This is a genomic window from Streptomyces sp. NPDC016562 (assembly GCF_043076955.1).
GTDB lineage: Bacteria > Actinomycetota > Actinomycetes > Streptomycetales > Streptomycetaceae > Streptomyces.
In genome coordinates, this window is the sequence record NZ_JBIBRZ010000010.1 from 1 (window position 1) to 54,592 (window position 54,592).

Here is a 54,592-nt window from a genome sequence, read left to right on the forward strand (position 1 = left end):
CCGGGCTCACACCCGGCCGGCCCGCCCCGATCCTGCTCGCCGCACGCCCCGCCCCTGTCGGGGGGGGGGCCCGCCCCCCCCCCCCCCCCCCGGGGGCGCCCCCCCCGGGGGGGGGGGGGGGGGGGGGGGGGGGGGGGGCCCCCCCGGGGGGGGGGCGCGGGGGGCCCCCCCCGGGGCCCCCCCCCCCCTACCGCCCCCCCCCCCCCCCCCGCCCGGGGGGGGGGCGCCCGGGCGGCCCCCCCCCGGCGGGGGCGCCGCCGCATGCTGTGGGGCCGGGGCATCGGTGTGACTGAATTCCCCCCCGTGGTTGTGCAGAAGTCCTCGATCCGGCCTGCTCGTTCCAGGCGGGGCATGAGATCCCGGGCCTGGGGTAGTGGACTTTCGGCAGTGCCGCGGGGGCGCCAGGTTCCGTAGGGTCGCGTTCGTGAGAACAGTGATCACCAAGGCCCGGGTGCCGGCGCCGGTCCTGTCCGCCGGCCTCTTCATGGGGGCCGTGGCGGCCGTCGGCACAGGTGTCGCCACCCTCTGGTGGGGCATACCGGCGGCGGTCTGTGCCTTCCTCGCGGGCTGGCAGCCGGGGCGGAACCGGAGCACGGGGGCGGCCTTGGTCGCCGTGCTCGCGGCCGCCGTCGTGGCTGTGCTCCTGGTGCCGTCGTGGCTGGGTTGGGCGAGCCAGTTCGTGGGGTTGTTGCTCGTTGCGGCGATGCTGCCGTGGTTCGCGGGCCGGTTCCTGCGCCAGTACCGCGAACTGGTGCGGGCCGGGTGGGAACGGGCCGCGCGGCTGGAACGGGAGCAGCATCTGGTCGCCGAACAGGCCCGGTTGCGCGAGCGCACCCGCATCGCGCAGGACATGCATGACCTCCTCGGCCACGACCTCAGCCTCATCGCCCTGTCCGCGGGTGCCCTGCAGCTGGCCCCTGGCCTGTCCGAGGACCACCGGGCCACCGCCCGGGACATCCGCGCCAGGGCGGGAGCCGCCGTGGACCGGCTCGGCGAGGTGATCGGTGTCCTGCGCGAGCCCTCGGACCAGGCTCCGCGGTCCGAGCCCGGCGCTGGGCTCACCGAACTCGAACGCCTGGTGGACCGGGTGGCCGCGGCGGGCCTCGACGTCCGGCTGCGTGTGGAAGGCGAAGCGGCGGCCGGTGATGCCCCGCTGGTCGTCGCGCGGGCCGTGCAGCGCGTCGTCCAAGAGGCGTTGACGAACGTGGCCAAGCACGCGCCGGGGCACCGGGTGACCGTCGCCGTCCGGCACACGGAAGGACGGACCGAGGTCAGTGTGACGAACGAGCCGGTGTCCACCGGGCCCTCGGCCCACCATGACCACGCCGCCCGTCCCGCACCGGGGTCCCGGCCCGCCGCACCCGGCGAGGGCCACCGCTTCGGGCTCATCGGCCTGGACGAACGCGTCCGACTGGCCGGTGGCACCTTCACATCCGGCCCCGAGGGCGGCGGGTTCGCCGTCCGGGCCAGGCTCCCGCACCGTCCCGGGCCCGTGCCCCCACCGCGCCGCGCCGAGCCCGGTGCCCCAGGTGACGTCCTGCCTCCTGAGCACCGCAGCGCCCGTCGCCGGCTGGGCCGTACCGCCGCCGCTGCCGTCCTGGTGCCGCTGTGCACCTCCGCGCTGCTCATCGGCGCGGTGCGGGCCTGGGACACCGTGACGGCACGGCAGTCGGTACTCGCCCCCCAGGACTACGCCCTCCTGCACATCGGCCAGCCACGTGCGGACGTGGCGCCCTACCTGCCCGAACGCCAGACGACCCGCCGCCCCGCAGCACCCGCGCCCGCGCCGCACGACGCGGCCTGCGAGTACTACGTACAGGCCAGCGACCCCTTCGACGACCACTCGGGGGACATCTACCGTCTCTGCTTCCGGGGCGGCCGCCTCGTCTCCACCGACGCCTACACCGGGAAGGCCGTCCGATGATCCGGATCCTGATCGCCGACGACGAGCCCATGATCCGCGCAGGCGTCCGCGCGGTCCTGGCCACCGACCCCGGCATCACCGTCGTCGCCGAGGCAGCCGATGGCCACCAGGCGGTGGAGCTGGTCCAGCGCCACCGCCCGCAGGTGGCCGTCCTCGACATCCGGATGCCGGGGACCGGCGGTTTGGAAGCCGCCGCCGAAATACGAAGGACCGTCCCCGAAACGGGCATCGTGATGCTGACGACCTTCGGCGAGGACGAGTACATCCTGCGCGCCCTGAGCGAGGGTGCCGCCGGCTTCCTGATCAAGTCCGGCGAGCCGGAGGAGCTGATCGCCGGCATTCGGGCGGTCGCCGACGGCGCGGCCTACCTCTCACCGAAGGTCGCGGCACGGGTCGTCGCCCATCTCGCCGCCGGCGGTGCGGGCGCCCAGGCCGGCCGCCGCTCCGCGGCCCGCGCCCGCGTCGAGGGGCTCACGGCCCGGGAGCGGGACGTACTCGGCTTCCTCGGCAGCGGGTTCTCCAACGGGCAGATCGCGCGCCGCCTGCGCCTGGCGGAGGGGACGGTGAAGGCCCACGTCAGCTCGATCCTCGCGCGCCTCGGGGTCGACAACCGGGCTGCGGCGGCCGTCGTCGCGCACGAGGCCGGCGTGGTCCCGGTGCCGCCCGACCGACTGACGTACGAGGAAGGCTGACACCGCGCGTACGGCAATCGGTAGGACGAGGAGCCACACGGTCACCACGGCCGTGGCACCGACCGCCGCGCCCGCCAGGACGTCGTGCGGATAGTGCACCCCGACCAGCACCCGCAAGAGCGCGGCCGCCCCGGCCACCGGCAGCGCCAGGGCCGCGAGCCGAGGACGTACCAGGATCACGCCAACTGCCAACGCGACGGCCAGGGTTGCGTGATTGCTGGTGAACGACCAGTCGCCCTGCTCGGGACACGAGGCGAGGGCCGAGACCCCTGGCAGGGACCGGCACGGGCGTTCCTCGTCGACGAGGAGTTTGATCGCCTCGCTGAGGCCGTAGGCGACGACGGTCCCGGCGGCGGTCACTGCTACCCCGGCCAGGCCCGGCGCGTCACGGCGGCGAAGGGCGTTCCAGCCGACCCAGGCCATGAGCAGGCCCAGGAGCAGCAGGGTGCCCTCACTCGCCGCTTCCAGGACGGTCCCGGCCCACGCCGGCCCGTCCGCAACGCTCCCGGTCAGCGCCCGGTAAACCCTCGCCGAGAGGCCCGCCGTGACGTGCACGGGTTCGTTCGTGCCCAGGGTGCCGTCGGGTGCCAGCCACACCACGACCGCGGCCCCCGCCCCGGCCGACGCGACCGCCCCCGGCAGCCGCAGACCCCACCCGTATCGCTTGATCGATTCCATGCCGCCGACGGTAGGAACACCGTAGGACGGATGCCCTGACCGAAGGTCAGCCCCGTACCCCGACGATCGTCAGGGTTGACCGGTACAGGCTGAGGGGAGACGGGACGAGCCTTGGAGATCCGGAGGCGGCCGCGAAGCCGGATCACCGCGCGGGAAGGGCTTCGATGGGCGGTGACGGGGCTGTGTCGTGGGGTTGGTCGCGGATCGATGAACTCGCGCCCCAGGAGGGGCGTTTCACTCGACGTAGTCGGCCGGCCGGCGCGGCCAGTGTTCGGGCTGCGGCGACCGCGATGGCTTGGCCCGCCGGTCAGTCGACGCCTTCGGTGATGCGGAAGTCGCGCTCGACGCCGTCGGGGAGGGCCACCAGGGCCTTCTGGTATGCCTCGCTCTCGTATGCCGCGACGGCCTGTTCAAAGCTGTCGAACTCGATCAGGACGACGCGTTGCGTGATTCCGGCCTCGTGGGCGACGACTCGACGGCCGCGGGACAGGAGGCGCCCGCCTCCGGCCCGGACAGCCGGACCGGCCAGCTTGTCGTAGGCAGCCAGCCCCTCGGAGTCGGAAACGGCAGGGTAGACACTGACCCAGTAGCCCTTAGGCACGGAAACCTCCTGTGTTCGGTCGGACACATCCGACGTCGAATTGACACTCAGATCGGTCGATCCCGAAGACGACGAGTACTGAGGTCAGTTGAACCGTCATACGTGCACGTTAGGACTCGATGTGAGGTCGAGGGAAAGACCGGTACGGGATAGGCTCAGAACGGATCGTTATCAATCGGCAGGGAGGGTACGTGGCGCCGGATACGGTCAGCCTGCGGTACTTCCTGGTGCTGGCGCAGGAGTTGAACTTCACCCGCGCGGCCGCCCGGATCGGTATCGCACAGCCCGCACTCAGCGCCCGGATACGCCGATTGGAAACGCAGCTCGGTACGGCCCTGCTGGTCCGCAACACGCGGAGCGTCGAACTGACCACCGCCGGTGCGGCTTTGGCGGAGTCCGCGCCGCCCGCCCTGGCGGCGCTGGACCGGGCATGGGACACCGCCCGGAGCGCGGCGGCCGGTGAACTGGGCACCCTGCGCATCGGATACAGCCTCAGCGCCGGGGCCGAGACCGCACCGGCCCTGGTGGACAGGCTGATGCGCAGCAGTCCCGGACTCACGGTCGGCGCGGTCCCGATGGCGACACCGGAAATCTCACCCGCGGTCGCCGACGGCCGCATCGATGCCGGGATCACCCGCGGTGCACAGCCGGGCCGCGGCGTGCGCCGGTTCCTGCTGCGACGTGCGCGCATCGGGGTCCAGCTGGCGCAGCACCATCCGCTGGCCGAACACCCGGAGATCGAGATCGCCGACGCGGCCGCGTATCCGCTGCGACTCCCCGACCGTGCGGCCAACCCCGTGATCCACGACCAGTTGTCCGCGCTGTTCCGAGACGTCCGACCACACCCCCGATTCCACACGCCCGCAGTCGCTTTCGACATGTCTCAACGCGACCTGCACGACGGGATCACCCTCGCCCCGGCCGGAGAAGCCGCGGTCACGGCAGCGCCGCCAGGCCTGACGTGGCGACCGCTGCGGGGTGCACCCAGCCTGACGATCCACCTGGTCCTCCCACACGAGCAGTCGCCGCTCCACCACCGCATCCGTGCCGCCGCCAAAACCCTGGCACACGAGCTGCGTTGGCTGCCGGACTGACGCGCAAACCGCGGCCAACCGGCCTGGAAAGCACCACGCCTCCCCATGCGAGCCCACCAGCCTTCCTTGCGGGCGCTCACGGCTCTCGGTGGCGGAGAGGCACACAACTCTTGGGTCGTCGTCACGCCGGCCAGCGACGGGAACCGGGTTACCAGCGGGCGCGCAGGACTCCGTCGCTGTCCGGCAGGGCGGCGCGGAGGAGCGGGTGGCGTTCGTCTAGGTAGAGCGGCAGGGCGCAGGCCGCGCGGGCGTCGGCCACAAGGGCGGCCAACTCCTCGTACTCGGTGTCGTCGACGATCGCGTGGCTGATCGTTCCGTCCTGCGCCTCCCAGACGAACTCCACGGAGTCCTCCTCGGGCAGCGCGGCGAGTACCGCGTCGACGTCCGGGGTCAGGTCGGGCCAGACGGTCAGCAGGGCGCGCGGGCCGAGACCGGCGCGCACCGTGTCGAGGTTTTCCGGAGTGAGGCGGTGCCAGCGTGCGGCGTTGGCCACGTAGGTCTCGTCGAGGAGCAGCGTCTGCCGTGAGGCGAGCGCGGTGCGCACGCGCGCCCAGAAGTCCTCGTCGGCCGGCTCCGTCACCTCCGCCTCGTCGAACTCAGCCGCGTATGGCGAGGCCGTCAGTGGTTCCGGGAAGAGGCCGAGTTCGCGCGTACGCGCCACGGCTTGTTCGCAGGGCCGGTTGCTGCCCACGTACACGTACTGGTCCCACCCGACGTGCGCGGTGAACTCATCCCCTGCCTCCAGCCGACACCAGGCGCCCTGGTCGCGGAGCATGGCCCGGACCAGTTCCAGGGCGACCGGAAGGGAGACTTCGGCCCCGTCGTGGTAACCGGTGAGGTCTGGCGGAAACAGCCCGCCGAGGCCGTGCCCCTCGACGGCCGGCTCCCGGCCGAAGTGGACGAAGCCGGTGACCGCAGGCTCGCGTATCTCCAGCCGGTCGATGTCCGAGGCCTCCGCGAAGGCGGCGATCGCCGCCAGGTACGCCGTCTCGACCGGCCCGTGGTCGCTGACCGTGTCCTCGGCGCCGGTGTAGTAGCCGCGCTCGTCACGGTCGGCGGGGTCGTACTTGGTGATGCGGTGAACGTAGGACGGCGGCATGCTGCTCCCCGGACGGTCAGAAGGAGTGCCAGCGTAGTTCCCGGCCCCGAAGGGCGTTCTGTCGGGCCCGTGCACGCCCTTCCTCCGTCTGCGCATTTCCGTTGCCCCGGCTCTCCATCAGCCTGAACTGGGCGTTAGCCTCGGCGAATGATTCCTGGGCCCTCGAAGGTCATCACCCGGCACCGTGACGGGCTGATCCACAGCTACGTGATCGATGCCGGCACGTTCGGGACGTTGCAGCCCGTCGCGGTGTATCAGCCGCGGGGCGGCGACGAGGTCGAGACGTCGGTGGTTCGGCCCGATCTGGAGCGGGTCGTGTATACGACGCTGAACGGAGTCGTCTGCCTCACCCGCGACGGTGACTTGGTTTGGGCGTCGGACTTCGAGCGGCACTCAGACGTGCGCCATGGCCACCGGCCTGGCTGTGCGCTGTCTCTGGACGGCCGGGCTGTATGGGTCTACAGGCCGGACGCGATGGCGGGGCGCGGGGATGGAGACCAATGGGTCGTTTACGACGCCGACAGCGGCGCGGTCCTCGCCCGCCGGGAGCTGGAGACATTCGGACACGGTGCCGGGCACTACGTGCATCCCGTGGACGGCAGCATCTACCTCGACATCGGTGAGGGCCAAGACGGCTCCCTCATTGTCCGCGGTGCGGCCGACGTCGACGGTGAGGTCGACTTCGTGCCGTACCCGTGGCCGGACCGCTGCCTGATCAGCTTGGCGCCGGGCGGAGAACGATTCATGACCGTCGACCACGGACAGGCCGATGTCGCTTTTCACCGCCACCCCAGCGGTGACGTTCTCTTCACTCTCCCTGTCGAGGCCTTCGGATATGACCCCGAAGAGGCGTTCGTGGAATGGTGCGGCGGCTACCTGACCTCGGACACGACCGTCGTCACACTGGGCGGTGAGAGCGAGGACGAGGAGGAGTGGTTCCGCTACCACCTGGTTGACGTGAACACGGGCCTGATCGGCGGTGAGATCGCCGTCGCGGTGACCAATCCGTACGAACTGGAGCTTCTGGGTGACGGCTCCTGGCTCACCGACGGCCCCGACGGTCACCCTGTCCGCTGGACCCGCGCTCCGTACACGGCCGGTTGAACGGGCACCTTGATGCCGTCACGATTGGCCTCACTCGGCTGTCTCGGCTTCTCCACTGGTGGTTTTCTAGCTGCGAGGGTCCGGGAGCGAAGAGATAGTCACCTGTGTCGCACCGCCGAGGTCGGGTCATATCGAGCCGTGCTGCGCTGACATCCCGTCGATCAGGGCCCGCGTCATGAGGGCGTGATCCCCTGGCCTTCGGTAAGTGGGAGGCGCCGTATAACGCTGGCCGACCCGGTGAAGGTAGGTTGAACCACCCAGGTGGCCGGAGGCCGTGGGGAGGAGCTGCTGTGACAGAGATCGAGGTCCCGGGGCCTGAGCCCGACTGGCAGCCGGCTACACAACCGCCCTACGGAACCGGCAAGAACCCCGCCCACCAGTACAGCGTGTGGGAACACCACGCCCCGCTCTTCCAGATGATCGGAGGGCTGGCGCTGCCGGTGCAGCCCGTGGCCCAGCGGCTGCGTCTGCAGGTGGAGCGGTCGTGGGACGGGCTCGACGAGCTCGACGTCGTACTGTTCCGGCTGAAGGGTTTCAGCTTCGCGATCAGCAAGCACGACGGCAATCCGGTGGGTGTCTCGTTCGTCTGGCTGACCGAGCCGCATGAGCAAGCCGACAAGGCCCTGGACACGCTCCTGGAAGTAGTCGGGATCGGGGAGGACGCCGTCGCATTCCGCGGAGACGCTCACGAGGACCCAGCAGAGCGCACCGCTACGGCGCACGTCTCCTTGGCGACCTCTCTATGGGCAAGGTTCCGGCATGCGATCGGCTGGCCCTAGGAGGCCTGGTAGGCACCTTCGACGCTTGACAGCGGTCATGGGGTATCGGTCACAGTCGGCACCAGTGTCGTTGCGCGAGCGTGAGTGCAGCCGTACGCAGGGAACGCCCTCGTCGCGAGCAGTGGCCCGCCGCGGCCTGGGGCGTGTTCCGGGGCGGGGTGTGGGATCCGGCCATGGTTCCGTCACCTGACCGGCCCATCCGGGCCTAGAGTGTGCGCGTGACCGAGCAGAACTCCGAACTCATCGCCGGCCGCTACCGACGGGTCGAACGCATCGGCCAGGGCGGTATGGGCCGGGTCTGGCGGGGTGTCGACCAGCAGCTTTTCGGGCGCGAGGTCGCCATCAAGGAGATCCTCTTCCCGGCGGGGCTCGACGACGGCGACCGCGCGACGCTGCTCAGACGCTTCACCGGCGAAGCCCGCGCGGCGGTCACTCTCAGCCATCCCGGGATCATCACCATCCACGACGTCGTGGAGCACCGCGGTGCCCCCGTCATCGTCATGGAGTTCATCCGGGGGCAGTCCCTCGCCGCGGCCATTCGCCAGCAGGGCCGGTTGTCCGTGCAGCGGGTGGCGGAGATGGGGGCCGCCCTGCTCGACGCGCTCGCCGAAGCGCACGACGCGGGGATCGTCCACCGCGACATCAAGCCGGACAACGTGCTCCTGACCAAGGACCGCGTCGTCCTCACCGACTTCGGCATCGCCCACCTGGCCGACGCCACGACCAAGCTCAGCCACAGCGGGACCGTCATCGGCACCCCGCAGTACATGCCCCCGGAGCAGTTGGAGGGCAAGCGTCCGACCCCCGCGAACGACCTGTGGGCGCTCGGCGCGACCCTGTACCACGCCGTCGAGGGGCATCCGCCGTTCGAAGCCGACGGGCTCCACGCCCTGGCCGTAGCCGTCTTCACCCGTCCCCACCGGCCGCCGGTGCACGCCGGCCCGCTGGCGCCGGCTCTGGACGCGCTCCTCACCAAGGACCCGCTGCGACGGGTCGGCGCCGCCGAGGCCGCCGAGCTGCTCGCGTCGGCGCTGCGGTCCTCCCGGTCCGGGACGGACACGGCCGCGCAGACCGGCCCGCGCGTGCCCGGGCCGGAAACCGTCCCCGGGCCGACCCCCGACCCGCAGGCGCCGACGGAACACGCCCCGGCGCCGGCCGAGCGGGCTGGGGAACCGCCGTCCACGCCACCCGTGCCCACCCACGCGCCGACCCCCACTCCCACCGCCGAAGACGTGGTCTCGCTCGGCCGTACGGACGAGAAGGGGCGGGCCGAGGGGGCGTCCGCCCGGCGGCGCGCCTTCACGCGGAGATCAGCCGTGCTGGGCGTGGCCATGGCCACGCTCGTAGCCGGCTCCGTCCTCACCTGGAAGCTGACCCGTGACTCCCCGCCCGGCGGCGGCGCGTCCGGCGGCGGCTCCGGAGCTGCCCCCGTCACCGTGGTCATCGGGGTGGACGCACCGCTCAGCGGTGACCTGTCGGCCATGGGCGTCGGTATCAAGAACTCCGCCGACCTGGCCGTCAGGACCTCCAACCGGACCCGGCACGTGCCCGGCGTGAACTTCGAGATCAAAGCCATGGACGACGAGGCCGTTCCCGCCAAGGGCCGCTCGAACGCCACCCGGTTCGTCGCGGACGGCAAGGTGCTGGGCGTCGTCGGGCCGCTCAACTCGGCAGTCGCCCAGAGCATGGCCGAACCGCTCGGACAGGCCGACCTGGTCAACGTGTCACCGGCCAACACCAACCCCGCGCTGACACTGGGCCCCCGCTGGGCCGAGGGCTTCACGTCCCGCCCGTACAAGAGCTACTTCCGCACCGTCGCCACGGACGTCGACCAAGGGCCGTTCGCCGGCCGGTACCTCCATGACGAGGCCCGGAAGAGCAAGGCCTACGTCATCGACGACAGCAGTTCCTACGGCGCCAGCCTGACCGCCGGATTCCGGGCCGAGTTCACGAAGCTCGGCGGGACCGTCGTGGGCACGGACCAGGTGGATCCCGCGCAGGCGGACTTCGCCTACCTGGCCTCCCAGATCCGGGCCTCCGGCGCCGACGCCGTGTACTTCGGCGGCTACTACACCACCGCCGGGCCGCTCTCCCAGCAGCTCAAGCAGGCGGGCGTGACCGTCCCCCTCATGGGTGGCGACGGCGTCTTCGACCAGCAGTTCATCACGACGAACCCGAAGGCGGAGGGCGACCTCGCCACCGGCATCGGCGTTCCCGCCGAGGGCCTGGCGAAGGGAGAGGAATTCCTCACGCAGTACCGGCAGGCCGGGTACCCGGAGGCGGCCGGTTCCTACGGCCCCTACGCCTACGACGCGACCTGGGCCCTCATCGAGGCGGTGAAGGCCGTCGTGGAGGCCAACGGCGGAACCCTCCCCCCGGACGCCCGGGCGAAGATGCCGCAGGCCGTGTCCGGGCTGGCGTTCGACGGCGTGACGGGGCGCGTGGCCTTCGACGAGTACGGCGACACGGTCAACCGCCAACTGACGGTGTACGCGGTGAAGGGGGGCAGCTGGACGACCGTGAAGAGCGGTCCCAGCAATCCCATGAACTCCAGCACCCCCTGATCCCTCCCCGCAGGACCGCGCCCGCCCGGTGTCGGCCGTACGGAGGGGGAGAGGGGCGGTGCGAGTGCCCTCACGACGAGGACCCACGCACCGACGCCCGCTACGCGCCCCTGGACCTAGACCCGGATCCCGACCCGGACACGGATCCCGACCCCGCTCCCGACCCGGACCCCGCCCCGGAGTCAGACCGTGACGCGACGTCCGCCGCCTCCGGCCCCGCGTCCTCCCGCGCGCTGCGCAGGACCACGGTGCTGTACGACTCCAGCCGCAGCCTGCTGTCCGCCTTCAGCTCCCGCTCGTCCGGGGCGTCCGTGCTCGCGGTGTCGACCAGCAGCGTCCAGCGGACCGCGAACCGGTCGCCCGGGAGGCGGAAGTCGACGGCCGTGTCCGAGCCGTTGAACATCAGCAGGAACGAATCGTCAGTGACCCGGTTGCCGTAGCGGTCCGGCTCGGTGATCGCCTCGCCGTTGAGGAACACGGTCAGCGCGGCCGCATGGGGCCACGTCCAGTCCTCCTCCTGCATCGGCCTGGCATCGGGGCGCAGCCACTCGACGTCCGCCGGCAGCCGGCCCGCTGGTCCGGCGGCCCGCCCGGAGAAGAAGCGCCGGCGCCGCAGCACCGGGTGCGCGCGGCGGAGCCGGATGAGGCCGGAGGTGAAGTCGAGGAGTCGACGCCCGCGTTCGTCGAGGTCCCAGTCGATCCACGCGGTCGGGTTGTCCTGGCAGTACGCGTTGTTGTTGCCGCCCTGGGTACGTCCCAGCTCGTCCCCGTGGCTGATCATCGGGATGCCCTGGGAGAGGATCAGCGTGGTCATCAGGTTGCGCTGCTGCCTTTCCCGCAGCGCCAGAACGCCGGGGTCGTCCGTCTCGCCCTCCACGCCGCAGTTCCAGGAGCGGTTGTGGTCCTCGCCGTCCCGGCCGTCCTCGCCGTTCTCGTCGTTGTGCTTGCGGTCGTACGACACCAGGTCGCGCAACGTGAACCCGTCGTGGGCCGTGACGAAGTTGACGCTGGCGAGCGGGCGGCGCCGGTCGTGTTCGTACAGGTCGGCGGAGCCGGTGATGCGGGAGGCGAACTCGCCGAGGGTGCCGTCGGCGCCGCGCCAGTAGTCCCGTACGGCGTCGCGGTAGCGGCCGTTCCACTCCGACCACAGGGGTGGGAAGTTGCCGACCTGATAGCCGCCTTCGCCGAGGTCCCACGGCTCGGCGATGAGCTTGACACGGCTGATCACCGGGTCCTGCTGGATGACGTCGAAGAAGGCGGAGAGGCGGTCGACCTCGTGGAACTGGCGGGCGAGGGTGGCGGCGAGGTCGAACCGGAAGCCGTCGACGTGCATCTCCTGCACCCAGTAGCGCAGAGAGTCCATGATGAGCTGGAGCACGTTCGGGTGGCGCATCAGCAGGCTGTTGCCGGTGCCCGTGGTGTCGTAGTACTGGGAGCGGTCCTCGTCGACCAGGCGGTAGTAGGCCGCGTTGTCGATCCCCTTGAACGCCAGGACGGGGCCCTTGTCGTTCCCCTCGGCGGTGTGGTTGTAGACCACGTCGAGGATCACCTCGATGCCCGCCGCGTGCAGCGCCTTCACCATCTGCTTGAACTCGGTGACCTGCGCTCCGCGGCCGCCGGTGGCCGCGTAGGCGTTGTGCGGGGCGAAGAACCCGATGGTGTTGTAGCCCCAGTAGTTCGACAGGCCCTTCTCCGCCAGGTGGCCGTCCTGGACGAACTGGTGCACGGGCATCAGCTCCAGCGCGGTCACCCCCAGGCTCGTGAGGTGCTCCAGGATGGCGGGGTGGGCGATGCCCGCGTACGTGCCGCGCAGTTCCTCCGGCAGGGCGGGGTGGGTGCGCGTGAGGCCGCGTACGTGGCCCTCGTAGATGACGCTCTCGGAGTACGTGTAGCCGGGCGGCTTGTCGTCGCCCCAGTCGAAGCCGCGATCGGTGACCACCGACAGCATGGTGTGGCCGGCGCTGTCCAGGGTGTTGGGTTCCGCGCCGTCCGCGAAGTGGTGGCCGTAGAGCGACTCGTGGTGGTCCAGCCCGCCGTCGATCGCCGTCGCGTACGGGTCCAGCAGCAGCTTGTCCGGATTGCAGCGGTGCCCGGCCGCCGGGTCGAAGGGGCCGCTCACGCGGTAGCCGTACCGCTGGCCGGCCCCCACGTCCGGAAGGTAGATGTGCCAGGCGGACCGGTCGATCTCGGTCATCGGCACGCGCGTCTCGTGCCCCGCCTCGTCGAGCAGAACCAGGTCCACGCCCGTCGCGACCTCGGAGAACAGAGCGAAGTTGGTTCCGGAGCCGTCGTACGTCGCTCCCAGGGGATACGGTTTGCCCGTCCATGTGCGCATATGGTCACGCTACTGTCGGCGGGGCCGCGGGGCCCGCTGGTCCGTCGGCCAGGGTGTCGCCGCGCCGCCCGGCCCGATCCGCACGAGCCCGGCGCGCATGAGCCCGACACACACGAGCCCCGCACGCATCGGCCCCGACACGCATGACTGCGCCGCGGCGGGTTACACGGCCGCCATGAGACGTGGCGGCACCGTCGGCGGCTGAGCCGGCCGCCGCCACTCCACTTCGACAGGGGGGATGGTCATGGGAACCGCGACGCGGGTGCCGCAGCACGACGACGTGAGGGCGGTGGCGGGCGGACTGGAGGTGGAGGGCGAGGAGCTGTCCGCCGAGGAGGCCTTGGCCGCGTTGCGGCGCTACGGGCGCTGGAGCCTCGTACGGGACTCCTTCATCCGGTTCCGGTACGCGGACGGTTTCAGCCACTCCCGCGCGCTGGCCCTGCAGACGGTGCTGTCGATCGTCCCGCTGGCCATCGCCGTCATCGGGCTGTCCAGCGCGCTGCACACCGAGGACATAGGCCGGATCGCCGAACTGACGATCCGCCGGCTCGCCAGCGGGCCGAGCCAGAAGGTGGTGGACGACGCGCTGGCGCAGAGCCGTCACCAGCCCGGGGATGGTGGCGAGGCCGCCCTCTGGCTGGGCCTGATGTTCTCCGTCGTCAACGTGACCACGGCCCTGTGCCAGGTGGAGCGGGGCGCCAACCGCATCTACGGGATCGAGCGCGACCGGCCGTTCCTGTACAAGTACACCCGCGGGCTGGTCATGTCCGTACTGGCCGGACTGCCCCTCGGGCTCAGCTTCGCCGTCACCGTCCTCGGCGCCCACCTGAGCCGCGCCGTGGCGGAGGTCTATCACCTCGGCCCGGGCACCGTGCGGGCGTGGGACCTGCTGCGCTGGCCCTTGGGAGTGCTGCTTGCCATCCTCGCCACCAGCGCCATCTTCCGGCTCTCGCCCCGCCGCAGCCAGCCGGGTTACACCTGGCTGGCCTTCGGCGCGACCGTGTATCTGGTGCTGTGGCTGCTGGCGACGTGGGGGCTGAGCCTGTACGTCGGGGCCAGCGGCTCCTTCGCCGCCGTGTACGGGCCCCTCAGCGCGTTCGTGTCGCTGCTGCTGTGGTCCTACCTGACCTCGATGGCCCTGTTCCTGGGGCTGGCCTTCGCCGCCCAGCTGGAGGCCGCTCGGGCCGGGGTGGTGCGACCGGCCAAGGAGGATCCGGGGGTCTGAAACGGGGCGCGCGAGCGGCGGGGCCGTCCTCGCGGTTGCCTGCGCCGCCCGTACTGCCTGTACTGCCTGCACCGGACGCCCCCTAGCGCGACGCGTCGCTCACGATGCGGCAGTCGCGCGCGCCCGCCTCGCCGTCGGCGGCCCAGGCGGTGCGCAGCCGTTCCCGGGCCGCCGCCAGCGCGGACTCGATGTCCCGTGTGCCGGTCGACACGCACAGGGTGTACACCACGTCCTCCATCCGCTGCCGCGCCGGTTCGCGCCGGTCCGCGGGGTGCGGCTGCGCCACTGCTTCGTATTCCTCCACCAGACGCGCCAGCACCGCGGGGTGAGCCATCAGCACGATCTCGCTCCTTCACGAACGACGTCTTCACAGGGGGCCTGGACGCCACCGACGCGTCGTCTGCCCCCGGCCGCGGATCCCATGCACCGCCGGCACGGCAGGCGCGGGGGGCCGGTGGAAACCGGCCGTGCCCGGCCTGCCGCCCGGGGCGTCACGTCAGGTGAAGCGGTCGGGTCAGCCGCGGCCGGCCCGGTGACGCGGACGGTGACCGTCGCGGCGGGTCACCAGCAGCAGGGCCAGCAGCATCGGTGCGATCAGCAGGATCATGGTCGCCATGGCGGTTGGTCTCCTCGCGATCGGGTCCTCGTGGACTTCTTCGACTTCTTGGAGTTCTTCGACTTCTTCGACTTCCTCAAGCCCTTCGCGCATGTCCGCCGGGACGCCGCCGAAACGCGCGGAACGGGCGAAGCCCGCCGGCCGCGGACGCCGGAAACGTTCCTTCTTCGCTCCCGTCGCGTGTTTCCCCGCGCTCACCCGTGCAGATCGGCGCCGGGAGGGCAGGCGCGGAGTGACCTGGCAGGCGCGAGGAAGGACGGACACCGTGGCACGACCGAGGATTCTCGTAGTGGGAGCCGGATTCGCCGGAGTCGAATGCACCCGTCGGCTGGAGCGCAGGCTGTCACCCGCGGAGGCGGACATCAGCCTGGTCACGCCCAACTCCTACCAGTTGTACCTGCCGTTGCTGCCCCAAGTCGCCTCCGGCGTGCTCACCCCGCAGTCCATCGCCGTCTCCTTGCGTCGCAGCAGCCGCTACCGCACCCGGATCATCCCCGGCGGCGCCGTCGGCGTGGACACCGAGGCGAAGATCTGCATCGTGCGGAAGATCACCGGTGAGCTGACGGAACACGCGTACGACTACCTGGTGTTGGCTCCCGGCAGCATCACCCGTACGTTCGACATCCCCGGCCTCACCGAGCACGCCCGCGGCATGAAGACACTCGCCGAGGCCACCTATCTGCGCGACCACGTCATCGCACAGCTCGACCTGGCCGACGCGAGCCAGGACGAGGAGGAGCGGGCCGCCCGGCTCTGCTTCGTCGTGGTCGGCGGCGGGTACGCCGGCACGGAGACGGCCGCATGCCTCCAGCGGCTCACGCACCACGCCGTCACGCGCTACCCCCGGCTGGACCCCCGCCAGATCAACTGGCACCTCCTCGACCTCGCGCCGAAGTTGATGCCCGAACTCGGCGACACCCTCGGGCAGGTGGCCCTGGACGTCATCCGCCGCCGCGGCATCCAGGTCTCCCTCGGCGTCAGCGTCGCCGAGGCCGGACCCACGGAGGTGAAGCTGACCGACGGCCGGGTGCTGCCCAGCAGGACCCTGATCTGGACCGCCGGAGTCGCCGCCAGCCCGCTGATCGGCACGCTCGACGCGGAAACCGTCCGTGGCCGGCTCGTGGTGACCCCGGAGATGACCGTGCCCGGTGCGGCCGGAGTGTTCGCGCTGGGAGACGCGGCGGCCGTGCCCGACCTCGCCGCCAAGGACAAGGACGCGATCTGCCCGCCGACGGCGCAGCACGCCCTGCGTCAGGGGCGCGCCGTCGCGGACAACCTGATCGCGACCCTGCGCCACCAGCCCCTTCGCCCGTACGTGCACAAGGACCTGGGGCTGGTCGTCGACCTCGGGGGCGCCGACGCGGTGTCCAAGCCGCTGGGCATCCCGCTGCGCGGGCTCCCGGCCCAGGCGGTGGCCCGCGGCTACCACTGGTCGGCCCTGCGCACCGGCGTCGCCAAGACGCGCGTCCTGACCAACTGGCTGCTGAACGCGGCGGCCGGCGACGACTTCGTGCGGATCGGGTACCGCTCCTCGAAGCCGCCGACGCTGCGCGAGTTCGAGTACACGGACGCCTACCTGACGCCCGATCAGGTCAGGGCCCACACGGCGGCCCTGCACGCCCGGGGCTGAAGACGCCGGAACGGCCGGGGCGGCCGGGACCTACCAGGCCAGCTCCACGTGGACGCTCTTGCCGTCGTGGCGGGGGACGACGCGCACCCGGCGGGCGAGGGTACGGACGATGGTCCACCCGCGTCCGCCGGTCTGGTCGGGGGTCCGGGAGCGCGGGGGGACCGGGCTCGTGTCCCGCACGGTGATCTCGATCCCGCCGGGCAGCAGGCCGAGTTCCAGGACGAAGGGCCCCGGAGCGTGGCGCACGGCGTTGGTCACCAGTTCGGAGACGACGAGCAGGGCGTCGTCGTGAAAGGTGCGGTGCGCGGGCGGGGCGTGGTGGCGCAAGAAGGCGCCGGCCGCCTGCCGCGCCTCGGCGATGCAGCCGCGCGCGCCGTCGAAGTCCGCGCGCACCTGCGTACGACGGACGTCCTGCGCAATGGCCGACGGGAGCTCCATCCCCCACACCCCTTCCCCTGGGTGCCTCACCGCTCGGGTGCTCCACCGCTGCGTGGGGCCCCGTAGTACTGCTGGGGTCCCTGTCCCTTGGCGTTTCCCCACCCAGCAGGGTACCCAGTAGGTGCGAATCGGTCACGGGTTCGGGCTCCGTGCCGCCGTCGGTATTTCCCGCTGATCCCGGCCACGCCGTGGCGACCCGTCAGGAGACGGCTTTCCTTCCCGGGCGGATTCACTACTCTTGAACGGTGCCCCGTACCCACGCTGACGGCTGCCGCAGGAGAGAGGAAGCGACGTGACCGGCCCGGTGTTCCAGGCCAGCACCGCACTCGACGCCGACGTGACGGGTCTGCGGCTCGTCGGCGCGTTGGACCTGGACGGCGCCGGGCAGTTGCGCGCCGCGGTCGCCGACTGTTTCGCGCGGCGGCCCGACCGTGTCGTACTCGACCTGGCGGGCCTGCGGTTCTGCGACTGCGCGGGGCTCAACGTGCTGATGGAGGCCAAAGCCACGGCGGACCGGATCGGCGCCGAGATGCGCGTGGAGGGCGCCCGCCCGCAAGTGGCCCGGCTCTTCGCCCTCACCGGCGCCGACGACCTGTTCGCCCACAGCGCGCCGCCTACCCTGTGATGCCTCCGGCGCGGCGGCAGCCCCTACGAGGGGTGGCAGCGGACCTGCTTTGGAGTCACCACCGCCGTGGCCCCCGCATGTTCGTACCTTCCACCAGTACGAAGTCCCCTGGATCAAGGGGGAGACTTCCCGCCGAGGGCCGCGGCTCATTCTGAGAGCCGACGCCACAAATCGAGGGGAAACCACCACGATGAGTGGTCAGTTGTACGACGGCATCGGCGAAGCCTTCGAAGGCTTCAAGACCCTGCCCATCATTCGTTACACCGAGGTACCGGGCTTCCTCGCCCTGGTCGGCGACGTGACCGGCAAGTCCGTGATCGACATCGCCTGCGGTACCGGCTACTACAGCCGCGAGCTCAAGCGCCGCGGCGCGTCCCGGGTCTTCGGATTCGACATCTCCAGCGCGATGATCGACGCGGCCGAGGCGCGCGAGCGGTCCGAGCCGCTCGGCATCGCGTACGAGGTCGCGGACACGGCCACGCTGCGGACCTTCGACGAGCCCTTCGACGTCGCCGTGGCCGTGCAGGCGTTCAACTACGCGGCCGACGTCGCCGAGATCGGGCAGATGATGCGCAACATCCGGCGCAGCCTCGTGCCCGGCGGTGACTTCTTCCTGTTCGTGCAGAACCCGGACTACGACTTCGGCGGTCCGTCGCTGGCCAAATACGGCTTCCTGTGCGAGTCCACCGGCAAGGACAACGAGATCGGCCGGGGCACGCGGATCACGGCCCTGCTGGATCCGCCCGTCTCGTTCGAGGCCACGACCCCGTCGAAGGAGACGTACGAGGGGACACTGACCGCCGCCGGATTCACCGGGATCGAGTGGGTGCCGCTGGACGTCTCGGAAGCCGGCGTGGAGAAGTTCGGCGAGGAGTTCTGGGCGGACTACGCCGCGAACCGGCCGCTGATCATGATCCGCTGCACCGCCTGACCGGTGCCTCTGCGGCGCCGGCCCGGCCCTTTGGGGGCCGGGCGGCGCACGGGGGTGCCGCGGGGGAGTGGGCGGCGGCGAAGTCAGCGCTTGCCCCGAAGGCGCCTGAGCATCCCACGGGCCTCTTCCCGCTTGCGCGGGTCGGACGCCGCGCGCCGCACCGAATCGATCGTCCGCCGCCCCTGCGGGCTGCGGCTGAACTGCTTGATCTTTGCGAATAGTCCGGACACGAGCCCTCCCGGTGTAGCCGTCGTGACGCTCCGTCGTGTGCCCCGGCACCCTCGCTTGAAACCGCCTTGCGATGTACCGCGCCCCCGTTAGGGGACTTCGGCAGCCGTCACCCCTTGCCCGTCCGCCTCGGCGCGCGCCGCGGCCGCCGCCTCCCACGGAGGCGCAGCAAGCGATTGCGTCCACGCCTCCAGGCCGTCGCCGTCCACGCAGACGATGCCGCACGTGGCGGCGTACTCCGCGGCGGGAGCGGTGAAGGCGCTGGTGGTCACGACGACGGCCACATCGGCCTCGTGGACGGCGAAACAGGTGCCGCCGAAGCGCTGGAGGTCCTGCGAACCGACCCGGTTGCCCTCGCCGTAGTGCTTGCACTGGACGACCACGCGCAGGCCGTCCGCCGTCGTGGCGATCACATCCGCCCCCAAGTCACCCGCCCCGCCCACCACTTCCACCTGGGGACAGCCGTCGCGGGCGCACAGCGCGGCGACGGTGTGCTCGAAGCCGTCCGCGTCCACCCCCGCGTGGTCCAGGGCGGCGGAGTCCACCTCGGGAAGTCCGGCTGCCTCAGGGGCGGCCTCCGACACCCCGCCCGCCGGGGGAGCGTACGCAGCCGACGCGCCCGGCGCCGCCGGGATGCCCGGCCCGCGCGGGCCCGGCACGGGCGCGCGGAAGGGGCGGCGGCGGCCCGGCGCCACGCTCCACCGCGCGAGCGCCACTCCGGCGGCCAGGACGACCATCGTGACGATCGGCAGCACCGGCACGCCTCCGCCGCTCGCCACCGCGGCCGTCCGGACGAACACGGCCGATCCGCCCAGGCAGATCCCCACCAGCCCCACGGCCAACACGACGTCACGCCCCACCGACGCCTCACCCTCACCACCGCCACCGCGGCGGCGCCCTCCGGATGCCGTCATACGCCCCCTCCTCACCCCTCACGGACCGTCTCTCCTCGTCTGATCAAGATCTCCGAATCCAAACGGACGGCACGGCACGGGCACGGCACGCCACAGCACGGCTGCCGCGCCCGGCGCATCATCGGGGCAGCTCTGGCAACAAGATCCTCATGACGCGGGAAAACGGTCCGGCCGCGCGCCGGAGGATGTGGCCGCTGCTGCTCCTGCCGGTCCAGGCAGCCCTGATGGTCGGTGCGGGGACGCTGCTGGCCGGATCCGCGGCGGACCGGGGACAGGCAGGAGGACGCGTGCCGTGGGAGGACCGGGCCAACCGGTACCTCGCCGAGGAACGCGTCGCGCCGCTCACGGAGCTCACACGGTGGCTCTCCGCCTTGGCCGACACGGAGAGCGTCGTCGGTGTGACCCTGGTCTGCGTCGTGGCGATGCTCGTGCTGCCGCGGGTCGCGTGGCGGGCCGGGGCCCTCTTCCTCGCGGCGTCGGTCGCCACCCAGTCCGCCGTGTTCCTGCTGGTGACGGCGCTCGTACGACGGCCACGCCCCGACGTGCCGCGACTGGACGGCGCGCCACCGACCTCCAGTTTCCCGTCCGGACACGTCGGGGCCTCCGTCGCCCTGTACGCCGGACTGGCCGTCATCGTGCTGCTGAGGACGCGCGACCGCGGCCGGTGGCGGTACGCCGCAGCGACGGCGCTGCTGCTCGTTCCGGCGGCCGTCGGCCTGTCCCGCGTCTACCGCGGCATGCACCACCCCACCGACGTGGTGGGCGGCCTGCTCAACGGCACGGTGACCCTCCTGATCGTGGGCTCCGTCGTCCTCTTCGGCCGCGACGGGCCGACGCCCGGGCCGGCGCGCGGGACCGCGCGCAGCGGCCGTGCCCCGCGCACGCGCACCAACGTCCGGGCCCTGTCGGCCCGTTACTCCGGCCCCGACTCCACCTTCGCGGCCCGACTCCTCCTGACGGCCGCCGCCACGGCCGGCGCAGCCGTGCCCTTCGCCCTCTCCCTGGTCCTGGTGGAGTCCGGATGGGCGCCGCTGTACCGCCTCGACCAGACCGTGGCCGAGCGGCTGCACCAGGCCGCCCTCGGCCACCCCGGCTGGGTCCGCGTGCTCCACGTGCTCAGCGACTTCGTGTGGGACCCGGTGACGATGCGTCTGCTGGTCGCCCTGCTCGTGCTCTGGCTCCTCACCCGCCGCGCCTGGCGGCTTGCGGCCTGGGCGTCCGTGACCGCGGCGGCCGGGGCCCTGACGGGGGTGCTGGTCAAGACCGCCGTCGAACGCGCACGGCCCCATCTGCCCGACCCGGTCGCCCACGCGCCCGGGTTCTCCTTCCCGTCGGGCCACGCGATGACGGCCTTCACCTCGTGCGCCGTCCTCCTGCTGGTCCTGCTGCCCCTCGTATCGCGCGCCTGGCAGCCGTTTCTCCGGGCGCTCGCGGTGATCTCCGTGGTGGGCGTCGGCCACACGCGCGTCGCGCTCGGCGTGCACTGGGTGAGCGACGTGGTGGGCGGATGGCTGCTCGGCCTCGCCGTGGTCACCGCCACCACGTTGGTCTTCGAGGCCTGGCGGGCGGACACCGGCTGGCGCCGTACGGCCGTGATGCGCGAGGGCCTGGAGCCGGAGCTTTCGGATGCCGACCCCGAACCGCCCCTGGACGTACGAGCCTCCGAGCTCTCGCCGTCCTCTCCCGCTGGGCCGTCATCCGGTGGCGCGACGCACGAGCCCCGGCCCTGACCTCCGGTCCGTCCCCTGGGTCCTCAGGACGGAGCGCCTCCCGGGCGGGCGAGGCCCCATGTCTGGAGCGCGTAGGGGCGTCCCTTCTCCTCACCGGTGATCAGTGGAACCTGGAGGAGCCGGAAGCCCGCCTTCGCGGCCACGGCGACGCTGGCGGTGTTCTCGGCCTCCAGTTCCAGGATCACCTGCTCCGCCCCCAGGTGCTCGAAGGCGTAGCCGGCCATCAGCCGCACCGCGCGTACCGCCAGCCCCCGGCCGCGGTGGGCGGGACCGACCGCGTAACCGATCTCGGTCCCTTCGGGGGCCCGCCGCAGCATCACCTCGCCGAGCGGTGCGCCGCCGTCGACGGTGATGGCGAGCAGGATCGCCGTGCCGTCCGCGCGCAGCTGCCGGTCGCGGCCCAGGCGCGTGCGGGCGGCCGCCGCGTCGAACGGGGAGACGATCGGGGTCCAGTACGCGATGTCGGGATCGTCGAAGAGGTCCGGCATCGAGGCCAGGTCCGCCTCCGTCCAGTCGCGCAGGACGAGACCCTCTCCCGAGATCTCGATCCGCTCCGGAAACGACGACGAGGTGCTGGTCATACCGATGGCCCTTCTGGTCTGTTCATGACGAGACAGGCTATCGGCGTGCGGATCAGACCGGGATCAGGGCAGCGGGCACGACGGCTGTGCGGGACGGCTGACGTCATGTCCGGTTGCCCGGGCCTCCCTCCGCGGGGGCGGCCCCCGGCTCCGCGGGCGTCGGGTGCTGGTGGCCGTGCCATTCGCAGAGCAGGACGGTGGCATCGTCGCCGAGCCGCCCGTCATGGTGGTGGAGCACGGCACGGACCAGGCGGCGCAGCGTCTCCGGGACGGGGAAGCCGTCGGCCTGGTGCCGGATGATGAATTCGACGAAGCGGTCCAGGCCGAATTCCCGGCCGGTGCGGTCGCGGGCCTCCGTGATGCCGTCGGTGTAGAGGAGGAGCCGGTCGCCGGGCTCCAGGTGTTCCCGGTGGATGAGCGCCGGCAGGCCCAGCTCCGTACCCAGGGGATGGCTGGGCCGGCGCTCCAGCGTGGTGATCCAGCGGCCGGCCCGGATGAGGATGGGCGGCGGGTGGCCGCAGGTGATCCAGGACAACAGACCGGTGTTCAGGTCGAGGTCCGCGAGCACGGCGGTGGCGTACCGGTCGTGCGTGAACTGCTCGATCAGCATCGTCTCGATGATGTCGCGCGCCTGGGTGATGCTGGCTCCCTGGCGGCGCTGGTTGCGGCAGGTGGCCATGGCGAGGTTGGCCGTCAGGCCCGCCGCCGTGTCGTGCCCCATGGCGTCGAAGACGGCCAGGTGGGCGATGTCGGCCGCCAGGGCGTAGTCGAAGGCGTCCCCGGCGGTGGCATAGGCCGGCTCCATCGCCGCGGCGATGGTCACCCGGGGACTGGTGAAGGTGCGCGGCGGCATCAGCGACCACTGCATCTCCGCGGACACCGACATCGGCTCCAGCCGGGTCAGCCGGGCGTAGGAGTCACTGTGGGAACGGGCAGAGACCAGCATCATGCCGACGAGCGAGGCCAGATCGCCCATGGTCTCCCGCGTTTCCTCGTCCGGTTCCTCGTGGGTGGTGACGGACAGGACACCAAGGCGCTCGGTACCGTCCAGGAGTGGCAGCCAGTGCAGCCGACGGCCCTCGGTGGCACCGAAGGAGGGCTGGAGGGTCTGGAAGGTCCGGCCGGCCAGCGTGCCGTCGATCCGCAGCTCCCGGCCGCCGCGCCCCGCGTCCAGTCCCTCGCCGGTGATCTCGCGCAGCATGTCCTCGCGCAGGTCGCAGACGTAGATGGTCACCGCCTCGAACCCGGCCCGCGAGGCGTACTCGGCCACGACGGCCGGGAGCTGCTCGAAGGTGGTGAGGTGACTGGCCCTGAGCAGGGCGGTGAGCATGCGGTGGTGGGAGTCGGGCACTGAAGACCCTCCGGCCTGTCTCGGGGGCGAGCGGCGCGCCTCGCGGTTGTCGTTGCTGGAGCTGGAGCTGGAGCTGGAGCTGGAGCTGGAGCTGGAGCTGGAATGGATGGAGTGGAGTGGGATGGCGATGACGCAGAGCGTCCATCCCAGCTGACGGACGCCCGACGGTCCGTACGCGACACCCCCGCTACGCCGTTCGCGCGACCCGGTTGCCCCGGGCGGGGCGGCCGGAGCGAGGAGGCCCGCCGGGGGAGGGCGGTCCTGCATGTCGCGGGTGGCCGCGCCGCCGCCTCCACCGGAGAGCCGTCACGTTTATGCGGGTGAATCCCTGCCCCCGCCCGGGTGAGCGCGCTGGACCAGCTCTGTCGCCCACGCCCCGGGGACGCTAGAAACCGCGCGTGATCAAAAATCTCGTACGGCGCTCCTCCGCGCTCCTCCTTGCCCTCATGCCGCTCCTGGCCGCCGCTCCCGCGTCGGCAGTCCCCGACGCGCCCGAGGCGTCGGGCCCGGACCCCATCGTCTTCGTCCACGGCTGGAACCCGGACCCCTCTCCCTGGCGGTCCATGGCCACCCGCTTCGAAGCCGACGGCTGGCCGGCCGACCACCTCGACCAGTGGAGCTACAACTCCACCCAGTCCAACGCCACGACCGCCGCACAGTTCGCCGAGGAGGTCGACCGCGTGCTGGCGCGCACGGGCGCCGCCAAGGTCGACGTCGTCACCCACTCGATGGGCGCGCTGTCCTCGCGGTACTACCTCAAGTACCTCGGCGGCGCGACCAAGGTCGATGCGTGGGTCTCCCTCGGCGGGCCCAACCACGGCACGGAGGTGGCACGTTGGTGCGGCGGCGCCGCCTGCGTCGAGATGCGACCGGGCTCCGTGTTCCTGAAGGACCTGAACTCCGGCGACGAGACCCCCGGCGCCACGCGGTACGCCACCTGGCGCTCGCCCTGCGACACCCTCATCAACCCCCCGAGCAGCGTCGTCCTGGACGGGGCGTTCAACAGCACCACCGCGTGCCTCGGCCACAGCGCCCTGCGCACCGACGGTGCCGTCTACGCCGAGGTGAGGACGCACGTCCGGTAGGCGGGGACGTCAGCCCGGCACGCTGAAGCTGAGTTCGAATTTCCCCTCGTGTCCCGGGATTTTGCTGCGGAAGACGGCCCGGGACATCGACTCGTCGAAGAGGGTGAGCTTCAGCGAGTCGTGTTCCTCGGTGTGGAACGCGTTCACGGGCTCCAGGTATACGAAGTTGCGGAACGGGCCGATGGGTTCCCCAAGGCCGTCGATATCGCTGGTCCCCAGCTCGACCTTGATGGTCTGGATCGGCACGCGCACGTTGATCAGGAGGGTGCCGCCCTGCTCGATGGACCCGTGAAAGATTCGTTCTTCGTCCACGCGAAGGATGATCGGTTCGAACACGGCGGTCATGACGGGACAGAACACGTCCCAGAATTTTATGTGCACCATCACATCTCTCCCTGCCGCTCGTCCCGGTTGTTTCGCCGGATGAGCTCTCGGGCGCCGCACGCCGGAGAGCTCACGGGCGTCCTAGAATTCGGACGGGTGCAGCGGGCCCACCATCCTGAAGCATGCGGACTGCAGCTCGTCGGGGGTGACCACCGGCTCCGCGAAGAGTTCGAAGTTCCGGTGCCGGATGAATCGGTCCGGGAACTTCACGGAACGGAACGAGGCCTGGTTCGGGTCGATTTCCGCCGCTTGGAGAACGAACGTCGATTCCTCGATCACCTCGGCCTTGACCTGGGGGTCGATGATCCCCGTGAAGAACTTGCTGTGAATGCGGAAATCGTCGAACGTCGCGATCCGCAGACAGAACCCGGGCGGAGCGACTGCTCGTACCAGCATTCCCGTCGTGCCGAAATTCAGGCTGGGTCCGGTCCACGCGAACGTGGCATCACGGCGGTCCTGTTCGGTCTCGATCTTGGCGATGTCGACCAGGCCCGTGTGATCGATGATGAAGAAATCAGGGAAGTTATTGGAAAAGAGTGAAAGCTTGAGCTGAGCCACGATGTCCCGCCTTCCATGACGAGTCCACGTGAGTTCCTGAGGGAAGATGAGTAGGGGACTACTCGCATCGGCGTCCATCAGGCCGCCGGCTGTGCGGGCGGGGCGTGAGAGCCGAGAAGGCCGCCCTCTGCGTCCATACGGGTGAGAGCGCCATCTCCATCATGCGCCGCCCGGGGTGCGCGCGCCAGCGATTCAAAACGATTACCGCTTCAACTACGCGGCTGCGTCCCAGCCTTGCGCTCAAGGGCGGCGATGCCGCGGTCCCCCAGCCCAAGGGCTGTACGATGGACCGGTTCCTGTGCCGAGGTGTCGGCTGCAGTGACCGGACTTCCTGTTCCTTCTGTGTCGATCTTGGGGTGACGTCTTATCAACCAGGCCGTGTAGTCGTCCGCGTTCCCGCGTGCTGTGTCGTCGCACGTGTCCGGGGGCGGACGTCGCGTTGGCCTGAGTTGCGTCACCCCTCCCCGCAGTCCTCTTTCCCGGGTGCAGCTCTGCCGTCTGCCCCGGGCTTTGTGTTCTCCGGCTCCGGTGCGGCTGCCGGCAGGGCTCCCCGATCCCTTTGGATCAGGAGTTTTCCCGTCGTGTCCTCCTCCGCGCTCGGCAACGAGCCGCAGCACACCACCCCGACCCCAACCCACCCGACCCCAACCCACCCGGCACCTCGCCGCCCGCACATGGCCCTGGCGGCCTGGATCGCCCTGTTGGTGCTGTTGACCGCCGAGCTGATGAACATGCTCGACCAGTCGGTCGTCCTGACCGCCCTGCCCGCGATCCAGGAGTCGACCGGCGCCGGACCGGTCGCGGTGCAGTGGCTGACCACCGCCTATTCGCTGCCCGTCGCCGTCGGGCTGATCACCGGCGGACGGCTCGGTGACCTCTACGGGCGCCGCAGGATCCTGCTGATCGGCACCCTCGTGTTCACCGCCGCCTCGCTGCTGTGCGGTCTGGCCACCGGCCCGGGCACGCTGATCGGCGCCCGCCTGCTCCAGGGCGTCGGCGTGGCCGTGATGATCCCGCAGGTCCTGGCGACCATGCACGTCACCTTCGAGGGCCAGAGCCGCAGCAAGGCGTTCGGCTTGTACGGGGCCGTGATGGCCCTCGCCAACGTCCTGGGCCCGGTCCTGGGCGGCGTGCTCACCCAGGCCGACCTGTTCGGGCTGTCCTGGCGGCCGATCTTCCTGGTCAATGTGCCCGTCGGGCTGGCCGTACTCCTCCTCGGACGCAGATTCGTCCCCGAATCGACCGTCCGCACGGCCGACCGGCTCGACGTGGCCGGCATGCTGCTGTCCGGCCTGGCCGTCGTCCTGGTCCTCTTCCCGCTCACCGAGGGCCACGCCCAGGGATGGGCGCTGTGGTGCTTCGTCATGCTCGCCGCCGGCGTCCTGGTCGCCGGTGTCTTCCTGGGCCACCAGCGGCGCAGGCAGGGCCGTGCCCCGCTGGTGACCCTGTCCCTCTTCCGGGTCAGGCAGTTCTCCGGGGGCATGGCCGCGGACCTGCTGCACGGCCTGCTGTGCGGCCTGTTCTTCATGACCTGGACGCTGTACCTGCAGCACGGCCTCGGTATGAGCCCGCTCCACGCGGCCCTGGCCTTCGTGTTGCTCTCCGTGGGAGAGCTGGGCGGCGCGACGGTCGCGGCGAAGACCGCCGGACGTTTCGCCCGCCGTCTGCCACAGGCCGGAGCCCTCGTCGCGACCGCTGCGATGGGCACCTACGGCCTCCAGATCGGCAGCCATCAGGCAGACCTGACCCTGGGGGCGATGGCCGCTCCGGTGGTGCTGATCGGGTTCGGCCTGGGCATGGTCTCCGGCCCGCTGGCTGATCTGTCACTGGCCAGGGTCCCGCACGAGGATGCCGGCTCGGCCTCCGGCCTGTTCAACACCGCCATTCACCTGGGCATCGTGCTGGGCACCGCGCTGACCGCCGTGGTGTTCTTCGCCCTCACCGGCGGCTCTTCCGACGGCGCGGTCAACCGCGACGCGTTCGTCACCGTGCTGTGGTGGGTCGGCGGCCTCCTGGCCCTGATGTGGGCGCTGATGTTCTGCCTGCCCAGGCACACCGACCACCAGGCCGACTGATCCAGCCCCCCGGTGCACCCGAACGGGTGCACCGGGGGGTGCAAGGCTGATCAGTGAGAGGGGGAGGGCGTGATGCGGCCAGCAGGGCGGCCGTGGGCCTGGAAGCGGGGGAGGGGGCGAGTGGCCCTCCTTCGTCGGAGCGCTATGCCCTGATTGCCCCGATATTCTGGGAAGTGTGATCGAGTCTGGACGGCCGATGCTCCGCCGGCGCTACGGCCGGGGGAGGCTTGTGCGGCTGTCGCCGGTCATCTTGACCGTCGTGATCGCGAGCCTGGCCTACAGCACGCCGCCCGAGATGGCCTTCAGCCGCCTCCTGCCCGCGGCGCCCGCCCTGGCGGCCGCCATGTGGCCGGTGCTCCCCACGGTCCTGCTCGGCACGGTCTGCCTCATTCTGATGATCGGTCTCAGCCTCGTCTTCCCCGACCTCGGCACGTGGTGGACGGCCGCGGGCATCATCGCGGTGACCGTGGCCGCCGCGTACGGAAGCCACGTCCGGCTCCAGCGCGAGCGCACCCTCTTTCACGTACGCCTCGTCGCCGACGCGGCGCAGCAGGTGGTACTGAGCCCCATCCCGCGCTCCTTCGACAACGTCGACGTCGAGTCGCTGTACCTCGCGGCGGCCGCCGAGGCCCGCATCGGCGGGGACTTCTACGAGGTGGTCGACACGCCGTACGGGGTCAGGCTGCTCATCGGTGACGTGCGCGGCAAGGGCCTGCCGGCCGTGGGGGCGGCCGCGGCGATCGTCAACGCCTTCCGGGAAGCGGCCTTCGGCGAGGGCGACTTGGTGGACGTCGCGCGCCGGCTGGATGCCAGCAGCACCCGTTACAACGCCGCCTTTCCGCCCGAGGGGCCGATGGAGCGCTTCGCCACCGCCCTCCTCGTCGAAATCCCGCACGAGGAAAGGCGCATCGACATCCTCAACTGCGGACATCCGCCGCCGCTGCTCCTGAACGGCGGCAGGCTCCGCGTTCTGGAGTCCGCCGCCCCCTCGCCCCTGCTCAGCCTCGCCGAGCTGATCGGCGAGCACTACACCGTCGACACCTTCGACTTCGGCCCCGGAGACCTGCTGCTCGTCTACACGGACGGGATCGCCGAGGCCCGCGCCCGCGACGGTGAGTTCTTCCCGCTGACCGCGTGGATGCGGGGACAGCCCCCGACGCCGCCCCGCGAACTCCTCGCGGCCCTTCACCGCGACCTCCTGCGCTACACCCGGGGCCGCCTCGACGACGACATCGCCGCGCTCGCCGTACGCCGGCGCGAGCCCTGAGGTCCGAAGCCCCCGCGACGCGGGGCGGGCGGCTACCGCCGTACGCCGGCGTGTTCGAGGACCGCGCGGACCTCCGCGGCGATCGCGCTCTCGTTGGCTTCGAACTCGGGGCCGGTCAGCATGCGGGTGTCGGTCGGCAGACCGGTGAGCACCGGGGTGTGGAGGTGGCCGCCGGGCAGGTGCGGGGCGAGTTCGGCCCGTAGCCGGTTGGAGCGGTAGGCGACCTCGTTGGACAGGTAGCCGCCCCCGCCACCCGCCACGGCCCGCGAGCCCGGCGTGGGGCCGTCGGCCCGGTCGACGGGAGCCGTGCCCCCCGCCGGGATCTCGGTCACCTCGGTGTTGAGGAGGACCGGGTACGGGGTCTGCACCGCGGCGGTCACCGCGTCGGCGGGCAGGGTGGTGCGGATGAACTCCGGGCCCGGGCCGAGACCCGGGGCCGTCACCGGACGCTCGCGGGTGCCACCGGAGAGGGCGCGCGCGTTGTCGGGGTACGGGTCGGCGGACCGCGCGCGCCCCGCCCAGTCCTCCAGGGTGAAGATGCCCGGGTAGCCCTGACTCACGGTGGTGATGACGTCGGCCGAGGCGGGACCGGCGGCCAGGTGCGGGGCGAACGCACGCTCGACGATGCCGGCGTCGAAGTCCGCGTACCGCACCGGCAGTACGACGGCGCGGATCTCGGCGGGGCTGCCGTCGGCGAGGGTCACGCGCCGCCCGTTGAGCTGCAGCGCGGCCGACCCGGACGGGTTGGCGCGGCGGATCTCCGCGTCGAGCCCGAAGGGGTCGAACCCGCTGATGAAGAGCCTTCGTACGCCGGGTTCCGCCCGGAAGGCGTTGGCGGTGAGGCCGCGGGAGGCATCCTCGAAGCGGGCGCGGAGCGCCGCCCGGTCGACGCTGAAGTCCGGTTGCCAGCGGGCGAGCGCGGCGGTCATGCCGAGGCGCGCCCAGTACAGCGGCCGGTCGTCCCCCGCAGCGAGGTCGCCGCCGGGCCGCTGCCCCTGGGCCCGCCGTACGGAGGCCTGCCAGAGGGCCTCGCCCCAGGAACCGAGGAGCCGTTCGGCCTCGGCGGGGCTGCGCGTCGAGCACAGGGCGGCGGGGAACCGTCGTACGAAGTCCCCGAAACCGGCACGCTCGACCAGGGCGCTGGTGCGGGAGTCCGCGAGGCGAGCCTGTTCGGGGTCGAGCGGTACGGAGGCCGGGGGGCGGCAGGCGGACGCGTGGTCGGCCGCGTGCGCCGGCGCGGCGACCGCCACGGGGAGCACGGTGACGAGGAGGGCTGCGGCCGATGCCGCACGCCGTAAGAGCATCATGCGATGTGACATTACATAGCGAGTCTCACCCCTACCAGGCGTACCGGTGGCAACCGCTGGAACTGGCTCAACTCCACTGGGGGGACGACCGGTTCGGCGCGCTTGCCCGGCCGTGCCCCGTCCTAACGGACCCGCCCCGAGAGCCAGGGCGTGAGCGAGGGGCCCAGGATGCGTTCCTTGTACGTCTCGTCGCCGGGAAGAGGGACGTGGAGGCGGTAGCCGGGAGGGAAGAACCGTCCCTGCACGAAGGCCAGTCCGCTGTAGACGGACATCAGGAACACCGGGACGGCGCTGCGCGGTACGTCATGGAACTCGACCCTGTCCACGGTGATCGTTGCGTCGTCGTCGGGGAAGAGCCGGACGGTGACGGCCGGGCTGCCGCCCAGTTCGACGAACGCCTCGTGGGGCAGCGAGCCGTCGGGGTCGGCGGCGGTGAACAGCGGCGCGGAACTGCGCCGCGACGTCTGGTCGGCGCCGATGTCGTCGGTGACGGACACGGCCAGCCGGTACTCGGCCGCGACGGCCCGTATCGCGGCGACGGCCGACTCGGTCGTGGGCAGGGAGGGGTAGGTCATCGTCCCCATGATGCCGCAGCGGGTGACCGGGCGAGGGGGCGGGCGGCCCGGCTCCCCAAGGGCCGGCCAGGCGGCCCGGTGGGGGATCATGCTGGTGTGGCGGCGGCTCGGCTCGGCTCGGGCGCGGAGGGTACGGAGGGGGTACGGCATGGAGGCTGTTCGACAGGCGGAGGCCGTGACGGTCGCGAGTCTCATCGCGGCGGTGGAGCAGGGGCGGAGCGGGGCGCTGTGGCGGCTGGAGGGCGCGGACCGGCAGCTGGACGCGAACCTGGTGCGCCACCTGCCCGGGACCGGCGGGGCGGCGTACACCGAGGACGAGGTCGACGTGATGCTGGTCGTCGTCGCGGGCGGCGGCACCCTCACCCTCGACGGGACCCCGTCCCCGCTGTCCCCGGGGTTTCTCGGTCTGCTGCCGCGCGGCACGTCCCGGTCCGTGCTGGCCGGCTCCGAGGGGCTGCTCGTCCTGACCGTCCACCGCAAGCGCCGGGCGATGAGCATCGGACGGGCCGCCCCCGCGGCTGAGCCGGAGCCGTGCGCGGTCCACCTGGTGTGCGGCTGGTGTCACCGGCACGCGATCGAGGCCGACGCCCGCTACTGCACAGGCTGCGGCACGGCGTTGGCGACCCGCCCGGCAGCTTGACCGAGCTCAGCACCAGGTGCAGGTGCAGGCGCTGCCCGGGCCGGGGACTCGGCCGACCCGGGCACGGAATTCACACCACTACTCCATGAGCTGGAACGTCCACGCCTGGTCCTGATCGCTGACGGCGAGCGGCCTCAGGGCGACGCGCGGCGGGAAGATGTCCAGCACGCTGAGGTCCAGGGCGAGCTCCTCGCCGTCGACCTTGCCCCCGGGGACGACGACGTGGAAGGCGTCCGGCCGCTCGCTCTGGCGGAGCTCCCACGGGCGGGGCTCGGGGTAGCCGACGACCTCATTGTTCACCTCCGGGGCGCCGTCGAAGGACAGGTACGTTTCGCTCCTGAGATTGCGCAGCGTGCAGGTGCCGTTGCCGAGTTGCTCCACCTGCCATTCCTGCTCACCGGGATTGCCCGTGGGCGGCAGCACCACCACAGGGCTCTTGGGCTCCGACGACCCTCCCTCCAGCGTGAGCAGGTCGTCACGCGTACGGGTGATCATGTAGGTGCCGTTGCGTACAGGCTCCATGGCCGACTCCACTTCTGACGTGCGGTCCCCCCGCGGGGCTCCGCCGATGTTCTGGGCGAGGCATCCCTTCCCCGCCGCCGCACCAGAAGGGTCGGAAACGCTCCCTGTCACCCTTCAGGATGACCGCGGCACATTCGTCCTGCGGCTCCCCGGCCCGCGCACGACGCCCACTCTTCGACTGACCTGGCGATCGGTGCATGAGAGCGGCGTGAGGGGAAAGCCGCCAGGTATGGCACGCACACCGCAAGCACAGCACGGCGACGACCGCGAGCCCCACGCCGACGGCCCCGGCCGCCTCGGCCCCGATGAGCAGGTCGAGGAGCGAGCTCCGGATGGCCCGTCGGACTTGTCCAAGCGGTCCTGGAGGGCGACGCTGCGCGGCACGATGCAGGAGTTCAAGGACGACGAGCTGGCCGACCGGGCCGCGGCGCTGACCTACTACGGCGTACTGGCCCTCTTCCCGGCCCTGCTCGTGCTGGTGTCGCTCCTGGGCATCGCCGGAGAGTCGGCCACGACGCAGGTGCTGGACAACCTGCGGAAACTGACTCCCGGCTCCGCGCGCGATGTGATCACCCAAGCGGTGCAGCAGCTCCAAGACAACAGCGGTATCGGTTCGATCGTGGCGATCGTGGGCCTGGCCGTGGCGATCTGGTCGGCATCGGGCTACGTCGCCGCCTTCATCCGCACCTCGAACGCCGTCTACGACATGCCTGAGGGCCGGCCGGTGTGGAAGGTGCTGCCGCTCCGGCTGGCGCTGACGATCACCCTGATGATCCTCGCGGTGGTCAGCGCCCTGATCGTGGTCTTCACCGGCGGTCTGGCCCGGCAGGCCGGCGCCGTCCTCGGACTCGGGGACACGGCGATGACGGTGTGGTCGATCGCGAAGTGGCCGGTGCTGGTCCTGCTGGTCACGACCATGATTTCGATCCTGTACTGGGCCGCCCCGAACGCCAAGGGCCGCGGTTTCAAATGGATCACCCCCGGCAGCCTCCTGGCGCTGGTGATCTGGATGATCGCCTCGGCCGGCTTCGCTTTCTACGTGGCGAACTTCGGCTCCTACAACAAGACGTACGGGACCCTCGCCGGTGTGATCATCTTCCTGGTGTGGCTGTGGATCACCAACCTGGCCATCCTCCTGGGCCTGGAGTTCGACGCCGAGATGGCTCGCCAACGCGCCATCGCCGGGGGCTACCCGGCCGACAAGGAGCCCTACGTCGAGCCCCGGGACACCCGTGCGTGGAGCGACGAGGAACGCCGCCGCCTGGAGTGAGACGTGTGGCGCGTCGAAGGACGGGGAAGCGGCGCTGTATGAGGATTCTGGCCTCCGTGCGCCACGGCGATCATCGGCTGACGCGGCAGATGACGGCCTGGGACCCTGCCTGGGCCCGTCGGATGCTGCCACCGGTCGAGGAGGCCGCCGAGCACACGAAGCTCTGGTGGGCGGCCGCCGTGATCATGGCCGCTGCGGGGGGCTGGCGGGGCCGCATGGCCGCCACCGCAGGGATCGCGGCCATGGCGGCAGCGGAGCTGCTGTCCAACGGGGTCGCGAAACAGCTGGTCGAGCGGCGCCGCCCGCCCAAGGAGTGGGTCCCGGCCGACGAGGTCGAGGACCGGCCCGACAGCTCCTCCTTCCCCTCCGGGCACACCGCCGCCGCGGTGGCTTTCACTGCCGGCGTCGCGCCCACCTGGCCCCTGGCCGGCGCGGCCTGCGCCCTGCCGGCCGCCTTGGTGGCCGTCCAGCGGGTCCACAGCGGCGCGCACTACTCCTCCGACGTCGCCGCCGGAGCCGCCGTCGGCCTGGTCGCGGCCGCCCTCGCCCGGGCCACGCCCCGCCTGCTCATCCGCCGCATGGGCTGACGGCGCCCGTGTGAAATCCCGGGCGCCCGCGTGAAATCCCCGCGAGTCGACACATCTAGGACGCCTGCTGTCCTATACGGCGGCCATGCTTCCGTTTGGGCCGCCCGGAGCGGCCTGCCCCCCCGCGAGGAGCCCCCCTTGCGAGGAGCCCCTTCGGCTCGCGTCTCCCCAAGGAGTGATCCCATGCAGCCTCCCACCATCGCGCCATGCCTCGGCGTGTCGGACACCCAGGCAAGCGTCGACTTCTACGAGAAGCTCGGCTTCACCGCCCTGCCCGCCGGCGACGACCCGGACGACGACCTGCGCATGCTGCTCTTCGACGGCGAGTTCGCCCTGATGGTCTACCGCGAACAGCACCTGCGCAGCTGGCTGCCCGTCCTGAAGGACACCCCGATCGGGGCGTTCGGCATGTTCTACCTGGCCGTCGACGACTTCGACGCCTACGTCGAGCGCATCCGGCCGCTGGTCACCATCCAGAAGGACGTGATGCAGCACCACGACGACAAGCTGTTCTACTTCACCGACCCCGACGGCTACGTCATCGGCGTCAACCAGAAGCGGACCCGGTGAGCACCGCGCGCCCGCCCTGGGCTGGGAGATCACCCAGACCCGGTCGGCCCTTCTGCATCAGCGCCGCCGGCCCCACGGGCTGACGCCACCCCTCCTGAGAGCGCCGACGGGCCGCTACGAGCCCGCACTTGCCGGGGTTTTCCACGGTTTCGCCCTGCCCCGCCCGCCGCTGCTGGGAGCATCGGGGTAAGGGAGAGGTCTCGCCCGTGCCGCCACCGCAGGAGCAGACGATGGAACCGACGACCCGATGCCGTACTGCGGCCGACCTGTTCCCCTTAAAGGTCCTCGTCTGCGGCTTCTGTCGAGCCACCGCGGCCACGGGTGGGACGCGCACCCTCAGCGCCGAGGGCGAGTTCCTGACGGTGACCTGGCACAGCGCTGCCTGCCCCCACCACGCAGCCGACCTGATCCTCGCCGCGGACGACTGACGGCGTCGGTCCCCGTAGCGGCCGGATTACCTGACGAATCATCAGTATGGGTTGAATGGGTGCAACCCCCCTATGTCCTCGGCATGCTGCACTGTCATATTCGTGCCAGCGCCCCCGCTCATCTCGTTGCACCCGTCTGGGGAAGGCAGGAACATGGGGACATTCAGGTATGGAACCGCGGCGTCGGCCATCGTGCTGGCAGCCGTGGGATCGCTCGCCGCCGCGGGAGGCACGGCTCACGCGGAAGCGGGTCAGGACACCATCAGCATGCTGAAGCAGGAGAAGACCCAGTGGTGCTGGGTCGCCTCCGGGCTGACCATCGCCAGGTTCCAGGGCTTGGGTTCCACGCAGACCGACTTCTGCAACCGGTCCCAGCCCGCCTACGGTTGCAACAACCAGCCCGCCACGCTCGACGACATGGCCAGGGGCTGGAGCAGCCTCGGGATGTCCCACACCGGCTCGGGCCTGAGCAGCGCGGCCACCTTCAACCAGGTGTACACCGACGTCAAGGCGGCCCGGCCGATCGGTGCCCGCATCGGCTGGTCGTCCGGCGGCGGCCACATGAACGTGGTCTACGGCTTCGACACGGCGAACACCACCATCGCCGTGGCCGACCCGTGGCCGGACACCACCACGTACACGTGGTGGAACTACAACGACTACGTGAGCAACAACTCCTCCAAGTGGACCCACTCCCGCATCGGTATCTCCCGCTAAGGCAGGCGACATGCGCGACACCAACACGCACGGCAAGCGGGCGGACTCCCGCTTCTCCCGCCTGTCCCTCGTCATCGCGCTGAGTGCATCCGCACTGAGTGCGTCCGCACTGCTCTCCGTCGCGGGAGTGGCCCATGCGGCCCCGGCCAAGGACCCCCTACCGGCCGACATCCCCGACTACCAGGCCGCCCTCGACGCGGTGAAGTCCACCGACGTCCGCAACGCCGTCTGCCGTTTCCTGCGCACCCCCCTGCCCACCGGTAGTGGCGCCGACGGGCCGGTACAGACGCTCCCCGAAACGACCGAGCCGTGCCAGGGTCTCCCGCTCTTCACGATCAAGGACCCGGTGGCACGGAACGAGATCACCCCCGGCTTCGTCGCGGGCACCGCCAAGCCCCTGCCCACCGAGGCGGTCAAGCTGACCCAGCTGGTCTCCTCCCTGAGCGTCACCGTCAACGGCCGCAACGCCACCGTCATGCTCGCCCCCACCCAGGGCGGCGGCTGGCACCTGGCGGCCATCCGTGACGGCGACGGCGACGCCACGTACGCCGGCAAGGCCACCCTGGGCACGCTGGTCTTCACCGAGCCGCAGATCCGCGGCTGGTACCAGCTCAAGCTCACCACCGTCGAGCCCCTCAACGACGAAGCCCGGCAAGGCCTGGGCGGTCAGGCGTCGGTGTCGCTCAGCGACTACCAGAACCTGGTCAAGGCCCGCTACGCCGACAAGCTGCCCGGCTCGCAGTACGACGTCAACGGTTACTCCAGCGGCTACAGCACCCAGCGAAAGCCGGACGGCGCCTCGTCCTCGCCCCTGCTCCTGGCCGGTGGCTCCAGCGCGGCACTCGCCCTCGCGGGCGGGGCCGCCCTCCTCCACCGGCGCCGGCGCCCGGCCACCGGCTGAGCCAGGTCCCGTACGCCCCCCTCCCTCACTCCCACGGATTCGGAGCTCAGGAACCGGCAACTTCCGGTAAGGGCACATGGGGAGGCGGGCGTACGGGTAGTGTCCCGGCGGCCATGTCAGGAGACGCCACGGTGTTCGGCTCCGGGCCAGGCGAGAAGGGTGCCGCCAGCGTGCTGACCGATGCGGAGGTCCTGGCAGCCGTACGCCGGGAGTTGCTGAACCGGCGTGAGTCAACCGACGCCCTCGACGACCCCGGCGACACGACCCGGTGCCTTCTGGTCGAAGGCAGCATCGTGCGGTTGGTGGAGACCCGCCGGGAGACTCGACAGGTCCACTACGGATCCATCGACCTGGCGAGGCGGCCCGTCTACGGCGCCGACCTCCAGGACTACGCGGTACCCGTCCCCGAGGACCTCTCCACGCCGACGACGCTGAAGCTGGTGCGACGCGGGTCCGTGAGCGAGCACTCCTGCGACTGCGGCAACGGGAGGGTGGGCTGCAAACGCTGTGAGGGGACGGGCGACCTCCACTGCGAGCCCTGGAGGCCGTGCGGTGACTGCCGAGGCCTCGACTGCTGCCTGCGATGCGACGGAACCGGCAAACAGAACCGCCGCCCCCAGGTGCGGAGCGAGCCGGGAGGCGAGGCCACCGAGCGCGTCACGTGCAAGCAGTGCGGAAGCCCCGCATCGGCCTGCGCCACCTGCCGGGGACGCGGCAAGGTGCGCTGCACGCGCTGTGACGGTACGGGTGCGCGTGAATGCACCGACTGCCACCGCGCGGGTACCGTCGTCCACGATCACTGCAAGGGCAAGGCCAGGATCGTGACCTGGACCGAAGGGATCATCGCCCGACGGCCCGACGTCGCCCCCATCAAGATCACACCCGCACTGCCCTGCCCGGCCCGGCAGCAGGCACAGGAGCACGGCGACTGGACACGGACCCAGGTGACCGGCAAACGCGCCACCGTGGGCAAGGACAGCGTGATCGCGGACGTCCTCGAGCCGTACCTCGGCATACGCAAGGGCGAGATCACCCGGCGGATCTCGGTGCGCCACTTGTCGGTGGTCCGGCTCACGCTGACTGCGCACCCCCACCGCGTCTACTACGTCATCCCCACACACGGGGCGCCCCGGGTCCTGGTTCTCCCCTCAAAGCGACGCACCTGGCAAGGGGTGGCGCTGCTCGTGGCGGGGTTGGCCGTACTCGCGCTCGCCGCACGCTTCTTCGCCTGACCCCCGACGTACGGCCTGCCGCCCCATGGACGTGCGGCGGCCGCGCGGGCGCGCGGCGGCCCTCCCGTGGGGAGCCGGGGGCCGCCGCGCCTGGGATGGCCCGGAGCCACACCCTACGCACGGGCCCCGGTGGACCGATAGGCATATGACAAGGCGGGCGTTCCGTTCGCCGCCTCAGCGACCCCCGGGCGGCTGGGAGCCACTACGGGCGGGCCGGCCGAGGGCTGGGGGCGTCAGCCGAGGGTGCCGAGGAGTTCGTTGCACGCCTGCTCGCAGGAGCGGCAGGCTTCGGCGCAGATGCGGCAGTGCTCGTGCAGGTCGGCGTGCTGTCCGCAGGCGTCGGCGCACGCCTTGCAGACCATGGCGCACGCCCTCAGGATCGCGGCCGTGATGTTGGCGTCGTAGCCGGTGTGGCGGGAGAGGACCGCGGCGGTGGCCGTGCAGATGTCGGCGCAGTCCATGTCGGTCCGGATGCACTTGGCGAGATCGCCCACCATGCCCTCGGACAGGCAGGCGTCGGCACACGCCGTACACGCCTGCCGCGCAGGCGAGGCACTCCTCGATGCAGCGCGTGAGCTTCAGCTGGTCGATGTCGCCGAGGTCGGCCGGGTAGGTGGCGAGCATGTCCTTGACGGTGCTGGACATCAGGAATCCTCCGTTCCCCGCGGGGCCGGCGGAGCCGGTGCGGCCGCCGTCGAAGCCCCCGGTACCTCCAGCTAACGCCCCCGACCGCAAACGCGCCCGGCCGCACCGTGGGGTGCGAGCGGGCGCGATGCCGTACGGCTGGGTCAGTGGTAGGCGTGGACGACGGCGTGGCCCTTGCCGCGGCTGATCATCCACTTGTTCACCGGCGTCGTGATCAGGAAGGCCACGGCGAAACCGCCCAGCAGCGCCGTCCAGAACAGGGCGTCCGACAGGTGGGCGTCCATCGCGCCGGGGACCAGGGCGATGATGCCGTTGTCGACGAGCTCCATCACGGCGATCGAGAGGGTGTCGGCGGCCAGCGCGACCTTGACCGCGGTCTTGAGGTCCAGGCCGGCCTTGCGGACCGCGAACAGGGTGAACGAGTAGCCGAAGACGAACGCCAGGGCGATCGCAAGGATCATCGTCTGGACGTTGCCCCACATCAGGGCCGTTCCGATGACCATTCCGAGAATCTCGCCGAGGGCGCATCCGGTCAGGCAGTGCAGCGTCGCCTTCGCTGCGGCCCCCCAGGTCACCCCGCCCATCCCGTGCCCGGCGTGACCCGCGTGCGCTTGGTGCGCGGCGTGGTCGTGACCTGCGGCTGTGTGGTGTGCGCTGTGGTCCATGACCGTCATCTCCCATCCCGTCCAGTGTGACCCGCTCCCCGCGGGCTCACACGCCGTACTGTATACCCCTGGGGGGTATATGCAAGTGGTGTCCGTCGGGCGGAAGTGGCGCAGGCGTCGCCGGGGGGAGTCGGTATGGCTTAGCGGGGAGCCGTCGCTCGGCAGCCGGCAGCCGGTAGCCGGCAGCCCTCGCCTCGCCGCTCGCGAAGGGGTCGCCTACGATGCCGCCATGGACGATCAGGAGGTGCGAGCGGTGAGGCCCTTCGGCCTGCGCTCGTACCTGCTCCTCGTCCTGCTCGTACTCGCGGGCCTGGTGGCCATGCACGGCCTGGGGCCCGCCCCCGTACCGGCCGCCGCACACGCGGGGGCCACTTCCCACCACACGTCGGCCATGGGCCACGAGCGGACGACCGCCGTGGACGCCTCGTCGCGGAACGCGTGCGTACATGCCGGTGATCCGGCCGGAAACCGGGGCGGCGGCCACGCCGAGCACGCCGACGCGACCTGTGCCGCCACCGGTACGGCGGGCGCGCCGGTGCTGCCCGCGCCCGCGGCCCTGCCCGCCCAGGCCGACGCCCAGGCGGCCCTCGGGCACGGGGTCATCCCGGGTGCCTGCGCCTGCGGGCGCGCACCGCCGTCACTGAGCGAACTTCAACTCCTGCGCATATAGGGCGGCTTCCCGGCCCCCGGCCCCGAAGGGCCGTCGAGCCCCTCAGCCCCGCCCCCTTCCGTACGCCCGCCGACGCGCGCGTGCCCCACAGCAGGAGTCACCCCATGACGATGACCACGACCACGACCACGACTACCAAGCGTTCCCTGATCCGCCGTGCCACGTCCACGGCCGCGGCCGCCACTGCCGCTCTCGTCCTCGCCGCCTGCGGCAGCAACGGCGACACCGCCGGCGGCTCCGCCCACAACGGCCACAACGCCGCCACGCCCTCCGCCTCCACTCCCACGCGGCAGGGCGACCACAACACCGCCGACATCGCCTTCGCGCAGGGGATGATCCCCCACCACCGTCAGGCCGTCGAGATGGCCGACCTCGCCGCGACGCGCGCCGAATCCGCCGAGGTGAAGAAGTTGGCCGACGAGATCAAGAAGGCCCAGGACCCGGAGATCAAGACCCTGTCCGGCTGGCTGACCTCCTGGGGTGAGCAGGTCCCGGCCGAGGCCGGCGGCCACGACGGACACGAGGGACACGACATGTCCGGGATGATGACGGCCGAGGAGATGAAGCAGCTGCAATCGGCCTCGGGCAAGGCGTTCGACACCGCCTTCCTGACCATGATGATCAAGCACCACGAAGGCGCCGTGGCCATGGCCAAGACCGAGCAGTCCGACGGTGCGCGCCAGCCCAGCAAGGACATGGCCGGTCAGATCGTCACCTCGCAGAGTGCGGAGATCGCACGGATGAACACCCTCCTCGGCAAGAGCTGACCCGCGCCAGCACCCCGGGTACGGCCAGCCAGCCGACAACGGCGGGCTGCCCGTACCCGGGCAGGGACCCACTCGCGCGCTACGGGGAGTCGGCGGTGCGTCGGTGTTCTGCCCTCCCGCCAGACGTTCTACCGTGAGCGCATGGAACAGCGCATCACCCTGATCACGCTCGGGGTTTCCGATCTGGCACGCGCCAAGGCCTTCTACGAGGCCCTTGGCTGGCGGGGACAGGAGGTCCAGGCCACGGTCTTCTTCCAGGCCGGCGGGCTCGCGCTGGTGCTGTGGGATCGGGAGGAACTGGCCCGCGACTGCGGGCTGGAGCCCGGACAGGTCGGCGAGGCCGGCGGGTTCGGCGGGATCGTCCTGGCCCACAACGTCCGCTCCGAGACCGAGGTGGACGAACTGCTTGCCGCAGTACGGCGGGCGGGCGGCACCGTCACCAAGCCCGCGGCCGTCAATGCGATCGGGTTCTACTCCAGTGCCTTCATGGACCCGGACGGCCATTGCTGGGAAGTCGCCTACAACCCGGGATTCCCCCTTGCCGCGGACGGCTCCCTCACGCTGCCCGATTTCGGCAGTGCCGCACACTGACAGGGGCGCGACGCCGGGTATAACGCCCATGACCGGCACGGTCCTTGGAGGCGGCTTGCCCACTGGTGAACGCGTGCCCGCATCCGCCGCGAGAAGGAAGTCCGCTACGAAGCCAGACCGGCCCGGACGGAACGGAACTCCGCCGCCGGGTCCGCGGCACGGGTGACCGTCCGGCCGACCACCACATGGGTCGCCCCGGCGGCGATCGCCGCACGCGCTGTCCCCGGGCGGGCGTGCTCCGCCGGAGACCCGCCGGGCAGCGTGACTCCCGGCGTGACGATCAGGGCATCGGGCCCCAGGACGCCGCGCAGGGCCGCGACCTCCTGCGGCGAGGCGATCACCCCGTCGCAGCCGGCCTTCCGCGCCAGCCGGGCCAGCCGGAGGACCTGCTCGTCCACCGCGTCGCCGACACCGACGTCGGCGAGATCCGTGTCGGTCATGCTGGTGACCACGGTCAGGGCGAGGACGCGCAGGCCGGGGAAGTCGCGAGCGGCCTCGACCGCGGCGGACATGATGCCGATGCCGCCCATGCCGTGCACGGTGACCATGGACACGCCCAAGGCCCCCGCGGCGCGAACCGCACCCGCAACCGAGTTCGGGATCTCGAAGAGCTTGAGGTCCAGGAAGACCTCCTTGCCCTGCCGGACGAGATCCCTGACGACGTCCGGCCCCTCAGCGGTGAGCAGTTCCAAGCCGACCTTGTAGAGGCGGCACTCGTTGCCCAGCCGCGCGACGACGGCATCGGCGGTCGCTCGGTTGTCGAAGTCCAAGGCGACGATGATCTGGCTGGTCGGGTCCAGATCTGTCGGGTCCAGGTCTGTCGGGTGCGGGCTTGCGGGGTGCGGGCTTGTCGGGTCCATGCCGCCATTGTGCCGCCCGGCCTGATCGCTAGCTCTTCTTCACGTCCTCGGCATTGCGCCAGATCGTGAGGTCGACGGTGAGGTACTTGCTCGGCTCGTTCGCGCCGGACTTGCCGCGGAAGGTCGCCACCGCGATGTGACCGGCCTTGCTCAGCACACACATCTGCGATCCGTCCGTGAGCTGGTCCATCCCCACCTTTTCGGTGAAACGGGTCACGGCCCGGCACGTCTCCAGCGAGCCCTTCTCCGTGTTGTTCAGCAGGACCAGCTTCCCGTTGGCGGTGCCCACCTTCTCGTCCCCGAACATCCGATCCCGGTAGTAGAAGAGGTCGGCGTGGCCGTACAACACGCCCGCGCCGGTGGGCTCCTCGGCCGGGCGCGGCGGGTTGTCGGCGAACATCAGCTGGTGGTTCTGCGGCACGTCGATGCCCTGATACGAGACGGGCTGCGGCTCGGCCGGCTTCTGCGACGTGCCCGAGGAGGCACTGCCGCCGGCCGCACCCCCGCTGGACGCCTTGGAGTCGCCGCCCTTGCCCTTGTCGTCCGGCAACAGCGACCCGATGACCGCGAGCCCGATGACCGCGGCCACGACGGCCCCCGCCACGATCAGCCCGGTCCGCTTGGGACGGGTCGGGGCGGTCGGCACGAACCCCTGGGTGGGGTAGGTCGGCGGCATGCCGTGACCCGGCGGGTACGAGGCTTGCGGGTACGGGGGGCGCGGGTACGAGGCCTGCGGGTGCGCGGGCTGCGGATACGGCGGCTGCTGCGGCCGGTAGCCGGGCGGCGGCGCCATCCCCGGAGCGGGCTGCGCCGGCGCGGCCTGGGTCGGTGCGGCATGCGTCGGGGCGGCGGCCATGGAGGTCGGCGTGTACGGGGACGCCGGGGAACTCGGCAGCGCCGTCGGGGCGGGACCCGCGCTCGGCGCCGTACCAGGGCTCACCGCCTCCGTGGGCGGATGCGGCGGCGGGGTCGGCACCGGGGTGGGCAGCTGGAGCCGTTCGGTGATGGAGCCGGTCACATCGCGCGGCAGCCAGTCCTCGCCCTGGCGCAGTGGGACGGGCGAGGCTTCGTTGCACAGCTCGATGATCTCGCTCAGGGACGGGCGGTCGGCCGGGTCGCGGCTGAGGCAGCGGGTCACCACGGGCCGCAGCTCCGCGGGGAGCCCGCTGAGGTCGGGGTCCTCGTGCACGATCCGGTAGAGCACGGCGTGCGAAGGCCCGTCACCGTAGACGGAGGCCCCGGTCGCGGCGAAGGCCGCGATCAGGCCGAGGGCGAAGACGTCGGTGGCCGGGGTGATCGTACCCACCGACGCCTGCTCGGGCGCCATGAACGCCGGAGTGCCGATGCTGACGCCGGTGTTGGTCAGGGCGGTGCTGTCGGCCGCCCGGGCGATGCCGAAGTCGATGACGCGCGGACCGTCGGAGGCGAGGAGGACGTTCGCGGGCTTCAGGTCGCGGTGGACGATGCCCGCGCCGTGGATGACGTGGAGGGCCTCGGCGACCCCGACCATCAGCAACAGCACGCTGCTCGACGGCAGTCCGCCGTGACGGGCCACGGCGTGCGCGAGCGAGGGGCCGGGGACGTACGCGGTGGCCAGCCAGGGCTGGGCCCCCTCGGTGTCCGAGTCGATGACCGGCGCCGTGTAGAGGCCCTGGACCCGCTGTGCGGACCGGACTTCCTGCTGGAAACGCCGGCGGAACTCGGGGTCCTCGCCGAACTCGGCCCGGATCACCTTGATGGCGATGGGCCGGCCGCCGGGCGTGTAGGAGAGGTACACCTTGCCCATACCGCCCGCACCCAGCACCGCCGCCAGGCGGTAGCCGCCCACGACGGTCGGATCGTCCGCCTTGAGCGGCTGGAAGAAGTCGGCCGAAGGTGCACTGCTCATAAGGAACCATCCCCCTGTTAGCGGCGATCCAGCTCCTGCCGACGCCCCGAAGTCACCGCGAGGGTATCCAATCTCCGGCGCGTCCGGAGCACGGGAGGCCGTTGCGCCACCCCGAAGCGGGAGCCGGAACGGGCCGGCAAACTTCATGGCGTCCGGCCGGCCCCGATGCGACCCTTCAGCAATGACGACGAGACGACGGAACCAGGCCGAGCGGGACGAGATCACCGTGGAGATCGGCTACGCGCTGCTCAGCGCATGCTTCCTCGGTGCCGTCGTGTTCGCGACGATCGCCGGGCCTGTCGCCGTCTGGAGCCTTCCTCCGGCGGTCGAGAAGTCCCTCCTGGTCGGCGGGGCTTGGGTCGCCGGTGTCCTTGCGGTGATCCGTGTCGTCCACGTCCTGTGGCGACATGGACAGGACCGCTGAGCGGTCCCCTGAGCCGATGCCAGGACAGGGGAAGAGGAAGCGCCGGCAAGGGGCGGACCGGCAGCGACTGGCTGCTCGCACCGCGCCGGACGCCGGGTGAGCCGTGCGGGCGTCCCCCACCTCCTCACGCGGGGCTACAGGGCGGTGGGTAGCGTGAGGGCATGGCGATGACGGACAAGCGGCGGGTCCTGTACCGGCAGGGCACCGGGTTCTGGCGGATGACGGCGAAGTGGGCTCTGGTCTTCGGCGCCCTGTACCTGCTCGACGGCGGGCTGCTCCGGTCATGGGGCGACGCTGTGGTCTGGCCGCTGATCGGGATCCTGCTGTGGGCGCCGTTCGGGATCGGCGTCGTCTGGTACCCGAAGAAGGACCAGCGCGTCGAGCTGACGGCTGGTGAACTGCGGGTGCGGCGCAAGAGGCTGGCGATGGAGGAGGTGAACCTGCTGCACGTGGCTCGGCTGTGGCTGGAGGGGCGGTCCACCGTGGACGTTCAGCCGGTGCGGGAATGGACACGGTCCGACCGGGTGGTGTGGGTGCCGCTGCGGGACGGCCGGGCGTTCGGCGTGGAGTTCCGCGACCCGGCCGCGTTCGCCGAGGTCTTCGGGTCCTTCGCGGTCGCGGCCTGCGGCGGGATGGACATCGTCCGCGCCAGGGCCGCAGCGGAGACCTACCCGGATCCGCGCCCGATGCGGCCCCGCCGCACCAACGACGCAGGCTCCCGGGCGGACTTCCTGGACCTCTTCGACTGAAAGCCGGGAACGCCCGGCGAGTCCACTTCGAAGGAAACAACCTGGACGCTGTCCGGCGGGGACTTCGAAAGGGCCCTTGTGGGCATCCTCTGGCCATGGCCCTGAAATTGTCGTGGCGGCACCACGCGCTCGCCGACACCGGTCTCGTGACCCTGTACTGGTTCCCTGAGGAGATCCACGGGGCCGAGGGCCCGGTCCCGGACCTGCTCGGCTCCTCCCGCCTGTCGCGCACGCGCGTACACGCGGACGCCACGCCTCAGGAGGTGGCCTCCTGGAATGCCGCCACCCTCGCCTGTCTGAGTGAACTCACCCCTGCCATAGCCGAGTTCGAGCGGGTCGAGGCGCGTCTCCGGCGATGGCGCAGGCGGTTGGTGAGCCGGCGGTGGGCCGCGGCGGCGTACGGGAAGGCCGCCGAGGTCCTGCGGGACCGGCTGGAGCCGGCGGTGGCCGCGTACCGGCCGGTGCGGGAGGCCGTGGAGCGGCGGATCGCCGAACAGGAGGCCCAGCGCATCGAGGCGGGCCGACGTGCCTACCGGGAACAGGAACGGCGGCGGGAGGAGGCCCGGGCCCGGTTCGAGGCGTGGGAGCGGCGCCAGGCGGCCGCAGACCGACCGCTGCCGGGCGGGAGCACTCCGCGGGAGCTGGCGGCGCGGGGCGAGACGCCGCCCGCCTGGCCCGCCGAGCTGCGCGAGACGGTCGGCGACCTCGACGCCTGGTGGCAGCGCGTCCGCGCCTCCGTACGCAACGAGCGGGCCCGCGAGGAGGCCGTACGCAAGGTGGCCGAGGCGATCACCGAGACCGCGGCGGCCCTGGAGGCTGCCGGCCAGCCCGGCATCAGTGCCGCCAAGGACAGGCCGTCCGAGGTGCGCCACGGCTGGTGGGTGCACTTCACCTGGTCCGGCCTACCGGACGCCACCCGGCTCAGGACACCGCCGGACATGCCGACGGGGCACCTGTACGCGGGCCAGTGGCGCGCCGACGCCTACCACCCGGACCGGATCCTCCTCATGCGCAGGCCGTCCGGTGCCTACGGCCTGGCAGTCGTGAGCACGGAGAGCATCGCGAACGGAATGGCGACCCGGTACACGTGGTGGGAGTGGGAGATCGAACGGTTCGCGCAAGCGCTGGTCCCCGACCGGCTCGCCTACCACACGACCCACACCTCGGAGGTCGCGGTGCGCCTGCGCCTCACCGACCACGCCGACCCGGCCGTCTTCGTCCCGTATGCCGAGGCAGTCGCCCGCCGCGCCACGGCGGCCTTCCGGGCACTGGCGGCCGCACAAACGGGACCGGCCTGACCGGACGGACACCGTGTAGCTCTTGGGGTTTTGCGCCGGTTCCCGAGCCCAGTTGGGGTATTCCAGGAGGTCGCGCCTCATGGACCCCCACCTACTCCCACCTACTCAGGCACACTGAACGCGCCGCCAGTGAGGACCGGGACGGCTTCGCTGGCGTCGAGCTCCGTCGCTATGGCGACGTCGTCGGCATAGCCCCACTCGATGAGTTCGCGTCCCGACGCGCAGTCCGCGACCGCGACACCGACGTCCTTGACCCCATGAAAGGCCGCGGCCGCCATTGCCGCCTCCGGCGAGAGCTGGTCCCGGCCACACCGGCGCAGCGCGGCAATCACAGCTCCGGCGCCGAGCAGATCTTCAAGTGCCGGCCTGAGACTGCCATCGGGCCAGCGCTCGCCCGCGGCAACGACCACGGCAGGCCGCTCGGCCGTTCCATAGCCCCGATCGGCCAGCCATCGGCCGACAGCGGTCGAGTTCCGCAGCGATCCAGCGACCACAGGCGAATCCCCAGCCGCCGCGGCGATAGTGGATCCGTTGGGCGACGGGAGCACCAGCCGAGGGGTGAAGGGAGCGCGTTGCAACGCAGCCGGTGACAGCGACCACGGTGATGTCCCGGTGGCCTTGCTCCGCCCGACGGCCAGGCGGGCCCCGACTCGGTCGGCGAATACCGCTGCGGTCTCATCACGCCAGCGGTAGGGGAACACCCGAATCCCTGACTCCACCGCGACCGTCACCGACGTGGTGAACGAGAGCACGTCGACGACGACAAGACAGGCAGTGTCCTTCGCGAGAAGCGCCGCACCAGCAGGGCCCCATTCGAACCGCACCCCGTGACCTGCCTGCAAAAACCAGTCTCCCATGACCGACGATCATGCCAGCGCCGCACCAGGCAGTCCCCGAGCCCTCCTGGTATGCACCACACCTCGCGGAGCGTCACCAGCGAAGGGTGTCCGGGTTACGGAACACCGGCAGGACGGGCAGGACGACGACCTGCCCGTCCTGCCGGTGTTCCGTAACTTCTGCGTGAGGTCAAAACCGCCGGGTGCGGTGCTGGTCAAGGATCTTCCGCGCGGCCTGCACAAGCGTCGCGTTGCCTTCTGCGACCGAGCCATCCGGCAGCATCAGCACGTCTTCCAAGCCGATCCTCGTGTCCAGTCCCAGGCCGGCTGCCGCTCGCAGCACGGGCCAGGCCCCGCCGTCTTCGCCGTGCAGGAGCAGAGCCACCGTGAGTCCTTTCCCGAGCTCCCGCACCAGGGTCGCGGCCGTGGCCGCTGCGGTGCCCGGGCCGGTATCGGTTACCTCCGCGAGCACACGCAGCACCCGATGGGCCAGCGGCGAGGCACGGAACCGGCGGGCCCCATCGGTACCGGACCAGATACCAGCCTCGATCCCGATGCCACGCTCCAGCAGAACACCGGCCACTGCTTCAGCGCCGTCCTCGTGCCAGTTCACTGAGGCGTGGTCGGGCAGCACCGTCCAAGACCGGATCAGCTCGACCCGCCGCCCCGGGTCCGGCAACGCCCATGCCCCGGTAGTAACCCCGACCTGCACTCTTTCCGGCACGACGGCACGCACCGCGCTCACCGCCGCCCCCACTAGCTGGGGCTCCAGCGAATCGAGACCATCGGGCCCCTTGGGGTGCAGGTGAACGTCCTCCGCTCCAGCCCCCACCGCACGCGCAGCCTCGGCCGCCAACTCCCCAGGTGTCACGGGAACCCAACGGCTCCCGCTCGGACTCCGTGCTCCGTTCAGACACACCTGCAACATGGACAGAACTCTGCCAGACACCGCTGGCACCTTTCACGGCCCGCACCGAACCGAGCGACGACTTCGACCACGTCGTCGAGGAGAACTTCTACACGCCCTCGGGACAGCTCGTCGTGATGGGCTGAACCGACTACCTCGACGCCGCGGCACGGTTCGACGTGCCCGCCGGCTGGATCCACGCCGGAGCCTCGCGCCGAAACCTCGCCGCTGCCGTCCGCTGGCTTGAGTCGGACGAGGAGTCCGAGGCGACCGAGGAGGTCCGGCCGCAGGGGCCGACTCCGCGGCAGACCAGCGAGACAGCGGTGTGCCGCTCCCCGCAGACAGTTGACAGGCGGTCCCGGTCAGTCGGTGTCCGTCAGGGCCTCGCGTGCGGCGGTGAGGATCTCCTCGGAGAGCGGGGAGCCCTTGGTGGCCCGCGACAGGACGAGTGCGCCGAGCATGGTGCACAACCGGGTGATGCCGTCCTGGTCCTCTGTGGTGAGCCAGTCGGCGAAGTCGCCCACTCCCTGGGTGTAGACGCGGCGCGCCTCGCTGTCCGCGTCCTCGCGGGCCATGTCGGTGACGAGTGCGGCGGCGGGGCACCCATCTGCCGCGCTGTCGCGATGCTCGACGGAGAGGTAGGTGTCGATCAGGGCCCGCTGGGCGGCGTCGCGCTGCCCGGCGTACTGATCGAGCCCGTCCCTGTGGTGCCGGGCCAGTTCTCCGAACGCGTGAGCGGTGGCCTCGTCGATGAGTGCCTCCTTGGAGGCGAACTGCTTGTAGAAGCCGCCGTGGGTCATACCGGCCGCCTTCATGAGGTCGGCGACGCTGACGTGTGTCCCCTGTTCCCGGAAGAGGCGGGAGGCGGTTTCCACGACTCGCCGGCGGTTCTCCTCCGCCTGCGCCTGCGATACGCGGCCCATCGGCCACCTCCCGAGTTTTGGATGTCGACTGGCATCTATCGTAGACCAGTGGTTAGATTGCAGTCACCATCTAATTCACGTGGGTCGCTCGACGGCGGCCGTGGCACCAGGAGTGGGCATGGGCATGGAACTGAAGGACGCGGTAGCAGTGGTCACCGGAGCCAACCGAGGGCTCGGCCGGCATCTGGCCGCCCAGCTCGTCGAGCGCGGGGCGACGGTGTACGCGGCGGCCCGCCGCCCCGAAACGGTGGACCTTCCGGGTGTCATCCCGCTGCGCCTCGACGTGACGGACGCGGAGTCGATCCAGGCCGCGGCGCGCATCGCGGCCGACGCGACGCTGCTGGTCAACAACGCGGGCGTCTCCACCGGAACGGCGCTGATCGCGGGCCGCCCGGAGGAGGTGCGCCTGGAAATGGACACGAACTTCTTCGGTCCGCTCGCCGTGACCCGGGCCTTCGCCCCCGTCATCGAATCCAACGGCGGCGGTGCCGTGCTCAACGTGCTGTCCGTCCTGTCCTGGCTGCACCCGGCCGGCCTCGGAGCCTATGCGGCGGCCAAGGCCGCAGGGTGGGCGTTGACCGGCGCGGTCCGGGAGGAGTTGGCGCCCCGGGGCATCGCCGTCTCCGCGCTGCACGTCGCATACATGGACACCGACATGGCGGCGAGCGTTCCCGCCGAGCAGAAAGCCGACCCCGCCGAGGTCGCCGCGCAGGCACTGGACGGCATCGAGGCCGGACTGCCCGAGATCCTTGCCGACGAGATCACCCGGCACGTGAAGCGGAGCCTGGCCGCATCGCCGCACGCGGCCTGAGGCGCGCCCGCCGCATCGGCGTGAGACGCCATGAGCCGGCAGTGCAATGCAGTGCATGCCGGAGAACGTCTCGTACCGGTACAGCCGAAGCGAGCAGAGATCCCGTCCCTGGGGCGGGCGAGACAGGGAGACGGCGTTGAAGACCTACCTGATCGAGAAGTACGGTGACCAGTCCGCGGTGCGCGCCGCCGAGCTGCCCCCTCCGGAGCCGGGCGCCGACGACGTACTGGTCGAGATCCATGCGGCGAGCGTCAACCCGCTGGACTTCAAGATCCGTGACGGGGCCTTCAGATTGATCCTCCCGTACCGCCTCCCCCTCGTCCTGGGCAACGACCTCGCCGGAGTGGTGGTCCAGGTCGGCTCGGCCGTCACCCGGTTCGCGGTGGGGGACGAGGTCTACGCCCGGCCCGCCCGCGACCGCATCGGCACCTTCGCCGAACTCATCGCCGTCCACCAGAAGGACCTGGCCCACAAGCCGGCCACCCTCACCATGGCGGAGGCCGCCTCCCTTCCCCTGGTGGCCCTCACCTCATGGCAGGCGCTGGTCGAGGGGGCTCAAGTCCGGCCGGGCCAGAGGGTACTGATCCACGCGGGCTCCGGGGGAGTGGGCACCATCGCCCTCCAACTGGCCAGGCACTTGGGCGCACACGTGGCCACCACGGCGAGCGCGGCCAACGACTCCCTGGTCAAGGAACTCGGCGCGGACGTGGTCATCGACTACCGCGCCGAGGACTTCGGGGAGCTCCTGGACGGCTACGACGTCGTCCTGGACACCCTCGGCGGCAAGACCCTGGAAAAGTCCCTGCGGGTCCTCAAGCCGGGCGGGAAGGTCATCAGCATCGCCGGGCCGCCGGACGCGGGCTTCGCCCGCGAGCTCGGCGCGCACCCGATCCTGCGGCAGGCCATGAACGCGCTGAGCTTCACGACCCGGCGCCACGCCAAGCGCCGGGGCGTGAGCTACTCCTTCCTGTTCATGAAGGCCAGTGGGGCCCAGCTGAGCGAACTCACCCGGCTCGTCGACGCGGGAGCGATCCGCCCGGTCGTCGACCGCGTCTTTCCCTTCGGCCAGACCCGGGAAGCCATGGAGTACGCCGAGAAGGGCCGCACCAAGGCCGGCAAGGTCGTCATCGCGATGCGGTGAGGGGTGACCGGGTCGCCCTTCCGGCCCGCCCGGGCCGCGGCCGGGCCCGATGTGCCTGCGCGGCCTACCGGGCGGTGGGGTCTTCGGCGTGGTCGCCGAGGGTGAGCAGGACGCGGCGCAGCAGGACGGTGAGTTGGTCGCGTTCGGCTGCGGTGAGTCCGGTGAGCTGGCGTTCCTCGCCGGTGAGATGGTGCTCGACCAGGCGGTTGGTCAGTTCCTGGCCGGTGTCGGTGAGCGAGATCAGTACCCGGCGGCGGTGGGTCGGGTCGACGGCGCGTTCGACCAGGCCCTTCTCCACGAGGTGGTCGATGCGGTTGGTGAGCGCCGCGGAACTGACCATGGCGGCCGAGCTGAGTTCGCCGGCGGTGAGGACGTGCGGGGGACCGGAGCGCAGGAGGGTGGCCAGGACGTCGAACTCCCAGGGTTCGATGCCCTCCAAGGCCAGGTTTTCCTTGATCCCGCGCTCCAGCAGGCGCGAGGCGCGCGAGAGGCGGCCGATCAGCGCCATGGGGGAGGTGTCGAGGTCGGGGCGGACCGCGCGCCACTGTGCGGTGATGCGGTCGACGCCGTCTTGGTGCGGCTGCTGCGTCTGCTCGGGCTGCTGTGCGGTCATGACCCCACTCTAACATTTCGATGTGGAAATATTTGACACTGCCGATGCGTGCTGCCTATAGTTTCGACATCGAAGTTTTCGACGAAGGGGGAAAGTCGTGAAGGTTCTGCTCACCGGTGCCACCGGCTACATCGGCTCCGCTGTCACCGACCACCTTGCCGCCGCCGGCCACCAGGTCGTCGCACTCACCCGGGGCCCCGAACCGCAGCCCGGCCGGACGGCCTGGCACGCCCAGGTCGTCGGCGACACCGCCGACCCGGCCTCGCTGGCCGGTGTGGTGACGCCCGAGATCGAAGCCGTGATCCACCTCGCCCCTCCGAGCGGCGACGTCGACGTCGACACCGCGGTCATCGAGGCGCTCGCCACGCCGCTGCGCGGTACCGGCCGCCCCTTCGTCTACACCAGTGGCGTCTGGGTGCTCGGCGCCACCGGTGAGGCCCAGGAGGTGGGCGAGGACACCCCGACCGACCCGATCGGCATCGTCGGCTACCGCCCCCGGATCGAGCAGCGGGTGTTGGCCGAGGCCGCCGAGGGCGTGCGGGCGGTCGTCGTCCGGCCCGGCATCGTGTACGGCCGCGGGGGCGGCATCCCCGCCATCCTGGTCGACCGGGCCCGCGAGCAGGGGGTACCCGAGTACTACGGGGAGGAGGGCGTGCGCTGGCCGATGGTCCACGTGGACGACCTGGCAGACCTGTTCGTGGCCGCTGTCGAGCGGGCCGAGGCCGGCACCGTCTGGCACGGCGTGGGGGAGTCGGCCGTACCGGTCCGTGACCTCGCCCGGGCCGCGGGGCGCGCCGCCGGAGTGCTCGTCGCCCCGCAGCTGGTGCCGGTGGAGCAGGCCGCCCAGGTCTTCGGGGAGCTCTTCGCGGGCGCGCTGGCCCTGGACCAGAGCGTCAGCGGCGCCGCCGCCCGTACGGTTCTGGGCTGGCGCCCGGGCCGGCCGAGCGTGTTGGCCGAGCTGGTGTCCGGCTCGTACCGCCCGGTCGAGGTCTTCGGCGCCCCCGAGGGTCCGCAGACCGAAGCGGAGGTAGCTGCCATCCGCCGCCTCGTAGCCGAGGTGGAGCACGCCCAGCAGAACGAGCTGGTCGACCGGTTCCTGGGCGTCTTCCGCCGCGAGGACCCCGTGTGGACCACCGGCCACGGCAACCGCCTGTCGGGCTTCGAGGAGATCGCGGCCTTCACCCGCAAGGTGCTGCCCGGTGCGATGGCCGAGTCCACCGCCGTCTACGACGTCGAGCGCGTGCTGTTCCTGCGGCCCGACGTCGCCGCGGTGAACGTCCGCCAGCAGCCGGTCCTCCCCGACGGCACCCGGATCACCGACCGGCCCGAGGGCCGCCCGTTCTACATCCTGGTCAAGGAGGACGGCACCTGGCGCGTCGGCGCCGCCCAGAACACGGTCGTAGTCGACTGACCCGCCCCGCCCCGCCCCACACCTCCACCGGCCGGCCCGGGGGCATCCCCGCCCCCGGGCCGGCCCGTTGGGGGCGTACAAGTCGGGGCCAGTGAGGCACTCCGCCTGTCACACGTGCGCATGCGGCAGCCGTTGGGTCACCAGCGATGACTGACCGGCGGACGTCACGCCTTGACGGCCTCTACGATCTGCAGGGCGACCTGGGCCGGCGTGAGATGCGTGGTGTCGATGACCTCGGCCTCACCGTGCAGCCACGTGCGGGCCGCCTCGGCGTAGGGCTCAAGGTATGCGAGACGGAACGGCGAAGGACCAAGGTCCTTGTCCCCCTCGATACGCTTGCGGAGGGTGTCGTGGTCCGCATGTAGAACGAAGTGCCGTACCGGAATCCCGTGCTGGGCGAGACCCGAGCTGATCTCACGCCAGTACTGCTCGACCAGAACGGTCATGGGCATCACCAGAGTGCCACCGGTGTAGTCGAGTACGCGGCGGGCGGTCTCGACCACCAGCGGCCGCCACGGCGACCAGTCCTGGAAGTTGCCCGTCCAGGGCAGCCCCGGCTTGATGTCCATGAGCGTCTCGCCGACCTTTTCGGCATCGAACACCCGTGAATCCGGGATCAGCTGCTGCACGAGTGCACTGGTCGTCGTCTTGCCTGCGCCGTGGGTGCCGTTGAGCCATACGATCATGGACCCCACGCTAGCGCCGGGCGGCAGGCGGGTGGTCTCAACCGTCAAGATCTGGTCCCGAAGCGGTCGGGGGTCTCGACCGTGATGCCGGTGCGGGTGGCAACTTCCCCGCCAAACGTTCGAGCCCGGGCGGCTCTCAGCACGTCAGGCTCTCGGCAACGGCCGTCAGTCCCACCAGCCGTCGCCGGTTTGCCAGCGCTGGACCCACTCCATGAATCCGAAGGCTTCCGGCCCCGGGTAGGGGTAGGCGCCCACGTCGCTGACCAGCCAGACCTTGCCCCGTTGGGGCCCGTTGACGACGAGTACCCAGTAGGAGAGTTCGTCGTCGGTGCCCAGCACGACGGATCCGTTGCCGTAGACGTCGGCGACGCGCTCGTTGTGGTCCGCGGCGAGCGGCTCGCCCTCCCAGGCCCAGGTCTCCTGCAGCGGGAACGGCGCGGCGGAATTGCGTTCGGCCTCGTAGGGCCAGCCCGGCGTGAGCCAGCCCAGAGGCAGGAGGCCACCGTCCTCAGGTGGCCCGAGCGAGGACCTGTTGGCGATCTCCGCGATCAGGCTCCGGTACGGCTCCGGGAGCACGGCCCCGTTCTCGGCTTCCCACGCCGAGACCGCCTCGTATCCGAGAGCCGGCTCCCGCCACTCCGGCTCGAACGCCGAGCCTCAGCCGGGGCCAGACGAAGCCGTACCCAGCCCGCGAAACGTGACCGCACCCCGGACGTCATCCGTGTTCAACGCCGCTAATGGACTCCGATGACGCTACGTGGAGACGGGCGGTCTCAGCGACGGGACCTTTTCGTCGTCACCCCGGCCATCGCCGACGGGTCGAAGCCCCGTCAACCCGGCATTCAGCGCGTGACGATGCAGAAGGGATGCCCAGCGGGATCGGTGAGAACCCGCGCTGTGTCCCCATGCGGCTGGTGATCCGGCTTGCCCGCACCCAGCTCCAGCAGTCGGGCCTCCGCCTCGTCCAGGCTCTCCGCGACCTTGAAGCAGATGTGAAGCTGCTGGGGAACGATCTGGTCGGGCCAACTCGGAGCCCGGTAATCTGCGACCCGCTGGAAGCCGATGAACAGTCCGTCCTCGCGGGTGAGACCGGAGAACTCGGCGTCCGACTTCGGGTGCGGTTCAAAGCCGGTGGCCTGCTGATAGAACGCCGCCAGAGCCAGCGGATCAGGGCAATCGACTGTTATCGCGACCAATTCCATCTGCAGGGACATGAGACCTCCGAGCCGATCAGTGGATTCCATGCGCGCCATGGAGGCGGCTGGCTACGGGTGAGCAGGACAGGGAGGGTGTGTTCGTTCTGCTCAGCCGTAAGCACAGCAGGTCAGGGCCGCACCACGCCAACAGCTATCTGGGACAGGGCAACGGCCGACGCTCCGCTCAACGAGACCCTCGGCTGACGTCGTTGGTCCGTGTGTGAGGCCCCTAACGCCCTGTGCGCCGGCCGCGG

Annotated in this window: 56 protein-coding genes and 3 pseudogenes; 33 read left to right on the plus strand and 26 right to left on the minus strand. The window is 71.2% G+C overall.

What is annotated here, in order from left to right; genetic code table 11:
* The first annotated feature begins 424 nt into the window (after nucleotides 1–424).
* Together ACF059_RS30305 and ACF059_RS30310 are read left to right on the plus strand one after the other, a co-directional pair.
* Complete coding sequence (locus ACF059_RS30305) at nucleotides 425–1,924, plus strand: sensor histidine kinase (RefSeq protein ID WP_392063392.1); 1,500 nt, start codon at nucleotides 425–427, stop codon at nucleotides 1,922–1,924.
* Nucleotides 1,921–2,616: a response regulator gene (locus ACF059_RS30310; RefSeq protein WP_392063394.1), complete on the plus strand. Its 696-nt coding sequence runs from the start codon at nucleotides 1,921–1,923 to the stop codon at nucleotides 2,614–2,616. The genes ACF059_RS30305 and ACF059_RS30310 overlap by 4 nt, the downstream gene beginning before the upstream one ends.
* 36 nt (nucleotides 2,617–2,652) lie before the next feature.
* Here the strand turns inward: ACF059_RS30310 and ACF059_RS30315 are convergent.
* Nucleotides 2,653–3,294, minus strand: a pseudogene (locus ACF059_RS30315) (phosphatase PAP2 family protein); the annotation flags it as partial.
* 307 nt (nucleotides 3,295–3,601) lie between these two features.
* Nucleotides 3,602–3,895: a DUF1330 domain-containing protein gene (locus ACF059_RS30320; RefSeq protein ID WP_392063396.1), complete on the minus strand. Its 294-nt coding sequence runs from the start codon at nucleotides 3,893–3,895 to the stop codon at nucleotides 3,602–3,604.
* 191 nt (nucleotides 3,896–4,086) lie between these two features.
* On the opposite strand from ACF059_RS30320, the gene ACF059_RS30325 reads away from it, so the two are divergent.
* Nucleotides 4,087–4,989 carry a LysR substrate-binding domain-containing protein gene (locus ACF059_RS30325; RefSeq protein ID WP_392063399.1) on the plus strand — a complete coding sequence of 301 codons (903 nt, stop codon included), beginning with the start codon at nucleotides 4,087–4,089 and terminating at the stop codon, nucleotides 4,987–4,989.
* Nucleotides 4,990–5,137: 148 nt separating this feature from the next.
* On the opposite strand, the gene ACF059_RS30330 is transcribed toward ACF059_RS30325, so the two are convergent.
* Nucleotides 5,138–6,088: an RNA-binding protein gene (locus ACF059_RS30330; RefSeq protein ID WP_392063402.1), complete on the minus strand. Its 951-nt coding sequence runs from the start codon at nucleotides 6,086–6,088 to the stop codon at nucleotides 5,138–5,140.
* Nucleotides 6,089–6,235: 147 nt separating this feature from the next.
* Between ACF059_RS30330 and ACF059_RS30335 the strand changes: the two genes are divergently transcribed.
* The 3 genes from ACF059_RS30335 to ACF059_RS30345 all read left to right on the plus strand — a co-directional run bounded on the left by ACF059_RS30335 (nucleotide 6,236) and on the right by ACF059_RS30345 (nucleotide 10,535).
* A complete protein-coding gene (locus tag ACF059_RS30335) occupies nucleotides 6,236–7,192 on the plus strand; it encodes a hypothetical protein (RefSeq protein ID WP_392063404.1) in 957 nt (318 codons plus the stop codon).
* A gap of 290 nt (nucleotides 7,193–7,482) precedes the next feature.
* Nucleotides 7,483–7,971 (plus strand): hypothetical protein, encoded by a 489-nt coding sequence (locus ACF059_RS30340; protein ID WP_392063407.1) that lies wholly within the window; start codon nucleotides 7,483–7,485, stop codon nucleotides 7,969–7,971.
* A gap of 218 nt (nucleotides 7,972–8,189) precedes the next feature.
* Nucleotides 8,190–10,535, plus strand: coding sequence for a bifunctional serine/threonine-protein kinase/ABC transporter substrate-binding protein (locus tag ACF059_RS30345; protein WP_392063410.1), 2,346 nt, complete (start codon nucleotides 8,190–8,192; stop codon nucleotides 10,533–10,535).
* 100 nt (nucleotides 10,536–10,635) lie between these two features.
* On the opposite strand, the gene glgX is transcribed toward ACF059_RS30345, so the two are convergent.
* Nucleotides 10,636–12,870 (minus strand): glycogen debranching protein GlgX, encoded by a 2,235-nt coding sequence (gene glgX, locus ACF059_RS30350; RefSeq protein ID WP_392063412.1) that lies wholly within the window; start codon nucleotides 12,868–12,870, stop codon nucleotides 10,636–10,638.
* Nucleotides 12,871–13,114: 244 nt separating this feature from the next.
* Between glgX and ACF059_RS30355 the strand changes: the two genes are divergently transcribed.
* A complete protein-coding gene (locus ACF059_RS30355) occupies nucleotides 13,115–14,095 on the plus strand; it encodes a YihY/virulence factor BrkB family protein (RefSeq protein ID WP_392063415.1) in 981 nt (326 codons plus the stop codon).
* A gap of 82 nt (nucleotides 14,096–14,177) precedes the next feature.
* Here the strand turns inward: ACF059_RS30355 and ACF059_RS30360 are convergent, their stop codons facing one another.
* Together ACF059_RS30360 and ACF059_RS30365 are read right to left on the minus strand one after the other, a co-directional pair.
* Nucleotides 14,178–14,435 carry a DUF5133 domain-containing protein gene (locus tag ACF059_RS30360; RefSeq protein WP_392063418.1) on the minus strand — a complete coding sequence of 86 codons (258 nt, stop codon included), beginning with the start codon at nucleotides 14,433–14,435 and terminating at the stop codon, nucleotides 14,178–14,180.
* 174 nt (nucleotides 14,436–14,609) lie between these two features.
* Nucleotides 14,610–14,909, minus strand: coding sequence for a hypothetical protein (locus ACF059_RS30365; RefSeq protein ID WP_392063421.1), 300 nt, complete (start codon nucleotides 14,907–14,909; stop codon nucleotides 14,610–14,612).
* Between the two features lie 67 nt (nucleotides 14,910–14,976).
* Here ACF059_RS30365 and ACF059_RS30370 point away from each other — a divergent pair, with 67 nt between their 5' ends.
* On the plus strand, nucleotides 14,977–16,341 hold the full coding sequence (locus ACF059_RS30370) for an NAD(P)/FAD-dependent oxidoreductase (protein ID WP_392063424.1): 1,365 nt from the start codon (nucleotides 14,977–14,979) through the stop codon (nucleotides 16,339–16,341).
* A 30-nt stretch (nucleotides 16,342–16,371) separates the two neighbouring features.
* Here ACF059_RS30370 and ACF059_RS30375 read toward each other — a convergent pair whose 3' ends face one another.
* Complete coding sequence (locus tag ACF059_RS30375) at nucleotides 16,372–16,779, minus strand: ATP-binding protein (RefSeq protein WP_392063427.1); 408 nt, start codon at nucleotides 16,777–16,779, stop codon at nucleotides 16,372–16,374.
* A gap of 292 nt (nucleotides 16,780–17,071) precedes the next feature.
* Between ACF059_RS30375 and ACF059_RS30380 the strand changes: the two genes are divergently transcribed.
* The gene (locus ACF059_RS30380; protein WP_392063431.1) at nucleotides 17,072–17,404 is read left to right on the plus strand and encodes an STAS domain-containing protein; all 333 of its coding nucleotides are present in this window, start codon (nucleotides 17,072–17,074) and stop codon (nucleotides 17,402–17,404) included.
* Nucleotides 17,405–17,594: 190 nt separating this feature from the next.
* Entirely contained in the window at nucleotides 17,595–18,335 is a 741-nt protein-coding gene (locus ACF059_RS30385; protein WP_392063434.1) for a class I SAM-dependent methyltransferase, read from the plus strand.
* Nucleotides 18,336–18,652: 317 nt separating this feature from the next.
* On the opposite strand, the gene ACF059_RS30390 is transcribed toward ACF059_RS30385, so the two are convergent.
* Entirely contained in the window at nucleotides 18,653–19,477 is an 825-nt protein-coding gene (locus tag ACF059_RS30390; protein ID WP_392063438.1) for a restriction endonuclease, read from the minus strand.
* Nucleotides 19,478–19,899: 422 nt separating this feature from the next.
* Between ACF059_RS30390 and ACF059_RS30395 the strand changes: the two are divergent.
* Nucleotides 19,900–20,265: pseudogene (locus ACF059_RS30395) on the plus strand (phosphatase PAP2 family protein); the annotation flags it as partial.
* Nucleotides 20,266–20,379: 114 nt separating this feature from the next.
* Nucleotides 20,380–21,207 carry a phosphatase PAP2 family protein gene (locus ACF059_RS30400; protein ID WP_392063921.1) on the plus strand — a complete coding sequence of 276 codons (828 nt, stop codon included), beginning with the start codon at nucleotides 20,380–20,382 and terminating at the stop codon, nucleotides 21,205–21,207.
* Nucleotides 21,208–21,230: 23 nt separating this feature from the next.
* Here ACF059_RS30400 and ACF059_RS30405 read toward each other — a convergent pair whose 3' ends face one another.
* Together ACF059_RS30405 and ACF059_RS30410 are read right to left on the minus strand one after the other, a co-directional pair.
* Nucleotides 21,231–21,788: a GNAT family N-acetyltransferase gene (locus ACF059_RS30405; RefSeq protein ID WP_392063441.1), complete on the minus strand. Its 558-nt coding sequence runs from the start codon at nucleotides 21,786–21,788 to the stop codon at nucleotides 21,231–21,233.
* A gap of 103 nt (nucleotides 21,789–21,891) precedes the next feature.
* Nucleotides 21,892–23,118, minus strand: a complete 1,227-nt coding sequence (locus tag ACF059_RS30410) for a PP2C family protein-serine/threonine phosphatase (RefSeq protein WP_392063924.1) — start codon at nucleotides 23,116–23,118, stop codon at nucleotides 21,892–21,894.
* A 419-nt stretch (nucleotides 23,119–23,537) separates the two neighbouring features.
* Between ACF059_RS30410 and ACF059_RS30415 the strand changes: the two genes are divergently transcribed.
* Nucleotides 23,538–24,224: an esterase/lipase family protein gene (locus tag ACF059_RS30415; RefSeq protein ID WP_392063445.1), complete on the plus strand. Its 687-nt coding sequence runs from the start codon at nucleotides 23,538–23,540 to the stop codon at nucleotides 24,222–24,224.
* A 9-nt stretch (nucleotides 24,225–24,233) separates the two neighbouring features.
* On the opposite strand, the gene ACF059_RS30420 is transcribed toward ACF059_RS30415, so the two are convergent.
* Both ACF059_RS30420 and ACF059_RS30425 read right to left on the minus strand, forming a co-directional pair.
* The gene (locus ACF059_RS30420; protein WP_392063448.1) at nucleotides 24,234–24,569 is read right to left on the minus strand and encodes a hypothetical protein; all 336 of its coding nucleotides are present in this window, start codon (nucleotides 24,567–24,569) and stop codon (nucleotides 24,234–24,236) included.
* A 120-nt stretch (nucleotides 24,570–24,689) separates the two neighbouring features.
* Nucleotides 24,690–25,166 (minus strand): AbfB domain-containing protein, encoded by a 477-nt coding sequence (locus tag ACF059_RS30425; protein WP_392063452.1) that lies wholly within the window; start codon nucleotides 25,164–25,166, stop codon nucleotides 24,690–24,692.
* A gap of 581 nt (nucleotides 25,167–25,747) precedes the next feature.
* On the opposite strand from ACF059_RS30425, the gene ACF059_RS30430 reads away from it, so the two are divergent.
* Nucleotides 25,748–27,241: an MFS transporter gene (locus tag ACF059_RS30430; RefSeq protein ID WP_392063455.1), complete on the plus strand. Its 1,494-nt coding sequence runs from the start codon at nucleotides 25,748–25,750 to the stop codon at nucleotides 27,239–27,241.
* A gap of 196 nt (nucleotides 27,242–27,437) precedes the next feature.
* The gene (locus ACF059_RS30435) at nucleotides 27,438–28,508 is read left to right on the plus strand and encodes a PP2C family protein-serine/threonine phosphatase (protein WP_392063927.1); all 1,071 of its coding nucleotides are present in this window, start codon (nucleotides 27,438–27,440) and stop codon (nucleotides 28,506–28,508) included.
* 32 nt (nucleotides 28,509–28,540) lie between these two features.
* Here the strand turns inward: ACF059_RS30435 and ACF059_RS30440 are convergent, their stop codons facing one another.
* A complete protein-coding gene (locus ACF059_RS30440) occupies nucleotides 28,541–29,815 on the minus strand; it encodes a pyroglutamyl peptidase (protein ID WP_392063457.1) in 1,275 nt (424 codons plus the stop codon).
* A gap of 122 nt (nucleotides 29,816–29,937) precedes the next feature.
* Entirely contained in the window at nucleotides 29,938–30,390 is a 453-nt protein-coding gene (locus ACF059_RS30445; RefSeq protein WP_392063460.1) for a hypothetical protein, read from the minus strand.
* Nucleotides 30,391–30,538: 148 nt separating this feature from the next.
* Here ACF059_RS30445 and ACF059_RS30450 point away from each other — a divergent pair, with 148 nt between their 5' ends.
* On the plus strand, nucleotides 30,539–31,030 hold the full coding sequence (locus tag ACF059_RS30450) for a hypothetical protein (protein ID WP_392063462.1): 492 nt from the start codon (nucleotides 30,539–30,541) through the stop codon (nucleotides 31,028–31,030).
* Between the two features lie 78 nt (nucleotides 31,031–31,108).
* On the opposite strand, the gene ACF059_RS30455 is transcribed toward ACF059_RS30450, so the two are convergent.
* Complete coding sequence (locus tag ACF059_RS30455; protein ID WP_392063465.1) at nucleotides 31,109–31,552, minus strand: hypothetical protein; 444 nt, start codon at nucleotides 31,550–31,552, stop codon at nucleotides 31,109–31,111.
* A 229-nt stretch (nucleotides 31,553–31,781) separates the two neighbouring features.
* Between ACF059_RS30455 and ACF059_RS30460 the strand changes: the two genes are divergently transcribed.
* From ACF059_RS30460 to ACF059_RS30490, 7 genes are all read left to right on the plus strand, one after another.
* Nucleotides 31,782–32,822 carry a YihY/virulence factor BrkB family protein gene (locus tag ACF059_RS30460; protein ID WP_392063469.1) on the plus strand — a complete coding sequence of 347 codons (1,041 nt, stop codon included), beginning with the start codon at nucleotides 31,782–31,784 and terminating at the stop codon, nucleotides 32,820–32,822.
* Between the two features lie 38 nt (nucleotides 32,823–32,860).
* On the plus strand, nucleotides 32,861–33,409 hold the full coding sequence (locus ACF059_RS30465; RefSeq protein WP_392063471.1) for a phosphatase PAP2 family protein: 549 nt from the start codon (nucleotides 32,861–32,863) through the stop codon (nucleotides 33,407–33,409).
* Nucleotides 33,410–33,592: 183 nt separating this feature from the next.
* Nucleotides 33,593–33,979 carry a VOC family protein gene (locus ACF059_RS30470; RefSeq protein ID WP_392063474.1) on the plus strand — a complete coding sequence of 129 codons (387 nt, stop codon included), beginning with the start codon at nucleotides 33,593–33,595 and terminating at the stop codon, nucleotides 33,977–33,979.
* Between the two features lie 230 nt (nucleotides 33,980–34,209).
* Nucleotides 34,210–34,407, plus strand: a complete 198-nt coding sequence (locus tag ACF059_RS30475; RefSeq protein WP_392063477.1) for a hypothetical protein — start codon at nucleotides 34,210–34,212, stop codon at nucleotides 34,405–34,407.
* A gap of 153 nt (nucleotides 34,408–34,560) precedes the next feature.
* Entirely contained in the window at nucleotides 34,561–35,124 is a 564-nt protein-coding gene (locus ACF059_RS30480) for a papain-like cysteine protease family protein (protein WP_392063480.1), read from the plus strand.
* A gap of 10 nt (nucleotides 35,125–35,134) precedes the next feature.
* On the plus strand, nucleotides 35,135–36,025 hold the full coding sequence (locus tag ACF059_RS30485) for a hypothetical protein (RefSeq protein WP_392063483.1): 891 nt from the start codon (nucleotides 35,135–35,137) through the stop codon (nucleotides 36,023–36,025).
* A gap of 113 nt (nucleotides 36,026–36,138) precedes the next feature.
* Entirely contained in the window at nucleotides 36,139–37,257 is a 1,119-nt protein-coding gene (locus ACF059_RS30490; protein ID WP_392063486.1) for a hypothetical protein, read from the plus strand.
* Nucleotides 37,258–37,490: 233 nt separating this feature from the next.
* On the opposite strand, the pseudogene ACF059_RS30495 reads toward ACF059_RS30490, so the two are convergent.
* Nucleotides 37,491–37,902, minus strand: a pseudogene (locus ACF059_RS30495) (four-helix bundle copper-binding protein).
* A 143-nt stretch (nucleotides 37,903–38,045) separates the two neighbouring features.
* Nucleotides 38,046–38,567, minus strand: coding sequence for a DUF4396 domain-containing protein (locus ACF059_RS30500; protein ID WP_392063489.1), 522 nt, complete (start codon nucleotides 38,565–38,567; stop codon nucleotides 38,046–38,048).
* A gap of 229 nt (nucleotides 38,568–38,796) precedes the next feature.
* Here ACF059_RS30500 and ACF059_RS30505 point away from each other — a divergent pair, with 229 nt between their 5' ends.
* The 3 genes from ACF059_RS30505 to ACF059_RS30515 all read left to right on the plus strand — a co-directional run bounded on the left by ACF059_RS30505 (nucleotide 38,797) and on the right by ACF059_RS30515 (nucleotide 40,595).
* Entirely contained in the window at nucleotides 38,797–39,237 is a 441-nt protein-coding gene (locus ACF059_RS30505; protein WP_392063490.1) for a DUF6153 family protein, read from the plus strand.
* Nucleotides 39,238–39,347: 110 nt separating this feature from the next.
* The gene (locus ACF059_RS30510; RefSeq protein WP_392063930.1) at nucleotides 39,348–40,004 is read left to right on the plus strand and encodes a DUF305 domain-containing protein; all 657 of its coding nucleotides are present in this window, start codon (nucleotides 39,348–39,350) and stop codon (nucleotides 40,002–40,004) included.
* 141 nt (nucleotides 40,005–40,145) lie between these two features.
* A complete protein-coding gene (locus tag ACF059_RS30515) occupies nucleotides 40,146–40,595 on the plus strand; it encodes a VOC family protein (protein WP_366865349.1) in 450 nt (149 codons plus the stop codon).
* Between the two features lie 104 nt (nucleotides 40,596–40,699).
* Here ACF059_RS30515 and pyrF read toward each other — a convergent pair whose 3' ends face one another.
* Nucleotides 40,700–41,455 carry an orotidine-5'-phosphate decarboxylase gene (gene pyrF, locus ACF059_RS30520; protein ID WP_392063493.1) on the minus strand — a complete coding sequence of 252 codons (756 nt, stop codon included), beginning with the start codon at nucleotides 41,453–41,455 and terminating at the stop codon, nucleotides 40,700–40,702.
* Nucleotides 41,456–41,483: 28 nt separating this feature from the next.
* A complete protein-coding gene (locus ACF059_RS30525; protein WP_392063496.1) occupies nucleotides 41,484–43,343 on the minus strand; it encodes a serine/threonine-protein kinase in 1,860 nt (619 codons plus the stop codon).
* Nucleotides 43,344–43,524: 181 nt separating this feature from the next.
* Between ACF059_RS30525 and ACF059_RS30530 the strand changes: the two genes are divergently transcribed.
* The 3 genes from ACF059_RS30530 (at nucleotide 43,525) to ACF059_RS30540 (ending at nucleotide 45,814) form a co-directional block, all read left to right on the plus strand.
* A complete protein-coding gene (locus tag ACF059_RS30530; protein ID WP_392063499.1) occupies nucleotides 43,525–43,767 on the plus strand; it encodes a DUF6332 family protein in 243 nt (80 codons plus the stop codon).
* A gap of 161 nt (nucleotides 43,768–43,928) precedes the next feature.
* Complete coding sequence (locus ACF059_RS30535; protein WP_392063502.1) at nucleotides 43,929–44,516, plus strand: hypothetical protein; 588 nt, start codon at nucleotides 43,929–43,931, stop codon at nucleotides 44,514–44,516.
* 95 nt (nucleotides 44,517–44,611) lie between these two features.
* A complete protein-coding gene (locus ACF059_RS30540) occupies nucleotides 44,612–45,814 on the plus strand; it encodes a hypothetical protein (protein WP_392063505.1) in 1,203 nt (400 codons plus the stop codon).
* Nucleotides 45,815–45,915: 101 nt separating this feature from the next.
* Here the strand turns inward: ACF059_RS30540 and ACF059_RS30545 are convergent, their stop codons facing one another.
* Together ACF059_RS30545 and ACF059_RS30550 are read right to left on the minus strand one after the other, a co-directional pair.
* Nucleotides 45,916–46,671 carry a 2-phosphosulfolactate phosphatase gene (locus ACF059_RS30545; protein WP_392063508.1) on the minus strand — a complete coding sequence of 252 codons (756 nt, stop codon included), beginning with the start codon at nucleotides 46,669–46,671 and terminating at the stop codon, nucleotides 45,916–45,918.
* Nucleotides 46,672–46,840: 169 nt separating this feature from the next.
* Nucleotides 46,841–47,578: a 3-keto-5-aminohexanoate cleavage protein gene (locus ACF059_RS30550; RefSeq protein ID WP_392063511.1), complete on the minus strand. Its 738-nt coding sequence runs from the start codon at nucleotides 47,576–47,578 to the stop codon at nucleotides 46,841–46,843.
* Between ACF059_RS30550 and ACF059_RS30555 the strand changes: the two genes are divergently transcribed.
* Nucleotides 47,551–47,703, plus strand: a complete 153-nt coding sequence (locus ACF059_RS30555; protein ID WP_392063956.1) for a hypothetical protein — start codon at nucleotides 47,551–47,553, stop codon at nucleotides 47,701–47,703. The two genes, ACF059_RS30550 and ACF059_RS30555, sit on opposite strands and share 28 nt — an antisense overlap.
* 216 nt (nucleotides 47,704–47,919) lie before the next feature.
* Here the strand turns inward: ACF059_RS30555 and ACF059_RS30560 are convergent, their stop codons facing one another.
* Nucleotides 47,920–48,480 carry a TetR/AcrR family transcriptional regulator gene (locus tag ACF059_RS30560; RefSeq protein ID WP_392063514.1) on the minus strand — a complete coding sequence of 187 codons (561 nt, stop codon included), beginning with the start codon at nucleotides 48,478–48,480 and terminating at the stop codon, nucleotides 47,920–47,922.
* A gap of 124 nt (nucleotides 48,481–48,604) precedes the next feature.
* Between ACF059_RS30560 and ACF059_RS30565 the strand changes: the two genes are divergently transcribed.
* Nucleotides 48,605–49,291, plus strand: coding sequence for an SDR family oxidoreductase (locus ACF059_RS30565; RefSeq protein ID WP_392063933.1), 687 nt, complete (start codon nucleotides 48,605–48,607; stop codon nucleotides 49,289–49,291).
* A 136-nt stretch (nucleotides 49,292–49,427) separates the two neighbouring features.
* A complete protein-coding gene (locus tag ACF059_RS30570) occupies nucleotides 49,428–50,432 on the plus strand; it encodes an NADP-dependent oxidoreductase (RefSeq protein WP_392063517.1) in 1,005 nt (334 codons plus the stop codon).
* Nucleotides 50,433–50,496: 64 nt separating this feature from the next.
* Here the strand turns inward: ACF059_RS30570 and ACF059_RS30575 are convergent, their stop codons facing one another.
* Nucleotides 50,497–51,045, minus strand: a complete 549-nt coding sequence (locus ACF059_RS30575) for a MarR family winged helix-turn-helix transcriptional regulator (protein WP_392063520.1) — start codon at nucleotides 51,043–51,045, stop codon at nucleotides 50,497–50,499.
* Nucleotides 51,046–51,142: 97 nt separating this feature from the next.
* On the opposite strand from ACF059_RS30575, the gene ACF059_RS30580 reads away from it, so the two are divergent.
* Complete coding sequence (locus tag ACF059_RS30580; RefSeq protein ID WP_392063523.1) at nucleotides 51,143–52,456, plus strand: SgcJ/EcaC family oxidoreductase; 1,314 nt, start codon at nucleotides 51,143–51,145, stop codon at nucleotides 52,454–52,456.
* Between the two features lie 164 nt (nucleotides 52,457–52,620).
* Here ACF059_RS30580 and ACF059_RS30585 read toward each other — a convergent pair whose 3' ends face one another.
* The 3 genes from ACF059_RS30585 to ACF059_RS30595 all read right to left on the minus strand — a co-directional run bounded on the left by ACF059_RS30585 (nucleotide 52,621) and on the right by ACF059_RS30595 (nucleotide 54,356).
* The gene (locus ACF059_RS30585; RefSeq protein WP_392063526.1) at nucleotides 52,621–53,142 is read right to left on the minus strand and encodes an AAA family ATPase; all 522 of its coding nucleotides are present in this window, start codon (nucleotides 53,140–53,142) and stop codon (nucleotides 52,621–52,623) included.
* A gap of 165 nt (nucleotides 53,143–53,307) precedes the next feature.
* Nucleotides 53,308–53,718, minus strand: a complete 411-nt coding sequence (locus ACF059_RS30590) for an SMI1/KNR4 family protein (RefSeq protein WP_392063530.1) — start codon at nucleotides 53,716–53,718, stop codon at nucleotides 53,308–53,310.
* A gap of 266 nt (nucleotides 53,719–53,984) precedes the next feature.
* On the minus strand, nucleotides 53,985–54,356 hold the full coding sequence (locus ACF059_RS30595; protein ID WP_392063533.1) for a VOC family protein: 372 nt from the start codon (nucleotides 54,354–54,356) through the stop codon (nucleotides 53,985–53,987).
* Nucleotides 54,357–54,592 lie beyond the last annotated feature (236 nt).

Excerpts from the sequence above, each read along its gene's own strand:
- ACF059_RS30330 (WP_392063402.1), bottom strand. The coding sequence starts at position 6,088 with ATGCCGCCGTCCTACGTTCACCGCATCACCAAGTACGACCCCGCCGAC.
- ACF059_RS30405 (WP_392063441.1), bottom strand. The coding sequence starts at position 21,788 with ATGACCAGCACCTCGTCGTCGTTTCCGGAGCGGATCGAGATCTCGGGA.
- ACF059_RS30355 (WP_392063415.1), top strand. The coding sequence starts at position 13,115 with ATGGGAACCGCGACGCGGGTGCCGCAGCACGACGACGTGAGGGCGGTG.
- pyrF (WP_392063493.1), bottom strand. The coding sequence starts at position 41,455 with ATGGACCCGACAAGCCCGCACCCCGCAAGCCCGCACCCGACAGACCTG.
- ACF059_RS30455 (WP_392063465.1), bottom strand. The coding sequence starts at position 31,552 with ATGGAGCCTGTACGCAACGGCACCTACATGATCACCCGTACGCGTGAC.
- ACF059_RS30535 (WP_392063502.1), top strand. The coding sequence starts at position 43,929 with ATGGCGATGACGGACAAGCGGCGGGTCCTGTACCGGCAGGGCACCGGG.
- ACF059_RS30545 (WP_392063508.1), bottom strand. The coding sequence starts at position 46,671 with ATGGGAGACTGGTTTTTGCAGGCAGGTCACGGGGTGCGGTTCGAATGG.
- ACF059_RS30310 (WP_392063394.1), top strand. The coding sequence starts at position 1,921 with ATGATCCGGATCCTGATCGCCGACGACGAGCCCATGATCCGCGCAGGC.
- ACF059_RS30515 (WP_366865349.1), top strand. The coding sequence starts at position 40,146 with ATGGAACAGCGCATCACCCTGATCACGCTCGGGGTTTCCGATCTGGCA.
- ACF059_RS30565 (WP_392063933.1), top strand. The coding sequence starts at position 48,605 with ATGGAACTGAAGGACGCGGTAGCAGTGGTCACCGGAGCCAACCGAGGG.
- ACF059_RS30410 (WP_392063924.1), bottom strand. The coding sequence starts at position 23,118 with ATGCTCACCGCCCTGCTCAGGGCCAGTCACCTCACCACCTTCGAGCAG.
- ACF059_RS30420 (WP_392063448.1), bottom strand. The coding sequence starts at position 24,569 with ATGACCGCCGTGTTCGAACCGATCATCCTTCGCGTGGACGAAGAACGA.
- ACF059_RS30530 (WP_392063499.1), top strand. The coding sequence starts at position 43,525 with ATGACGACGAGACGACGGAACCAGGCCGAGCGGGACGAGATCACCGTG.
- ACF059_RS30475 (WP_392063477.1), top strand. The coding sequence starts at position 34,210 with ATGGAACCGACGACCCGATGCCGTACTGCGGCCGACCTGTTCCCCTTA.
- ACF059_RS30575 (WP_392063520.1), bottom strand. The coding sequence starts at position 51,045 with ATGACCGCACAGCAGCCCGAGCAGACGCAGCAGCCGCACCAAGACGGC.
- ACF059_RS30375 (WP_392063427.1), bottom strand. The coding sequence starts at position 16,779 with ATGGAGCTCCCGTCGGCCATTGCGCAGGACGTCCGTCGTACGCAGGTG.
- ACF059_RS30450 (WP_392063462.1), top strand. The coding sequence starts at position 30,539 with ATGGAGGCTGTTCGACAGGCGGAGGCCGTGACGGTCGCGAGTCTCATC.
- glgX (WP_392063412.1), bottom strand. The coding sequence starts at position 12,870 with ATGCGCACATGGACGGGCAAACCGTATCCCCTGGGAGCGACGTACGAC.
- ACF059_RS30500 (WP_392063489.1), bottom strand. The coding sequence starts at position 38,567 with ATGGACCACAGCGCACACCACACAGCCGCAGGTCACGACCACGCCGCG.
- ACF059_RS30440 (WP_392063457.1), bottom strand. The coding sequence starts at position 29,815 with ATGATGCTCTTACGGCGTGCGGCATCGGCCGCAGCCCTCCTCGTCACC.
- ACF059_RS30505 (WP_392063490.1), top strand. The coding sequence starts at position 38,797 with ATGGACGATCAGGAGGTGCGAGCGGTGAGGCCCTTCGGCCTGCGCTCG.
- ACF059_RS30465 (WP_392063471.1), top strand. The coding sequence starts at position 32,861 with ATGAGGATTCTGGCCTCCGTGCGCCACGGCGATCATCGGCTGACGCGG.
- ACF059_RS30480 (WP_392063480.1), top strand. The coding sequence starts at position 34,561 with ATGGGGACATTCAGGTATGGAACCGCGGCGTCGGCCATCGTGCTGGCA.
- ACF059_RS30460 (WP_392063469.1), top strand. The coding sequence starts at position 31,782 with ATGGCACGCACACCGCAAGCACAGCACGGCGACGACCGCGAGCCCCAC.
- ACF059_RS30435 (WP_392063927.1), top strand. The coding sequence starts at position 27,438 with ATGCTCCGCCGGCGCTACGGCCGGGGGAGGCTTGTGCGGCTGTCGCCG.
- ACF059_RS30510 (WP_392063930.1), top strand. The coding sequence starts at position 39,348 with ATGACCACGACCACGACCACGACTACCAAGCGTTCCCTGATCCGCCGT.
- ACF059_RS30525 (WP_392063496.1), bottom strand. The coding sequence starts at position 43,343 with ATGAGCAGTGCACCTTCGGCCGACTTCTTCCAGCCGCTCAAGGCGGAC.
- ACF059_RS30540 (WP_392063505.1), top strand. The coding sequence starts at position 44,612 with ATGGCCCTGAAATTGTCGTGGCGGCACCACGCGCTCGCCGACACCGGT.
- ACF059_RS30390 (WP_392063438.1), bottom strand. The coding sequence starts at position 19,477 with ATGACGGCATCCGGAGGGCGCCGCCGCGGTGGCGGTGGTGAGGGTGAG.
- ACF059_RS30560 (WP_392063514.1), bottom strand. The coding sequence starts at position 48,480 with ATGGGCCGCGTATCGCAGGCGCAGGCGGAGGAGAACCGCCGGCGAGTC.
- ACF059_RS30335 (WP_392063404.1), top strand. The coding sequence starts at position 6,236 with ATGATTCCTGGGCCCTCGAAGGTCATCACCCGGCACCGTGACGGGCTG.
- ACF059_RS30585 (WP_392063526.1), bottom strand. The coding sequence starts at position 53,142 with ATGATCGTATGGCTCAACGGCACCCACGGCGCAGGCAAGACGACGACC.
- ACF059_RS30485 (WP_392063483.1), top strand. The coding sequence starts at position 35,135 with ATGCGCGACACCAACACGCACGGCAAGCGGGCGGACTCCCGCTTCTCC.
- ACF059_RS30445 (WP_392063460.1), bottom strand. The coding sequence starts at position 30,390 with ATGACCTACCCCTCCCTGCCCACGACCGAGTCGGCCGTCGCCGCGATA.
- ACF059_RS30470 (WP_392063474.1), top strand. The coding sequence starts at position 33,593 with ATGCAGCCTCCCACCATCGCGCCATGCCTCGGCGTGTCGGACACCCAG.
- ACF059_RS30490 (WP_392063486.1), top strand. The coding sequence starts at position 36,139 with ATGTCAGGAGACGCCACGGTGTTCGGCTCCGGGCCAGGCGAGAAGGGT.
- ACF059_RS30595 (WP_392063533.1), bottom strand. The coding sequence starts at position 54,356 with ATGTCCCTGCAGATGGAATTGGTCGCGATAACAGTCGATTGCCCTGAT.
- ACF059_RS30385 (WP_392063434.1), top strand. The coding sequence starts at position 17,595 with ATGAGTGGTCAGTTGTACGACGGCATCGGCGAAGCCTTCGAAGGCTTC.
- ACF059_RS30550 (WP_392063511.1), bottom strand. The coding sequence starts at position 47,578 with ATGTTGCAGGTGTGTCTGAACGGAGCACGGAGTCCGAGCGGGAGCCGT.